Source organism: Paenibacillus hemerocallicola (assembly GCF_006265175.1).
Taxonomy (GTDB): Bacteria; Bacillota; Bacilli; order Paenibacillales; family NBRC-103111; genus Paenibacillus_AB; species Paenibacillus_AB hemerocallicola.
Map to the genome: position 1 here is coordinate 1 of NZ_VDCQ01000013.1, position 57,671 is coordinate 57,671.

Annotated in this window: 46 protein-coding genes and 3 pseudogenes (1 of these 49 running past the window's edge); 36 read left to right on the forward strand and 13 right to left on the reverse strand. The window is 49.4% G+C overall.

Annotated features, from left to right (window positions below; translation table 11 throughout):
• The 7 genes from FE784_RS41565 to FE784_RS41570 all read left to right on the forward strand — a co-directional run.
• Positions 1-232 (forward strand): hypothetical protein (locus FE784_RS41565; RefSeq protein WP_218103767.1); only part of this gene is annotated, 232 nt, incomplete at its 5' end.
• Positions 233-385: 153 nt separating this feature from the next.
• Positions 386-1,177 carry an ABC transporter permease gene (locus FE784_RS11510; RefSeq protein ID WP_139602355.1) on the forward strand — a complete coding sequence of 264 codons (792 nt, stop codon included), beginning with the start codon at positions 386-388 and terminating at the stop codon, positions 1,175-1,177.
• A gap of 6 nt (positions 1,178-1,183) precedes the next feature.
• Entirely contained in the window at positions 1,184-1,975 is a 792-nt protein-coding gene (locus FE784_RS11515; RefSeq protein ID WP_139602356.1) for an ABC transporter permease, read from the forward strand.
• An 18-nt stretch (positions 1,976-1,993) separates the two neighbouring features.
• Positions 1,994-2,989, forward strand: a complete 996-nt coding sequence (locus tag FE784_RS11520) for an ABC transporter ATP-binding protein (protein WP_139602357.1) — start codon at positions 1,994-1,996, stop codon at positions 2,987-2,989.
• 77 nt (positions 2,990-3,066) lie between these two features.
• Positions 3,067-3,414 (forward strand): ABC-2 family transporter protein, encoded by a 348-nt coding sequence (locus FE784_RS11525; protein WP_139602358.1) that lies wholly within the window; start codon positions 3,067-3,069, stop codon positions 3,412-3,414.
• A gap of 462 nt (positions 3,415-3,876) precedes the next feature.
• On the forward strand, positions 3,877-5,094 hold the full coding sequence (locus FE784_RS11530) for a tyrosine-type recombinase/integrase (RefSeq protein WP_139602359.1): 1,218 nt from the start codon (positions 3,877-3,879) through the stop codon (positions 5,092-5,094).
• A 231-nt stretch (positions 5,095-5,325) separates the two neighbouring features.
• A complete protein-coding gene (locus tag FE784_RS41570; RefSeq protein ID WP_218103768.1) occupies positions 5,326-6,225 on the forward strand; it encodes a response regulator in 900 nt (299 codons plus the stop codon).
• Positions 6,226-6,859: 634 nt separating this feature from the next.
• On the opposite strand, the gene FE784_RS11540 is transcribed toward FE784_RS41570, so the two are convergent.
• On the reverse strand, positions 6,860-7,879 hold the full coding sequence (locus FE784_RS11540; RefSeq protein ID WP_139602361.1) for a Gfo/Idh/MocA family protein: 1,020 nt from the start codon (positions 7,877-7,879) through the stop codon (positions 6,860-6,862).
• A 52-nt stretch (positions 7,880-7,931) separates the two neighbouring features.
• Entirely contained in the window at positions 7,932-8,144 is a 213-nt protein-coding gene (locus FE784_RS11545) for a hypothetical protein (RefSeq protein WP_246131991.1), read from the reverse strand.
• A 243-nt stretch (positions 8,145-8,387) separates the two neighbouring features.
• On the opposite strand from FE784_RS11545, the gene FE784_RS11550 reads away from it, so the two are divergent.
• The 8 genes from FE784_RS11550 (at position 8,388) to FE784_RS11585 (ending at position 23,904) form a co-directional block, all read left to right on the forward strand.
• A complete protein-coding gene (locus tag FE784_RS11550) occupies positions 8,388-9,236 on the forward strand; it encodes a helix-turn-helix domain-containing protein (protein WP_139602362.1) in 849 nt (282 codons plus the stop codon).
• 275 nt (positions 9,237-9,511) lie between these two features.
• On the forward strand, positions 9,512-11,845 hold the full coding sequence (locus FE784_RS11555) for a helix-turn-helix domain-containing protein (RefSeq protein WP_139602363.1): 2,334 nt from the start codon (positions 9,512-9,514) through the stop codon (positions 11,843-11,845).
• 139 nt (positions 11,846-11,984) lie between these two features.
• Positions 11,985-14,312 carry a helix-turn-helix domain-containing protein gene (locus FE784_RS11560; RefSeq protein WP_139602364.1) on the forward strand — a complete coding sequence of 776 codons (2,328 nt, stop codon included), beginning with the start codon at positions 11,985-11,987 and terminating at the stop codon, positions 14,310-14,312.
• Positions 14,313-14,480: 168 nt separating this feature from the next.
• Complete coding sequence (locus FE784_RS11565; protein WP_176706126.1) at positions 14,481-17,369, forward strand: galactose-binding domain-containing protein; 2,889 nt, start codon at positions 14,481-14,483, stop codon at positions 17,367-17,369.
• A gap of 142 nt (positions 17,370-17,511) precedes the next feature.
• Positions 17,512-18,648, forward strand: coding sequence for a sialidase family protein (locus FE784_RS11570; RefSeq protein ID WP_176706127.1), 1,137 nt, complete (start codon positions 17,512-17,514; stop codon positions 18,646-18,648).
• 247 nt (positions 18,649-18,895) lie between these two features.
• The gene (locus FE784_RS11575) at positions 18,896-20,470 is read left to right on the forward strand and encodes an extracellular solute-binding protein (protein WP_139602367.1); all 1,575 of its coding nucleotides are present in this window, start codon (positions 18,896-18,898) and stop codon (positions 20,468-20,470) included.
• Positions 20,471-20,815: 345 nt separating this feature from the next.
• Positions 20,816-22,522, forward strand: coding sequence for a sialidase family protein (locus tag FE784_RS11580; RefSeq protein WP_139602368.1), 1,707 nt, complete (start codon positions 20,816-20,818; stop codon positions 22,520-22,522).
• 56 nt (positions 22,523-22,578) lie between these two features.
• A complete protein-coding gene (locus FE784_RS11585) occupies positions 22,579-23,904 on the forward strand; it encodes an ABC transporter substrate-binding protein (RefSeq protein WP_139602369.1) in 1,326 nt (441 codons plus the stop codon).
• A gap of 15 nt (positions 23,905-23,919) precedes the next feature.
• Here the strand turns inward: FE784_RS11585 and FE784_RS41845 are convergent, their stop codons facing one another.
• The 4 genes from FE784_RS41845 to FE784_RS11605 form a co-directional block, all read right to left on the reverse strand.
• Entirely contained in the window at positions 23,920-24,255 is a 336-nt protein-coding gene (locus FE784_RS41845; protein WP_342779095.1) for an amino acid--tRNA ligase-related protein, read from the reverse strand.
• Positions 24,256-24,975: 720 nt separating this feature from the next.
• Positions 24,976-25,779 carry a M55 family metallopeptidase gene (locus tag FE784_RS11595; protein WP_139602370.1) on the reverse strand — a complete coding sequence of 268 codons (804 nt, stop codon included), beginning with the start codon at positions 25,777-25,779 and terminating at the stop codon, positions 24,976-24,978.
• Positions 25,776-26,705: a sugar phosphate isomerase/epimerase family protein gene (locus FE784_RS11600; RefSeq protein WP_139602371.1), complete on the reverse strand. Its 930-nt coding sequence runs from the start codon at positions 26,703-26,705 to the stop codon at positions 25,776-25,778. The genes FE784_RS11595 and FE784_RS11600 overlap by 4 nt, the downstream gene beginning before the upstream one ends.
• A gap of 1 nt (position 26,706) precedes the next feature.
• Positions 26,707-27,591, reverse strand: coding sequence for a sialidase family protein (locus tag FE784_RS11605; protein WP_139602372.1), 885 nt, complete (start codon positions 27,589-27,591; stop codon positions 26,707-26,709).
• A gap of 177 nt (positions 27,592-27,768) precedes the next feature.
• Here FE784_RS11605 and FE784_RS11610 point away from each other — a divergent pair, with 177 nt between their 5' ends.
• From FE784_RS11610 to FE784_RS11620, 3 genes are all read left to right on the forward strand, one after another.
• Entirely contained in the window at positions 27,769-28,608 is an 840-nt protein-coding gene (locus tag FE784_RS11610) for an AraC family transcriptional regulator (protein WP_139602373.1), read from the forward strand.
• 373 nt (positions 28,609-28,981) lie between these two features.
• Positions 28,982-29,257 (forward strand): hypothetical protein, encoded by a 276-nt coding sequence (locus FE784_RS11615; protein WP_139602374.1) that lies wholly within the window; start codon positions 28,982-28,984, stop codon positions 29,255-29,257.
• Positions 29,258-29,498: 241 nt separating this feature from the next.
• The gene (locus FE784_RS11620) at positions 29,499-30,068 is read left to right on the forward strand and encodes a dihydrofolate reductase family protein (protein WP_139602375.1); all 570 of its coding nucleotides are present in this window, start codon (positions 29,499-29,501) and stop codon (positions 30,066-30,068) included.
• 325 nt (positions 30,069-30,393) lie between these two features.
• Here the strand turns inward: FE784_RS11620 and FE784_RS11625 are convergent, their stop codons facing one another.
• Positions 30,394-31,245, reverse strand: coding sequence for an aldo/keto reductase (locus tag FE784_RS11625; RefSeq protein WP_139602376.1), 852 nt, complete (start codon positions 31,243-31,245; stop codon positions 30,394-30,396).
• A 171-nt stretch (positions 31,246-31,416) separates the two neighbouring features.
• On the opposite strand from FE784_RS11625, the gene FE784_RS11630 reads away from it, so the two are divergent.
• On the forward strand, positions 31,417-31,857 hold the full coding sequence (locus tag FE784_RS11630; protein WP_139602377.1) for a MerR family transcriptional regulator: 441 nt from the start codon (positions 31,417-31,419) through the stop codon (positions 31,855-31,857).
• Positions 31,858-32,119: 262 nt separating this feature from the next.
• Complete coding sequence (locus FE784_RS11635) at positions 32,120-32,407, forward strand: hypothetical protein (RefSeq protein ID WP_139602378.1); 288 nt, start codon at positions 32,120-32,122, stop codon at positions 32,405-32,407.
• A 287-nt stretch (positions 32,408-32,694) separates the two neighbouring features.
• On the opposite strand, the gene FE784_RS42610 is transcribed toward FE784_RS11635, so the two are convergent.
• Both FE784_RS42610 and FE784_RS11645 read right to left on the reverse strand, forming a co-directional pair.
• A complete protein-coding gene (locus tag FE784_RS42610) occupies positions 32,695-32,793 on the reverse strand; it encodes a sporulation protein YjcZ (protein ID WP_139602379.1) in 99 nt (32 codons plus the stop codon).
• A gap of 257 nt (positions 32,794-33,050) precedes the next feature.
• Positions 33,051-33,809 (reverse strand): annotated as a pseudogene (locus tag FE784_RS11645) (IS110 family transposase); the annotation flags it as partial.
• 470 nt (positions 33,810-34,279) lie between these two features.
• Here FE784_RS11645 and FE784_RS11650 point away from each other — a divergent pair.
• Both FE784_RS11650 and FE784_RS11655 read left to right on the forward strand, forming a co-directional pair.
• Positions 34,280-35,236 (forward strand): sigma-70 family RNA polymerase sigma factor, encoded by a 957-nt coding sequence (locus FE784_RS11650; protein WP_054975466.1) that lies wholly within the window; start codon positions 34,280-34,282, stop codon positions 35,234-35,236.
• A 76-nt stretch (positions 35,237-35,312) separates the two neighbouring features.
• A pseudogene (locus FE784_RS11655) lies at positions 35,313-35,738 on the forward strand (SRPBCC family protein).
• 65 nt (positions 35,739-35,803) lie between these two features.
• Here the strand turns inward: FE784_RS11655 and FE784_RS11660 are convergent.
• The 3 genes from FE784_RS11660 to FE784_RS11670 form a co-directional block, all read right to left on the reverse strand.
• Positions 35,804-36,220, reverse strand: a complete 417-nt coding sequence (locus FE784_RS11660) for a VOC family protein (protein WP_007729208.1) — start codon at positions 36,218-36,220, stop codon at positions 35,804-35,806.
• A 1,353-nt stretch (positions 36,221-37,573) separates the two neighbouring features.
• Positions 37,574-38,050, reverse strand: a complete 477-nt coding sequence (locus FE784_RS11665; RefSeq protein WP_139602380.1) for a GyrI-like domain-containing protein — start codon at positions 38,048-38,050, stop codon at positions 37,574-37,576.
• Between the two features lie 113 nt (positions 38,051-38,163).
• Positions 38,164-38,643 (reverse strand): hypothetical protein, encoded by a 480-nt coding sequence (locus FE784_RS11670; RefSeq protein ID WP_139602381.1) that lies wholly within the window; start codon positions 38,641-38,643, stop codon positions 38,164-38,166.
• Positions 38,644-39,062: 419 nt separating this feature from the next.
• Between FE784_RS11670 and FE784_RS11675 the strand changes: the two genes are divergently transcribed.
• Positions 39,063-40,013, forward strand: coding sequence for a helix-turn-helix transcriptional regulator (locus FE784_RS11675; RefSeq protein ID WP_246131994.1), 951 nt, complete (start codon positions 39,063-39,065; stop codon positions 40,011-40,013).
• Between the two features lie 284 nt (positions 40,014-40,297).
• On the opposite strand, the gene FE784_RS11680 is transcribed toward FE784_RS11675, so the two are convergent.
• A complete protein-coding gene (locus FE784_RS11680) occupies positions 40,298-41,077 on the reverse strand; it encodes a helix-turn-helix domain-containing protein (protein ID WP_139602382.1) in 780 nt (259 codons plus the stop codon).
• Between the two features lie 166 nt (positions 41,078-41,243).
• Between FE784_RS11680 and FE784_RS11685 the strand changes: the two genes are divergently transcribed.
• From FE784_RS11685 to FE784_RS11745, 13 genes and pseudogenes are all read left to right on the forward strand, one after another.
• A complete protein-coding gene (locus tag FE784_RS11685) occupies positions 41,244-42,017 on the forward strand; it encodes a type I 3-dehydroquinate dehydratase (protein ID WP_139602383.1) in 774 nt (257 codons plus the stop codon).
• Positions 42,018-42,030: 13 nt separating this feature from the next.
• Complete coding sequence (locus FE784_RS11690) at positions 42,031-42,750, forward strand: SDR family NAD(P)-dependent oxidoreductase (RefSeq protein WP_139602384.1); 720 nt, start codon at positions 42,031-42,033, stop codon at positions 42,748-42,750.
• A 59-nt stretch (positions 42,751-42,809) separates the two neighbouring features.
• The gene (locus FE784_RS11695) at positions 42,810-43,787 is read left to right on the forward strand and encodes a C-terminal binding protein (protein WP_139602385.1); all 978 of its coding nucleotides are present in this window, start codon (positions 42,810-42,812) and stop codon (positions 43,785-43,787) included.
• 82 nt (positions 43,788-43,869) lie between these two features.
• A complete protein-coding gene (locus FE784_RS11700) occupies positions 43,870-44,880 on the forward strand; it encodes a Gfo/Idh/MocA family protein (protein ID WP_139602386.1) in 1,011 nt (336 codons plus the stop codon).
• A gap of 117 nt (positions 44,881-44,997) precedes the next feature.
• Complete coding sequence (locus tag FE784_RS11705) at positions 44,998-45,753, forward strand: fumarylacetoacetate hydrolase family protein (RefSeq protein ID WP_139602387.1); 756 nt, start codon at positions 44,998-45,000, stop codon at positions 45,751-45,753.
• A 31-nt stretch (positions 45,754-45,784) separates the two neighbouring features.
• On the forward strand, positions 45,785-47,128 hold the full coding sequence (locus FE784_RS11710; protein WP_139602388.1) for an ABC transporter substrate-binding protein: 1,344 nt from the start codon (positions 45,785-45,787) through the stop codon (positions 47,126-47,128).
• Between the two features lie 423 nt (positions 47,129-47,551).
• Positions 47,552-49,528, forward strand: coding sequence for a right-handed parallel beta-helix repeat-containing protein (locus FE784_RS11715; protein ID WP_139602389.1), 1,977 nt, complete (start codon positions 47,552-47,554; stop codon positions 49,526-49,528).
• A 252-nt stretch (positions 49,529-49,780) separates the two neighbouring features.
• A pseudogene (locus FE784_RS41850) lies at positions 49,781-50,000 on the forward strand (tyrosine-type recombinase/integrase); the annotation flags it as partial.
• Positions 50,001-50,122: 122 nt separating this feature from the next.
• Positions 50,123-51,037, forward strand: a complete 915-nt coding sequence (locus tag FE784_RS11725; protein ID WP_139602390.1) for a VOC family protein — start codon at positions 50,123-50,125, stop codon at positions 51,035-51,037.
• 519 nt (positions 51,038-51,556) lie between these two features.
• A complete protein-coding gene (locus tag FE784_RS11730) occupies positions 51,557-52,330 on the forward strand; it encodes an IclR family transcriptional regulator (RefSeq protein WP_139602391.1) in 774 nt (257 codons plus the stop codon).
• A gap of 750 nt (positions 52,331-53,080) precedes the next feature.
• A complete protein-coding gene (locus FE784_RS11735) occupies positions 53,081-53,989 on the forward strand; it encodes a dihydrodipicolinate synthase family protein (RefSeq protein WP_139602392.1) in 909 nt (302 codons plus the stop codon).
• 255 nt (positions 53,990-54,244) lie between these two features.
• Positions 54,245-55,564: a sulfatase-like hydrolase/transferase gene (locus tag FE784_RS11740; protein ID WP_139602393.1), complete on the forward strand. Its 1,320-nt coding sequence runs from the start codon at positions 54,245-54,247 to the stop codon at positions 55,562-55,564.
• Between the two features lie 10 nt (positions 55,565-55,574).
• A protein-coding gene (locus tag FE784_RS11745; RefSeq protein ID WP_139602394.1) for a helix-turn-helix domain-containing protein crosses the window boundary here: on the forward strand, positions 55,575-57,671 show its 5' portion. It continues 183 nt past the right edge of the window; only the first 2,097 of its 2,280 coding nucleotides appear in the window; its start codon is at positions 55,575-55,577; its stop codon lies beyond the right edge, outside the window.

The window sequence follows — 57,671 nt, forward strand, 5'->3', positions numbered from 1 at the left end:
CCGCACGTACGGTTTGATGAGGAGGGGCTGGCATCCCCAGCCCTTTACTCTACTTAACGCAATTATAAGTGTTTTATACCTCCAGAATCTGGGGCTTAATGTTTATCCTGATGATTATTATGGTGAGTGGTGGAAACAAACAGAACAGATTGAAGTATCCACGAAGTTGAATGAATATGATTGGAGCGAAATCTTAGAAATTACAGATGATTTTATTGTCTTTGTTGATTGAGAAGCGTGGGATGGGGATCCCGTTCACGCTTTGGCTTCGACCCGAACCGATTGCACCAGAAATGACCGCCTATGTATTGACAAAAGATGTCGAATATTGGATGATGCTAGCAATTGATTTGTCACAAAAAGGAAGATAGAGAGGGGGATCGAGATGCTGCGTGTCTACATCGTCTTTATGTGGAAGGCATTTTTGCAGCGGTTTACGTATCGGGCAAACTCGTATTTTTTCATTTTAAGCTCCATCCTCCGGCTTTCGATTTTGGCCAGTCTGTGGATCGCCTTGATCGGTGAGGGCAGCGTACAGGACACAACCGCAGCAGATATGATGTCGTTTGTGCTGATCAACATGGTTGTTTCGGCGCTGACACGCTCCAGCATCGGAAATAAGCTGGCAGAGCGGTTTACGGATGGATCGATCGCAATCGATTTTATTCGGCCGATACGGTTGAAGTATTATTTGATCGCTGAGCAGCTCGGCGAAAACTTGTACAGCACCATCTTTCATATTATCCCGGTTGTCGTGGTGGGGCTGGTGTTTCTCGATGTGCAGCTCCCGGCTGCCTGGTGGCAAACCGGCATGTTTGCGTTGACGCTCTTACTCGGAATTATGCTCATCTATTCAATCAATTACTTGATCGGGCTGCTTGTGTTCTGGATGAAAACCGCCTTCTACACCAACTGGCTGCTCGGGGCGTTGATGGAGCTGTTCGCCGGATCGGTTGTGCCGTTATGGTTTTATCCGGCAGGATTGTACCACATTGCGATGTCACTGCCATTCCGCTTTATTTCGTTTGAACCGGTCTCGATCTTTTTGGGCAGGACGACATGGAGCGAGAGCTGGACCGTCGTTGGTTTCCAGTTGATTTGGATTGCAGTGCTGCTGCTGCTCGAGTATATGCTGTGGCGCAAAGTCCAGACCAAAGTCATTGTTCAAGGGGGGTGAACCAACGTGGCGTTGTACCGCGCATTTTTGCGTTTGAAGGCGAAAGCCATGGTCGAATACCGCGGAGCTTTTTTTCTGGGAGGCATCTCGCAGGCGTCGGCGTATATTGCCGAGTTTGTCGTGCTCTGGGTGATGATTACCCGCTTTCAGTCGATAAACGGTTGGGCAGCACAGGAAGTGATGGTGCTGTACGCACTGAACCTGATCTCCTACGCCATCGCCGGGAGCTTTTTGTACAGTGTGTGCACAGGACTGGCATCCATGGTGCAGTCCGGCAGCTTTGACGAAGTGCTGACCAAGCCGATGAATCCGTTGGTGTACTTGATCTGCCATAAATTTGTGTACCAGTACGCGAGCCATATTCTCGTGGCGAGCGGCATTTTGACTCTTTGTTTTATCCAGCTGCGTCTGACGGTCACGGTTGGGTCGTTTGTGTTTCTCCTGCTTGTCATTTTGGGAGCGGCGATGATTCAGGCTTCGGCGTTTCTGTTCACATCGGTCCCCGTATTCTGGCTCGTGCAAAACCAGGCGATCAGCGGGTTTGCAGGCGACCTGCGCGGCTTTATTCGTTACCCGATTTCCATTTACAAGCCAGGCGTGCAAATCGTTCTGACGCTGCTTATCCCGTACGCCTTCATTAACTTTTATCCAGCACAATATTTTCTAGGCAAATCGGACTTTTTGATGTTCCACCCGCTCTTCCAGTATGTTACGCCGCTCGTCGGAATTGTTCTGCTAGTTGGGGCGTACCAGTTTTGGAAGCTGGGGCTGCGTCATTACAAAAGTACAGGCTCATAGCAAAAGGAGGGGAGCACGATGGCATTTATTGAAGTGGACCAGGTGAGCAAGCATTTTCAAGTCCATACGAAAGCAAAAGGCATGTGGCCAGCATTGAAATCGCTTGTGAAGCGGGACTATACAACGAAGAAAGCGGTACAGGATATTAGCTTCCACATTGAACGAGGCGAGCTCGTTGCATACATTGGACCAAATGGCGCTGGAAAATCGACGACGATCAAGATGCTGTCCGGCATTTTGCAGCCGACGAGCGGGACGATTCAGGTAGGGGATATTGTTCCGTACCAAGACAGGAAGCAAAATGCGATGCGGATGGGTGTCGTCTTTGGGCAGCGTTCCCAGCTGTACTGGGACTTGGCGATGGAAGATACGTTCGACTTGTACAAGCATATGTACAAGATCGAGGAGCAGCAGTTCAAACGGAATGTGGAGTTTTATGTGGAACTGCTGCAGATGCAGGAGTTTCTAACCCGGCCTGTACGCCAACTGAGTCTTGGTCAGAAGATGCGGGCAAATTTGGCTGTTGCGCTGCTGCACGATCCGGACGTCGTCTATTTGGATGAACCGACAATTGGGCTGGACATTATCGCCAAATCGCGCATCCGCCAATTTGTGAAAGAAGTGAACAAAGAAAAGCAGACGACGCTCATGTTAACGACCCACGATATGGACGATATTGAGCAAATTTGCAACCGCATCATTATGATTGATCAAGGACAAGTGCTGTATGACGGTTCGTTATCGGCATTCAAAGAAAGCTATGCGGGCGGGCATTTTATCCGCATTGAGCTGGAATCGGACAGCTTTTGGCTTGAGGATGAACGACTGACCGTTGTCAAAGATGAAGGGCCGCTGAAAACGATCCAATTTCAGAAAAAGCAAATTGCCGTTCCGGAAGTGATTCAAATTTTGACGGCGCACAACCGGGTCAAAGACATCCAGATGCGGGAGACGAGCATTGAAGATATTGTGAAAGACATGTACGAAAGCAGAAGTACGGCAAGCGAAGGCTGAACAGGAGAAGTGATCAGTTCACCGATATTTCGTGCAGTAACAACGGCCTTTGACCATAAGGAAAGAGGGACCAGGTGATGGAAGACAGCAAGCAGCGAATTATTCCACTCACAATGTGGACCGTCGGGTGGGCATTTGTCGCGAGATCGTTTAAGCAGAGCTACATCTATCGTTCGAATGTACGGATCGCGTTTGTGCGCAACATACTCGGGCTGTTTATTACGTTCAGTGTATGGACAATACTTTACCTAGGCATTTCGGATGTCAAGGGAGTCACATACCAGGAGATGGTTCAGTACGTCATTATTAACAGCCTGGTGGCAGGATTGGTCACATCAAGTATTGCGCAGAAGCTTGGACAACGGGTTGCAGACGGCTCCATCGGAAACGATTTGATCAAGCCAATCAGTGTCAAGCTTACTTGATCGCCGAACAAATCGGGCAAAAATTGTTTCGGCTTGAATTCAGTACGATTCCGGCTGCGGTTATAGCTGTTGTGTTTTATGGATTCGGGCTTCCGGAGCAACCATATCAGTTGTGGCTGTTTGTACTCAGTCTCCTGTTGGGTGTCGTTATTATGTCTATTTTCATCTGGTAGTAGGGACATGGGTGTTCTGGATCAAGACGTCCTTTTATATTGACTGGATTTCCAAAGCGTTATTTATCAAGCGTCCCAAAATTGAGAAACTTATCGAAAAGGTTTATACGATGAAATATACATGAAGAGTATTGAGTAAATATTATATTTTATGAGTGGAGTCTGAGATCTAAACTTGTTGGTTGAACTAACGGGTACGTTAGTTCAACATATTAATTCGAAATACGGATTAACCCCTCCCAAACATAGCGAAGCTAATAGTAATTAGCCTTGGGAGGGGTTTTGTTTTATGAAAATGACTGATCTCTGGACGTTGTATGAGGCCGATAAACGCATTCTGGGTTTTAGTCCGCATACTTTAAAAGCGTATTCCCTTCAGTTTAAGGTACTGGCTCATGAGATTGGCAACCTAAACATCGAAGAAGTGTCGTTGGACTTACTGAAAGGATATTTAGCAAGGCAGTCGGAACGGTTGAAGCCAAGCAGTTTGGGCCATCGTATACGGTTCATACGATCCCTGTTTCGGTTTGCGTTTGAAGAAGGACATATTGCTAAAAACCCTACGACAAAGCTTAGAGAACCAAAGATGGAGAAGCGAATCCCGAAGTTTTTGATCGAAGAAGATGTAATTAATCTCAAGATAACCTGCGATTCCCTGCGCGAGCACGCACTCCAAGCGTTTTTGTATTGTACGGGTTGTCGCGTAGGTGAGGTTCATAAATTAGATATTGAAGATATCAACTGGGAGAGTTGCTCTGCGATTGTGCACGGCAAGGGATCTAAGCAACGAGAAGTGTATTTTACAACCGAATGTAAGGTCTGGTTAAAGAAATACCTGGAGAGTCGAGAGGATTCTTGCAAAGCCCTATTTGTGACGGAAACCCTTCCTGTGCGACGATTGGCCATACCCACAATACGTTATTCGGTAAAGAAACTTGCAGCCCGTGGAGAGGTTGCAGTCAACGTGTATCCTCATCGATTTCGTCATACATATGCTACACAAATTGAAACAGCAAGAAAAGTTGTTTCTAACTTGAATACACCGATTACTTTTATTGAGGCACCTATGGAGGAAATACCAGGATTACCTGTAGATCATTTCGATAAGGCCCTATCAATTTATGCCCTTGGATGGACAGTAAATTTGCAGAAGACATTAACAAATATATATCGGAGTCTAAAGGCTGGTGGAGTATTTGTTTTTAGTTGGGAGCATCCAATTCACAGCGTAGTCGAATACACAGAAGATGAATTGAAGTTTAGACGCTCATATGTGAAGGAAGGATTCGAAAAACACGAATCATGGAGAGATACACCGATCGTGATGCATAATAGAAAAGTTAGCACCTTTGTTAATGACTTGATTGACGCAGGATTTGTTATTGATAAAGTAATCGAGGAATCAAACATCGATGAAAATGATACCTCTAATCCAAATAAGTGGTATTCAGGCGCAAAGGCAAGGATAATACCTTCAACATTAATTATAAAGAGCCACAAACCATAAAGTTGTTGAACTAACCGGGTACGATAGCTTGGTATTCAACTAGAACGAGGCTGCTGACTTGGATCGGCGGCCTTGTTGCGCTATCGGGCAGTTTACCTCAAAGTTGTGTGGTCTTCTGTCGGTGGCAGCAATGAAGATTAAAAAAGTAAAAACAAATACCTTGACCCTGGACTTACCCAAGGGTTTATCATGGTCATTGTTGGAGGAATATCTTGGATAGGAGGGGGTACGGTGTACACCATTGGAGAAATATCAAAAATCGTTAAAACATCTGTCGATGCACTAAGGTATTATGACGAAATTAGCCTTCTAAAGCCCGTACACGTTGAAGAAAGTAACCGATATAGGTACTACTCAAAAGAGCAAGTTAGCCAACTGTTGTTGATAATGGAACTAAAGCAATATGGGTTCAGTTTAGATGCCATCAGGGAACTGCTACATAATGGAGTGTATTTAGAAAGACAAAGGTTAAAGCAAGCCTTATTTGCAAGGTTACAACAGCTTGAGAAAGAAAAAAACGTTCTTGTGAAAACAGTCGCTTCTGTTTATCGAAGAATAAATGAGATAGAAAGGGATGAAAAGGGAATGAGTGCGAAAAAGATTTTGTTAGTTGATGATGTAGCTTTTATGCGACAAATTCTTTGTGAAATGTTAGAAAAGCACGGTTATCTCGTTGTTACGGCTGAGAACGGTCAACAGGCTATTGACAAGTTTAATGATGAAAAACCAGACATTGTTATTATGGATATTAATATGCCTATAATGGACGGCATAACTGCAACGAAAATAATAAAGGAAATCGACAAAGACGCAAAGATATTAGCTTTATCCGCTAAAGGTTTCTTGCCAGTAATTTTTGAGATTCTTGAACAAGGAGCAAGAGACTTTGTAGTAAAACCATTCCAAGAAGAAACTATTCTTGATGCTTTAATTAGGACATACGATGGAAATGTTATTTTTAACGAACAAACGTTCCAAGCAATAAAAGAACAATTCGGAGAAGACAACACAAATAAAGTAGCAATGCCACAAGAAATGATTTCAAAAGTGCTTCAACTTTGCACTCGGGAGTATGACGAACACACTGGTGAAGAAATAAATGAGATCATGCGGTATCATCATCATTCCTAAATAACGATCCGCTATTCTATCGAGCGTTTTTTTCCAAACGATTATTTGCTTTGCTCAACTAACGGGTACGATAGTTCAATCTCCAACTATGAGCTGCCGACATGGATCGGCAGCCTAGCTCCGTCTTTGACCACTGACGTAAACAACCCGATACGATAATTTTAATTGTATTCCAAGCGTTTGCGTGTAGTGTCACTACGCTGACATTACCCCAATCAAAGCGAAGTTCCCAACGCATGAATTTAACATATATATCTATCTACTTTGCCCCCGGTGACAGCGACGCTGGTATTACCCCACGACGCTGGTACTACTCCTACTTTGCGGGTGGTGTCAGCTTCGCTGGTACTACCCCAACAAATAGAAACCGCGATAATCGCGGCAAGGCTGTCAAGAAAGTCTCGACAGTCTTCTTTTATATCTTAATCATTTAATACGATACCGCGTTAATGTTTCCGAGTAATTGACCAATACGTTTCGTTGCGTCCGCTCGTGACACGTCCTGGACCACCTTAGAGTATGAGAAAACGCCAAGCTGGAGCGATTCAGGGCTTAGCGTATATTTTCGTTAAAATGTTGGCGAGACCCCTACTAGACTTAAAAATCTTGTAATCCTGCAGCCATAGGCAATGCCTTACAACATCACCTTTTCCCCCGTCCTCGCACTCTCCACCGCCCCAAACACCATCCACATGCTCTTGATGTTATCCCGGCAGTCTGTCTCGGCGGGGCGGTCTTCCTCCAGGCTGGCGAACATTTCATCGAAGCAGCCTTGGTGCATTTCCCGTCCCTGGTAAGTAGCGGGCACATTCAACTGCTGCAACGGATGCTGGAAGCCTTCTGTAGCTCCCTCTACAACCGCCTCACCGACAGGCAGGTTGATACCATCCCATTCTGCGCTTCCTTTGCTGCCATTTACTCGCCATTCCGCTTCCCATGAAGTGCCTAAGCCTTGGGCGCACCAGGAGCCATTGTAACTAAATACGATGCCGTTATCCATTTCAAAAATACAGCTGGCCGAAGCGTTCCCTTTGTACCATGATCCCGGGGGATTGTATCCGTGGCAGTAGACAGATACCGGATCAGCGCCTGTAATAAACCGTGCCTGGTCAAAGGTGTGAATCGCCATGTCAAGAATGAGCGGATTGTCCATCGCATCGCGAAAACCGCCGAAATGGGGGCCGAGAAAGAAATTGGCATGAATCGAACCGATGTCGCCGATCTGCCCTGACTGGACAAAATCGCGATAAGCACGGATCGTCTTCAAGTAGCGGCGGTTCTGCATGACGGCATAACGCTTGCCCGTCTGCTCGCTTGTTCGTACGATCTCTTCAGCGTCCTGCAGTGATTCCGCCATCGGCTTCTCTCCCAATACATGAACGCCTGCCCTCAAGGCGGTCGTGACAATATGCTTGTGGCTCGCCGGGATAGTCACATCGAAAACAAGATTGGCATCGGTAGATGCTAACGCAGCAGACAGATCAGTGAATATCGGCACATCCAGTTGATGGCGTTCTGCCATCGCTTGTGCTGTCGCTTCATAAAGATCGACAAAAGCGACAATTTCAGCGTTGTGCCGCTCCTTCGCTTCGGCCACCCAAGCTTGCGCCATTCCACCGCAGCCAGCAACGATAATTTTATGTTGTATGGTCATTGCATTTTCCTCCTTGAAAATGGTACCCGATTGCGAGCTTCTGCATCATTTGTCATTTCGGATCCGGCACAAAGTCACCACCGCGGCAGCGTTTCAAATAATGCAGCGCATGGACCTGCCCAGTCATCTCCAGCTCATTTTTATACACCGGATCATGCGAGCCTTCGATATCGATACTACCCTCGTAGCCGCCTTGTCTTAGAATGGAAATGATGTCTGTCCAATTCGAATCGCCAAATCCAAGCAGTATGATTTGCGGCAGCACGCGCTCGGCATCCACTTGTTATTTACCAAGGTGCCAATTTGTATTTGTTTCAAGGTTTATTCCTCCTGAGTAATGAATTCTGCTCTTATCGTATCGTAGTTCGAAACGCGCTGCTAGAAACGAAATTAACTTCTACTCATACGATCTTATGCTCTTTTCAGGAATAATGGCGTTGACAGCGGGAAATCATCCTTATATAGTGTTAAAATCGTATGATTTGAAAAGGGGAGGGGAGCCACGTAGATGACCATAAGCCCGCATAAAGAAAATACCCGAATTCCCGACAAAACGTTCCCGATCAATATCTTTTTTGTCGGCGACGTTTACTTGCATTGGCATGATCACATCGAATGGATTTATATTCAGGAAGGAAAAGCGAAGGTTCAAATGGACGCCGATTTTGTAACCCTTGAGCAAGGGGAGCTGGCATTTGTGAATTCCAAGCAGGTTCATGGTGCAACCAGCCTTGCATCACAATCGAAGCTTGTCTGCATCGTATTTAATGAAGCCCTCGTCCGTGGCAGTGGAATGGACATTACGGAGTATCACTACTTTCAGCCTTATCTGATCCAGCGCCAGAAGTGGCCGAGTACTATCCGTGCTAATGAGCCCGAGATGCAGGAGATTGCCTCGGCCTTTGCTAGGCTTATTGCCGAATTTGAGGAGAAGCGTCCGGGCTATGAGCTGATTGTGAAGGCGGAGCTGCTAAGGATTTTTGGCCTCTATTTTCGCTACGCCCAGCAATCGTCCGCCATCAGATTGGCACGTCATCCTTTGCATGCTTACGAATTCTCGGATTTACTGCAATTTTTGCGCGAGCACTACTACGAGACGATCACCATCGCACAAGCGGCACAAATGGTGAGCCTGAGCCCGAACTACTTCTGCCGTGTGTTCAAGCTGGTGACGGGCAAAACGCTGATCGAATACATTCATCTGCTGCGTGTGCAAGAGGCTGAGCGGCTGCTGCTTGAAACCGACCTCCCCGTGACGGAAATTGCCACGGCTGTAGGCTTTACCAATATGACCTATTTTGGGCGTATATTTAAAAAAATTCGTAATGCCACCCCTTCGAAAATCCGCGGGAAGTAGCTAAATGGATGGAGGACGAACTGTCAAAACGTCTCCAAAGCATTCAGCAAATATTGGGGGGCCGCCAGTCAGCTTCAAACAGGAAGAAGTAGTTCATTTCTGCTTGAAACTTGCCTAAAGCTGCAAAGTGTCAAGCGAAGTTGGCTGCTGACTTTTTGCATATTCCACTGTCAGTCTCCTGCCGGATTATCCGTCGGTTTGCCGGACATCGGTTGTGTACGCTATTGTGCGGCCATGGTATAGTAAAACCAAAAAATGGTGATCGGGGGGACGATATGTTTCGGTATGGCAAATATCAGCTCATGATGATCGCTGTGCTCATCATTGTCGTATTACTGCCTCTTGCCTCTCTTGCCGCCGTTAATTTCACTATGTCGTTGAGCAACGCCAAGGAGCAAACCGAGCGCTATAGCCGGCAACTGCTGGAGCAAACGATGAACGAACACGGCTTGATGGACGAGCAAATGAAGAATATGATGTTCGACATGCTTGGCAATATGGACCATTACTATGCGGTGATGGACGAATATTACACCAATACGAACACGCTGGGGTTTCTAAAGGAAATGGAGCAGCGAATCGGCATACACGACAAGAGCGTGTTGTCCATATATTTGGTGGATTTAACGAATCGGAAGGCGTATTCTTCTTTTGACAACCGGCTCCAACCGTTTGCGAGCTTCTACGATCAAGCATTCTTGAGACAGTTCGATCCTAGCGTCGAACGCAGCGGTATCCGGTATTGGACCCGTAACATTTACAAGGAAAACGAGTCAGCGTTAGAACTCATGTCGGATACGATTAAGGATAAGCTGGCGCAGCAGCGCGAAGGCATGATGACGTACTATATGTACGTGGGTCATTCGGGCAATCGGGTTGGCGTAATTGCGGTCAATTTGCGGCTTGATTTCCTGAGAGCGCGCGGAGCCGAGTTGAAGGAGAAAACAGGCGGTACGCTGTTCGTGACCGATTTCCGCAACGAGCTTCTGTTTCGCGCCGATATGGAGAGGACGGCAGACGCAGGCACTAGCGTAGAAATACCCGGAAAGCAGCAAGGCTTGCCGGCCGAGCTTGATTCGGCGGGAGAACACGGCTTGAAGTTGAGCATGCGACATCAAACAAGCAAGTTCGGATATACGCTGCTGATTCCGCAAGCCGCGTTTGCAGACCGGGTATATAGGCAAACCGCGTCATTTATCGTCATCGGAATATTGGCCGCGGCGTTCAGTCTGGCGGCGGTGTTTGCCGCATCCCGTTACTTGTATCGTCCGATCTCGGGGATCGTACAGCTCGTCGGACAAGCTTTTCCCCCGCGTGCGGAAAAGTTGGGGCAGGGCGGTGCACTCATTATGGACGAGCCGACTTTTATAAGGCAGACGGTAGACCGGGTTGCAGGAGAGCAGCAAATCATGAAGGAAGCGATGCGCAAGCACCGCGAAACGATTAAACAGCATTTGCTGGACAAAATTTTGATGGGACAACTCCGGGATACGCTTGAGGAGCTTCGGCGGTTCGGAATCCGCCTCGATTTTACACATTTCACCGTTATCAGTGTTCAATTGCAAGGAAGGGACGATGCGGCCGGACTTAAAGGGATTGATAGCGAGCTGATCCGCTATGCAATCGGCAATATCGCAGAGGAAACGCTGCGTAGCCCCGGCCATGCCTTCGCGTGTTTGAAGGATAGAGAGACCGTCAGCATATTACTCAACTCCCCCGGCGAGATGCCGTCTCAGGAACTGGTTGAACTGTGCGGTGCGCTGCAAACCAGCGCCCGCGGCTATATGCATGTGCAGCTTGATATCGGGATCGGCGGCTACCGCTCGGATGTCGGACAAGTATGGCAGTCTTACCGGGAAAGCTTGCAGAGCCTGGCCTACAGCAAGCTGATGGATTGGGGCGTGATCACGCTTTACAGCGAGCTGGAGCGGATGGAAGCGCAGGGCGAAATCGACCTCGGCCAAACGATTGAATGGGAAGATTACGAGAGCGGCTATATCCGGGCCGTCAAGCTGGCCGATAAAGAGCGGCTTGCCGAGCTGTTTGCGTCAATCCGCGAGGAAGCCAAGGAGAAGCGGATATCTTCCTCCGCCATACAACGGTTTACGCTGCAGTTTCTCGCCAGTCTGACCAAGCTGTACGGAGAATACCGGTTTGGGGGCAGCCGCTGGGAGCTGGAAAGCCTGTTCGATAAGCTGGCCCAACGCATGCGGTTCTCCGAGCTGTTGGCGCACATGGAGCGGCTTACCGGACAGTTCGTTGCTTTATTGGAGGGGAAGCGAGCCTATATTAACCGGGATCTGGCGGAACGGGCGATCCAAACGATACGGTCCGATCTGTCGTTGACGGTGGAGGCCGTTGCCGATTCGGTTTCGCTGAGCTCGCCTTCGTTGAATAAATTGATTCGCGAATATTTAGGCATGTCGACCGGAGAATTCATCGTGAAAGCACGAATAGAAAAAGCCAAGGAGCTGCTGGAAAGAACCGAAAGCAAAATCGAGGAGATCGCCGGCTTGACGGGGTACGCAACCGCCCGCGGTTTTTATAAAATTTTCAAAGAGGTTACGGGCATGACGCCCAGCGAGTACCGCAAGTTAACGACGAGATAAATGGAAGCCCGCCCTTTGGCTCTGCAAGGCGCGGGTTTTTCTATTATTCCGTTATTTTCGAATTGTTCAGTTTCTGGCTGGACCGGTATGGACGTATGATTGTCTAAAACGGCACAGCGCCCTAAGGGACGATATTACTATGAAGAGGCACATGGGAACGTTTCAGCTTAAGATCGTTGTTCTTTTATGCTCGATCGTGTTTCTGCCTATCTGTTTATTGGCTGCGCTTAACTTCAACATTACGTGGGACAATGCGCAGAGCCAGACGCAGAAATTCAGCCGGCAGTTGTTGAGTCAGGCGATGAACGAGCACGCGCTCATGAACGAGCAGATCAATGGCGTTCTTTACGATATGCTCGCTAGCGGCGATAAGTATATGACGATTCTCGACCACTATTACACGGATGTGCAAACGCTCTCTTTCATTCGGGAGATGGATCAAAGGCTTGCGATCCAGAACCGGTATATCGCCTCGATTTACATACTCGATTTGCAGCAGCGTCAAGCTTACTCCACATTCGATCATAAGCGGGTAACGTTCGAACAGTTTTATGACAGGAGCTTCCTCAGCAGCCTTTCGGACCGGGACGGTTTACGGGGCGTACATTACATGAACAGAAATATTTACATGCAGAACAAGGATGCGTTCAGCGGCATGCTCGTTACGGCGCAGGAGAAGCTGCTGCGGCAAAACACCGGCTTCTCCACCTACTATATATATTTCGGCGGAGCCGGCCCGAAGGCGGGAGTCATCGCGATCAACATCAGGCAAAGCTTCCTGTTGGAGAGGGACCGGTTTTTACAGCAGCATACAGGAGGCTTTTATTTCATAACCGGCCCTCGCGGGGAGACGCTGTACCGCTCCGCGAGCGGCGGGGATTTGCTGGATAAGGTCCGGTCGGAATACGGAGACGACCCCGGCCTTCGCGTCCGGATAGACGATATGCATTATTTGAATATGCGGCTCACTCATTCGGTATCCGGGATGGACTACTGGCTGCTTATTCCCGAACCATCCTTCTCCAAGCTGGTGTACCGGCAAAGCGCCGTTTTCGTTCTGATTGGACTCGTCTCGACCGTTCTCAGCATCGTAGCGGTCATCGCCGCGTCGCGCTACTTATACAAGCCGGTTTCACACGTAGTACGGGAAATCGGCCATATGCTGCCGTGGGCAAAGCAGTCGTCGCAGATCGACGAGCTTGGCTACGTGCGTTCCGCTTTTCTCGAATTGGTCGGCGATCGGCGCAGTCTGAGCGATGTCATTCGCGAGCAAAGCGAGCCGATTCGGCAAAATATACTGCGCCGTCTTGTCCGGGGCAAGCTGGCGGAAGCGGAAGCGCTTCCGCTTCCGCTCCGACTTCCGTTTGTCTATCCGTATTTCGTCGTGATGGCGATCGGCATGGATACTTCTGGCGAACGATGGACCGCATATTCGGAAACGGATGTAGAGCTGACCGGGTATGCGGTGCGCAACATTGCCGAAGAGACGCTCTCCGGCAAGCTGACCTCGCAGACGCTTAGTCATGGCAAGGATACGGTCATTGTGATCGGGAACAGCGCGTCGCCTCCCGGTCAGCAGCAGCTTGCGGAGTGGGCGACATGCGTGCAGCGGAACGTAAGCGAATTTCTCGGCTTGACACTTGATATCGGCATTGGCTCCGTGCGGCAAGGACTGGAATGCGTATGGATGACTTACGAAGAAGCTATCAAGTGTTTGAGCTACAATAAGCTGATGGAGCCGGGGAAAATTACTTCAATTGATGAGCTGAAGCGGAAGGATGAGGAGCTTCCGGCCGGCTTCTCGTGGAGCGACTATGAGCAGGAATATATGAAGCACGTCAGACATTGCGACGAGGGGAGCATGGCCGTTCTGCTGCAAAGCATTTCGGACGAAGCAAGGCGGCAACAGGCGTCTTCACTGGAGCTTCACCGTTACGGGCTGCAATTTTCGGCGTGTCTGATCAAGCTGATTGAAGAATACAACGTGCCATTGGATCACGAAGATATGTTCGCCGCGATGACGCGGGCGCTGCAGTCAAACCGGTTCGCCGAGCTGCAACTGCTCGTTCAGCAGACGACGCAACGGCTGATAGAGATGATCAGGAAGAAGCGAACGAGCTTGAACAGAGATATCGTGACGCGAGCGGAAGCGCTTATCGGGAATGACCTCGGCATGACGGTGGAAAATGTCGCCGAAGCGGTCTCGCTCAGCCCCCCCACGTTGAATCGGCTGTTTCGGGAATTCGTCGGCATGACCGCCGGTGAATATATATATGCCGCAAAAATAAAAGAGGCCAAGAAGCTGCTTCTGGAAACGGACCGCCGCATTGAAATAATTGCCGAGCGAATCGGCTATACGAGCTCGCGGGGATTTTACAAAGTGTTCAAGGAGGCGACCGGAATGACGCCAAGCGAATATAGAAGGCTCCACGGAGGAACGGATTGTTCCAAGTATTCTCAATTATAGGGATCGTTCACTATCCGGCAAATAAGAGGATGCGGCATAATCGATTCGACTTCGCCTTTGCGGGAGCAGCGGAGCATTCGGAGACGGGGAGGGTCGGAGGAGACTGCGGCTAAGGTAGCCGGAAGTCCCGCATATCAACGAATGAACGAAGAAGAGGGAGTGAATGTGATGGGTTATCGATTTACGTTAATCCGAGCAATCGGGTTAAAGCTGCTGATCGTTTGTTTGGTAGCGCTGAGCGTATGGCCTCCGTCTCCGGCGTCGGCCGAAGAAGCTCCGGTCCTCGCCGCGCCGACCAATCTGGCCGTCGTTGCCAAGTCGGACCGGGCGATCAGCTTGTCGTGGACGGCTTCGACAAGCAACTATATTAACGAATATGAAATTCGGGAAGGGTCCCGGACCGTGGCGGTTGTTTCCCGGCCGACCGTGCAGAATGCGCTGCCGACCGTTTACGCCTTCACCGGTCTCGAGCCTTCTACGGCTTATTCTTTCACGGTCATCGCCAAAGACGGCTACGGGAACGCTTCGCCCCCCAGCGCGCCGCTCGCCGTAACTACGGTGCCGGGAAGCTCTCCGGTCAATATGGCGCTTGGACACCGGGTTGTTGCGACGTATCAGGACGGAGACCGGCCGGCCTGGAAGGTGACGGACGGCACGGTCAATACGGTGTCGGGCGTCCGCAACATTTGGCATTCTGCGAACGCGAACCAGCCGCATTGGATTATGGTCGATCTGGAACGCCCGCGTTATGCGGGGAAATTCGTGCTGAAGCATATGGGCATTACGGGGGCTTCCACGGATAACAATACCCGCGATTACATCGTTCAAGGCAGCAACACGGCGATCCAGTGGAGCGATCTCGTCACGGTGACCGGTAATACGTATAACGTGACGGAGCATCCCGTTTCTCCGGGCGAGGCGTACCGCTTCTACCGCGTATACATAACAAATCCGGGCCTCGCCGATTTCCGGGCGAGACTGTCCGAGTTTGAAATTTACTCTGATCCTACGCGGCAGGACCCGGCGTACACGGTTCCGGAGGAAATCAACGTATCCGCCGATCTCGTTTCTCTCGGGTTGTACGGCTCCAATCTCGCTCCGAATCAGCCTGCGGTCGACGCCCGACCTTATGTCGAGGCGGCTGTCAACTATGCCAATCTGGTCGGATTGAAGCGCATCGTCTTTGATCCGGGCAGCTATTATTTTCTGTCCAAAGCGGCCTCTGACCGTCACCTTGACATTGTGGGCGCCAAAGATTTGACCGTCGATTTCGGCGGCTCCGACCTGTATTTTCAATACAGTCATTTGATTGCGATCCAACTGACGGATTGCGTTCGGACCGAACTGAGGAACGCGAAGATCGATTACTTGAATTTGCCGTCCACGCAAGTTCAGGTGAATAATGTGAATGCCTCGGGGAGAACGATCGGCTACACCGCCCTGCCGGGCTGGTCTTCGCCTGCTTCCTTCAATACGCCACGTAGTCCATACGGCGATTCGGGTGCCATTCGCATGTTTGTGTTCCGCAACGGCGAACGGGTGCAGGAGGTTGGACGGCTGCAGGCGACGAGAACAACGACCGGAACAACGATAACGGTTGTGGACGACAACAAGCCGTGGACGCGGGAAGCGAATCTGGCCGCAATTCAGCCGGGAGACACGATCGTGTACACCGACCGCAGCGGCGGCCATACGATCAAGGTCGTCGGCGGCGAAGGGACGACGCTGCGCCATATCGAGGTTTATGCCGCTCCGGTGTTTGCAATTTTGTTCCACAAGCAGCGCAATTCAGTTGTGGACGATGTGTATGTCAGGCCGCGCCCGGGGACGGAAAGGCTGATGAGCTCGAATGCCGACGGCATTCATATGGGCGGCGCGCTGGACAACAATGCAGTCCGCAACAGCTATGTCCGGGGCACGGGCGACGACGGAATCGCCTTTAACTCGACATGGCTCGCCACTGTTACCGGGCAGACGTATACCCGTACCTTGACCGTGCAGCGATACTTGAACGAGCGCTTCGCCGACGGACAACCCGTAGCGTTCATGGACGGAGCGACGGGCGATCTGCTCGGCAACGCGGTCGTCGTTCAGCAGAACCCGGCCTACAATCAGCAGACGTCCGCCGCAGGCGAAAGCGTTACGCTCACGTTCGACCGCGATTTGCCTGTCGTTCCTGCAGGCTCGGGCATGTACTCGTCGGCCCCCGTTCAGAGAGGCTCGGGAGCTTTGGTGAAAAATAACGTCGTCGAGGAGACGAATTTGGCCAGAGGCATTTTATTCGCGGGGATTGTAAACGGAACGATCGAAGGCAATACCGTCCGCCGGACGAATATGTCCGGCATCAATGTGAACCAGGAATATTTATTGTCGACGTTTAAGGCTGCTCCGGCAAGCCAGATCACGATCAAGGACAATACGATCGAGCGATCGTTCCTGTGGGGAGTGCCGGGTACGGAATTGGTCAATGGGGGGGCGGCGCTGCTGGTTAACTCGTATACGCCGAACGGCTGGTCTCCCGGCATGCCTCATCGCGATATCCGGGTAACGGGCAATACGGTCAACGAGTCGGGAAGAACCGGAATTCGCATGGAGAACGTGCTGGGCGGAGAGGTAACGGGCAATTCGATCGACCGCTATGCGCTGTTGACCGAGCAAGTATTCGGCATTCGGGGCACTGCCGGCGATATCGAGCGTATGCAGAGTGAAATTCGCCAGCCGATCGTCGTGCGGACCAGCGGTGGTATTACGGTCAGCAGCAATACGTACGCCCCCGCCGTGACGCATACCGAGCTTACTTTCACCCCGGCGGAGCCTGACGGCGCGACCGGCCAATACACGGTGCCGGTTACGATTTCCTTCACGGCTGCGGAGCCGCTGCCTAACGTCGTCCGTTTTGAGTATAGCCTAGACGGGGGCGGCACATGGCTGACGTACGGGGAACCGCTGACGTTCGAGCAAAGCGGGACGTACGCGCTGAGCTACCGCGCCGTCAATTCCGCAGGCCATACGGAAACGCCGCGAACGGCAAACTTCTCGCTTCAGCTGACGCCTTGATCCGTTCACTTTTTGCAAAAGTTCGCTACTCTTCGAATTGTTCCGTTTCCTCCCGGGGATGCCGAGCGGCATAATTGGGCTGCAGCCGGGAGCGACTGCGGGGAAAAGGAATGCCTGGAACGGCAATGGAGGGAGAATGTCAATGTCGAAACAAACAACATCACAAGCGAAAGACCCGTCTGCGCTTATCGAAGCGCGGTCGGTGTATACCGGCAGCGATCCGTATTATTTGGTATGCGAGCCGTTTCTGCGAAAGGCGCCTAACGGCGATCTGTTCGTCCTGTATCAATCGGGCGGGCATACCGAGCCGGCGAACAACAATGTACTGTTTATCACTCGTTCCGCCGATAAAGGGATCAGCTGGAGCGATCCGGTGCAGGTGTTCTCGACACCGGGGAAAGGGACGTGGAGCTCGGAGGTGTTCGTCGATCCGGACAAAATTACGGCGTTTGTTTACGAGGTGGAGCAAGATAACCACTTCGCTACACTGAGAGCGTTCCGCTCCTACAGTTACGACAACGGCTATACGTGGACGGACCGCGAGCCTTTCTCCGGTTTCCACGAATGCTGCAATATGCGGCAGCGTATCGTTCGCTCGGACGGCGCATGGGTTATCCCGTTTTGCTACACGGAGCGCTTGCAAGAACCGAGCGTCCGTACCTTGCCTCGGTACGAAGCGAATACGGCTGCTTGGCGAGCTTTTTACGAGAATCACCTGTACCGCAGCGGCGTGCTGATCAGTAGCGACGGCGGACGGACGTTTAGCCGTCATCATGTGCCCGGATCGCGCAGCGAACAATTTCTATGGGAGCCGAACGTCATTGAGCTGTCCGACGGCAGTTTGGCCATGCTGATGCGCAACGAATACAACGGCTGGCTGTGGAAGTCGCTTTCCCGCGACGGCGGACTGACGTGGAGCGAAGCCGAGCGGACGGACATTCCGGATGCGGCGGTCAAGATGCGCCTGCTGAAGCTTCAGGACGGGCGGATCGTGCTCTTGTGCCATCCGCACCCTAATCTTGCCGCCAATCCGGACTGGCTGAAGGAGAGCTCCAGAAGGTACCGCTATCCGTTCGAGATGTGGGTGTCGGCCGACGATATGCGAACGTGGCGCAGCAGGACGAATTTGCAGCACATCGCGCCGCCCAGGCGCGAGCTCGATATGTGGCATTATCCTGACGGGTATGTCGACGAGGAGGATCGGGCGATCCATATCGCCGTCGACCTGAACCGCAATGAGCTTGTCGTCATCCGCATTCCGTTCGAAGCGCTCGAGTGAAACTCGATCGGGCATGCTTAAGAAGGCCGGCGCTGCAACGAGCGCCGGTCTGTTTGAATACCCGGAAGCAGCAACAGGGAGAGAGTGGCGTGCGCTGGAAAAATTATTGTTGCTGTTCAGTAAGCGGCTGGCGAGCCGCGACGCTTCGTTTGACCGTATCCGTTTGTTCCGTAATTTTCGCATCGTTCCGTTTCCTCTTGCTCTCAGGTATGCCATAATGAGGATGGATAGATAAGGGGGGATCGTCTTGAAGCTGGCCGCCGTGTTGGCCGCGTTGTTAGGGTTGACGGGAATACTGCTTGCCGGCTGCCTCGGGTCTGTCCCTGAGTCCCGGAACGAGGAGAAGCCGGATGACGGACGCGTGACTATTACGTGGCTGGGCAAAAACTTGCTGCCGGGAACGTCGATGGGACCGGGCACGCCTGCGCAGAAGCTGCTGGAAGGCCGCTTCGGCGTCAAGATCGAGCCGCTTCTGATCGAAAGCCCGGGTTGGAAGGACCGGATTACGGCGATGTTCGCTTCGGGCCAAATTCCCGACATTATTTGGGTGAACAATATTCAGGAGCTGGCAGCTTACGCCAACCAGGGAATACTGGCGGAAGTTCCTCAGGAGATGCTGCGGCAGTTCGCTCCTAATTATTATAGCGATGTGATGAGCATCGATCCGAAGGTTATGTACTTGTCACAATATAAAGGCGTCAATTACGCCATGGTTCGGATCGACCCGATCGCGACGTCCAAGCGGATGTCGGGCGTGCGGCAAAGCTGGTATGACCGCGTCGGCATGACCGCGGAGCCGGAGACAATCGAAGATTACGAAAGTATGTTTATCCGGTTTCGCGATAACGATCCGGACGGCAACGGGAAGAAGGACACGTATGCGTTCAGTCTCGCTTGGAGAGAAGGCAGCGGCAATTTCGGCGGGGCCGCCAACGATCTGACGAGTCAATTTTTTTACGCGTACGGCACGATGCCCAGCATGCGCTTTATTAAAAATGGCAAAGTGGTGGACGGGTCCGTTCAGCCGGAGTTGAAGGACGGCTTGAGGCTGCTGAGGCGCTGGTACGACATGGGGCTGATCGATCCCGAATTTCTGGTGGACGATTCGGGCGACCTGCAGAGCAAGTTTATTGACGGACGAATCGGCTTCTACGGCAGGACGATCTGGTGGCTGAATCCGAACGGCATCACGACCAACGCGCTGAAGGCGAAAATGCCGTCGGACGGGGTGAAACTGCTGAAGCCCCCGGCCGGTCCGGGCGGCTTGCGGGGCATCGTTCAGGACAATCCGGCAGGCTCGGGAATGATCGCCTTCGGCAAGCAACTGCAGCAAGATTCGCGCAAGCTGCAAACGATTCTGAGCATGCTTGACGCGGCGGGGAGCGATCCGGGCTTGACGTATCAGCTTGGCCGCGTCGGCGTGGAGGGCATACATTGGAATTACGATACGGCGGGTGCGCTTCGGCCGATTCTGCCTTACGATAAGCCGGAAAACCTCGCCAAAGAAGGGAAGACCGAGTTTTTTGCGCCTTATTTAAGCAGAGCCTACCAGTTTGCGGTGCTGCCAAAAGGAGTGAATAAGCTGCTAGCCGAATTCGGCGTCGGGCCGTTCGACCCGATCTACAAATACCCGCTGCCGAGCAGCATACAGCTTCAGAGCAAGGTATGGGATACCGTGGACGAATGGATTGCGTATTTTATTATTGGCAAGAAGGACATCGACCGAGACTGGGACGCTTACGTAGCCGCATGGCGCGCCGCCGGGGGCGACGTGCTGGAGAAGGAAGCGGACGAAGTGTATCAATCGATGTTCAGCAAATAGTTGGCATATAAGGATGTTTGCCAGACGCCGGGGGAGCCCGGCGTCTTTTCAATGTCTCAAATAGTTTGTGTGCGGATGAGATCCTGATGACAAACAGAGCGTAGTGAAACGTTGGCTGTCGAAGCGAGCATTGCTAGCAGCGATTTGAGGAATGATCCGTTTGCGCGTCGGCCCCCTTACTCACCGGTCATGTAAATTGCGTTCCGTTTCGGATAGTTCGCGCGCTCCTTCCCGACTTTTCCTTATATTCGCAATCGTTCCGTATACGCCTTGCCCGGTTGGCGCGATAATGGGGACGTCCATCGGACTTTTCGTGCAACAGCATACAAAGGGAGGAGCAACGCAATGTCTAAACCGATTCATGCCAGTTTGCTAACAGCGGAGGGGGAGGTGTTTCGTCCGGAGCTTTACGATCCTGCCATCACGTTCGCCGACATTTATTTCCCTCATCCGGCCGTTCGGCCGCTGCTGAAGTACAACCACGACGTCGATATCGTCAAATTTCGGGACCGCTTCTACGCATGCTGGAATGCGAACGAGACCGGAGCTGAGCACGTACCCGGTCAGTTCAATTTTTTAAGCTATAGCGACGACTTCGTTCATTGGAGCAAGCCGATCCGTCTGTTCACCGCAGATTCGGGCAGCGAGAATCCTATCGAAGACGACAATCAATGGCAGCCGAGCTTCATTAATTACAATGATGAGGTGCTGTATTGCGCCTGGTGTACATTCAACGGGGAGAAAACGTTCGTCTCCTCCTCGACGGACGGCATTCATTGGGTGAACCGCGAGGTGCCGTCGGCCCCATCATCGCTGAAGGGCCAAGTTGTCGGATTCCCGACGACCCACGGGCTTCTAACGCGCGACAACGTTATGCTATTTCCGTGCAGCCTTCCGTATACGGGCTCATTTATCGTAGGCGATACCCGTTATGCGGCGGTGCTGCGCAGTGAGGACGGGGGAGCGTCCTGGCAGTGGAGCGAACCAATCGAAGGGATTCGATGGGAGCAGATCGGAGAGGATCCGGGCGATTACGGGACTGAGACGATTATCATGTGGGAGCCCGTCCTGTTCGAGCAGGCTGACGGACGAATCGGACTGCTCGTCCGTAATTCGACCTCGCAGGATAACCCGGACCTTATAGCCCGGCCCGAGCTCGACAAGCCGCACTACATGCTGCTGTACGCGTACAGCGACGACCTCGGCATGACATGGAGCCCGGCCCGACCAATCGAGGTCGACTCGATTATATCCCGGCCTTACGCGGCGTCCGGCATCGGCACGCAAGACAGTCTGCTTATGGCGATGAACGATATGTGGGTGAATACGCCCAAGCGGATGGGCTTCGACAGGTATCAGTTATCGCTTTATTTCGCGCCGATTTGCAACCCAGATCTGCTGCTGCCCGGTCCGCTTGTTCAGCCGGAGGGGGGCAGGGCGTATTATCCAAACGGCTTCGTCGATGGGAACAAGCTGTATGTGGCATATACGTTCGCAGGCATTCATTCCGCGACGGTCGAGCCTCTGCCGGACTTCGGTAAGCCGTTTCTGCTGCCTCGCGAGAGTAGACGAGGCTTGCGGATCGAGGGGCATACGGCGACACTCGGACAGAAGCATTCGGGCCTAGGTCTCGTGCTGACCGAGGAATTGACGGTGAAACCCCGATTGAGGCTCGCTTTCGAGCTCAGCCTGCACCGGTATAACGGCACGGAGTTCACACTGCTGACATTGGGCGGGAAAACGCACAGCGGATGCACGCTCAGCGCGCTGTACAGCGAGGAGTGCAAATCGGACGTCATCCGGGTCAGGCTAACCGACGGGCGCAGCTTCGCGCTAGGAGAAGTTCCGCTGCGGACGTGGTTGCGTTTCGTTGTCGAATTTGAGCCGGGCGGTTTTACAGTCCGCCTCAATGACGGTGCCCCAGTAAGCATACATGGCGCCCTGCTGCGCAAAATTTTTTTCGGCGGCTTGTATACGGCTCCGGAATGGCCGGTCGGCATGTCCGAGCCGAGCGATATTCGGCTGCGGCTGGATTCGATCGCGCTGCAATAGTACGGCTGCGGCTTGCGCTCCATGCTGTTCAATTTATTCGAAGGGTGGAATAGGCGATGCGCAAAATATTAACGACATCGGTTCTAAGCGCGGCGCTGCTGGCGTTGGCAGGCTGTGGAGGAGAGGCGCCGGGAGCCGGAGCCGGCGAAACGAAATCGACGGGCGTCGATTTAAGCAAGCCTGCGGAGCTTGTGTTTTTCTCAAAAAGCCGCAATTCGGAGGCGGCGTTTAACGAACGTTTCGGCAATGCCATACGGGAGAAGTTTCCACAGTATACGATTAAATATATCGTTGATGAGAACGGCCAGAAAATGGAGCAGCTTCTGATCGCGGGCGATAAGTTCGATATTTATTGGGATTCTGTCGGCTTGTTTATGGATACTTTGACGAACGCCAACCTGCAATACGATCTGCGAGAACTGATCAAAAAAAATAACGTCGATCTGAACCGGATCGAGCCTGTTATGCTCGACGGGACCAAGCAGCCTGGCGGCGAAATTTATGCGCTGCCGGTCATCAACAAAAACCTCGTGCTGTTTTACAATAAGGATATTTTCGACAAGTTCGGCATGGCGTATCCGAAAGACGGGATGAACTGGGAAGAGACGCTGGAGCTGGCGCGCAAGCTGACCCGGACGGAGGACGGCGTTCGTTATATCGGACTGGGCGTGTCACAGCAGCATCAGTTTATGCGGCTGAATCAACTGTCCGTACCGATCATCGACCCCGTCAAGCAGCAGGCCAATACCGACAATCCGAAGATTAAGACGCTGTACAATTCACTGATTGCGCCGATTATTAGCCAGCCGGGCTTCAAGGAGATCGTAAACGAGAAAAATACGTTGTTCGGCTCGGTGGCCAGCAATACGTTTTATACGCAAAAAAATATGGCGATGCTTGTCTACGTGTCGGACTTCCCATTCGAGCAAAAGGGCATGGCCGGGGTGAACTGGGACATGGTGTCGCTGCCCGAGATGAAGGAAGCCCCGGGTCTCGGATCGCAGGCGTATCCGATCTATTTCACCGTTACTTCGACGAGCAAGAACAAGGAGCAAGCTATGGAGGTGCTGAAGTATTTGACCTCCGACGACTATCAGCTGTCCATTTCCAAGCGTGGGATGCTGACCGTGCTGAAGGACGGCGAGATTAAGAAAGCGTTCGCCCAGGAAGCGTCTATCAAAGATAAAAATTTTCAAGCCGTCTACCTTCGGCCGCACGCGCCAAGCGCTCCGAAATCGAAGTACGATCCGAAAGCCGAGCTGATCTACGACAAGTACATGACCGAGCTGGCCAAAGGAGCGATGGACGTCAATACCGCCTTGCGCATCACGGGCGAAGAGGTCAACAAAATGATCGAAGCAGAACGCGCTTCGGGCAAATAGTTCGGACGGCCGCCGTCATGGCGGCTGTTTGTTTTGGGACGGCCGTCTCTGCTTGGCCGAATGTCGAGAAAATGGGGGAGACTGGGCCAAATAGGCCGGACGATTGAAGTAGTCGACCGGGAACAGGTGGGAGCCTCCCTCCGTGCCGGACGCCACGATTTTCGGTGTGAAAATTTGGGTAAAGCCGCGTGCGGACAAGTAATCGCGAAAGCGCCGGCCAAGGCGGCTCGAATCCGGAAGTCGCGTGCACGTGCGGGTGTCTGAGCGACAGCACACGGTGGTCCAGCATCGTGTCGAGTCGCGCGCCGATCGTTTTTTTGTTGATCTCGAAAGGCAGCGGTGCGGCGGCACTTATGCAATCGACTGTGGTATCCCGGATTTCGACACCGCCAGGTGCTTTCGGCGCTTCGAAGGCAATTCCGGTGATGGACACGACCGATTCGAGGGTAAGCTGCATATCGGCCAATTCCCCTTAGAGGACGCATTGCACGATCCCGCTCGCGCGCACATTAACGAAAGCGAGCCGGCCCAAGTTCCGGATGCCATGTACCCAGCCTTGTACGGTTACGGTCGCACCATATGTTCGGAGATCCGGGAGCAGAGCACACGGATCCGGTGAACGAATGAGTCGGCATGAAAAACACTCCCTGATTTTCAATTTGATGTTGCGAAAAGCGAAGTTGTTATTATCGTCGCCATCGTCCATGTACATCACCTCCTAGTACCCAAAACGTGAAGCTGAAGCGTAATCCTGCCGGCAAGAAAACACAAAGACCCCGTCCCCGAAGGGGACGAGGTCCAACCTGCTCGCGGTACCACCCTGATTATCGCGCCTATCGCGCGATCGCTCGAACCTCATAACGCGGGGTGCGCGTCCGATCCTACTGGAATCGCGAAACGATCCGTTCAGGTCGAACTCGCCGGTGTCTTTCTACCGATCGCAGCTCCCGGCGAAGGGACGGCTCTCTGTGCGCTGCGCGGTCCGGGTTACTTCTCCGGTTCAACGTTTTGGTTGTTTGAATCAAAACATTCATTTTGGGTCCGATTGTCAATGTTTTATGCATCCGATAGTTACGCCTTGGCGATCAAATATTGTTCCCAAGCTTCGATTACGCTGCCGCCAGTCAGTATAATCCGGTCTTCGTCCACGAAGCTGCCGTATATCCGCGTTTTCAGCTTATCCAGAAGAGCGCCGGGCTTGAACTTCATATCCAGCTCGATCGGGCCGCTCATCAAAAAAGGAGTAAGACGCGGCGCCGTTTCAACGCATAACGCGGCAGCCGCCTTCAATCTTTTCCTCGTAAGAGAAGGTGGATAGCATAAGGCTGACATATCGCCAAGCGATTCCTTGACGACGACGGTAAGCGTACCGGGAAGCAGCTCGTTCGTCTCTCTCGCACCTTCGGAATCGGCCGTCACCATCACTAGGGGCACGCCGGCTTCGCCCGCGATCAGAGCCTCGAGGCCAATTTCCCCTACGACGAGACCGTTGACCGACATACATACTATATCGTGCTCGTAATTGTGGGCGAGCAGTCCGCCCGGAGTTCCCGCTTTGGAGTGAAGGCCGAGCAGGATGACACCGTCGAACGTATCATTCACAAAGGACATATTGTCCGGCGTATAGTTCGGTTTGCCGCATATGACCGATACCCGGGGATCGAGTTCGTCCAATTCGACGTTTGTCCCCCAAAAATGAATATCGTAAAGCACTACCCGATCTTCGGGCGCAAGCAGCAGTCCTTCGAGAACGGAGGCGAGATCGTGCTTCAGCATGCGCAGTCCGGAATGGTAATCGGCTGCTCCCGGCACGACCTGGTTCATATTGACGACACCGGTGACTCCCTCCATATCGACGCGAATCATCCATTTCATACCGATTTTCCCCTTTTCAGCGCAACCTGCCGCCACGCTTCCTCCAATTTGTCTATAAACAAAGCAACGCTTGCCGACTCCGAACGATTCGGATACGGCCTCATTTCGAACGTGACGGTAGGACGTTTCCCTTCGCCCAAATATCCGACCTCGAACAATCCGCAGAGAAACTGAACGAGCTCCGGCACATCGTTTTCTCCGCCCGGATAGCCCCACGGCGGATGCATATCGCCATACAGCGGGTCGGACGGATTATTCATAACGCAACTGCCCAGGTGGACATGACGGATATACGGAGCGGAATGCCGAATCGCAAAATCGAACGTTTCCTCCATTAAAGGAACATGCCCCATATCGATCAATAGTCCGACGTTGCCGACTCCCAGCTTACGAACCAGTTCGACAATTGCAGCCGCTTCGGGGGTCGAGCCGATCAGCAGCCTTTTACCGATCGACCTGTCGAACGGCTCAATGATTAGTTCCAGCTCCGGCCCGGCATATCGGCACAGCTCGGCTACATAATCGGCGAACAAGATCGACTGCTTGGCGCGGTCGTCCTCACCCGGATCGGAGCCGCTTGCAACGACCGCCATACGCGCGCCGAGAAGCTTCGCCCGGTCCATGTGCAGCTTTGCCTCAGACAGCGTCGCTTGGCGAACGGCTTCGTCGAAGCTGTGCGGATTAAAACCAGGTCCGGTCATAAGCGGACAGTTGTACACCGCTTGTTTGCCACTTTGAGCGACTAACCCGGCAGCCTGATCGAGGTACGATTCATCGAGTATGAACAGATCGACAACTTCAAACGCATCCATGGCCAAAACTTGCGGAAGCGTGCGAATATGCGTCTCGGCGGACTCGAACGATCGGGGGAAAAGGAGATGGTGGTTAATGCCTAACCGCATATACGTTTGCCAGCCTCGCGTCATCTCAGTCCACCTCGCTGTCGCAAGCAGGCGCCGGCCCGGCCCGGTAATTACCTACCGCTTCGGTAGTGCGCAAGCAGCGATCGACCTGATGAATGCGGGCAATCGTTTTCTGCGTTTCCATAATGAAGAATCGTCCGTCCGCCGTCTCCAAAAAACCGGGATAACGCGTATTCGGATTGTCGTCGTACAGCACGATTTCCGGCTTTGACCAGTGAATGAAACCATCCTTCTTGATTCCTCCGGCAAACCAGGCCGGATTGCGGTCGGCGTAAGCGCTGCTCGGGCTGTTGCGGTTATTTTTGCCGTGATTATGATACCAGAGCAAGTAGTTTCCATTGCTGAGCTTGCGAACGAAATTAGCGACCCGGGGATGTTTGATCTTGCGTCCTCCCGGTGTATAGACGGCATGGGCCGGAGCCGTCCACGTATGGCCGTCGTCCCGGCTGTAAGCGTAGCAACACTCTTTCGACCATGTATACCCCAAGTCATCGGAATACTTGAACGCGATATCGCCGAGTGTGTCCACGCGCTTGCGTGCGTACAAGGTGCTTCCGAGTACTTCCCGCATGTTTTTTCCATTGTAGGTGTAGAAGACGTACACGCGGCCGCTCGGCGCAACGAACGGAGTGACCCAGGACGATTCCGGCGGACCGGGGGGTTCGATGTCGATCAAGCCCGACCATGTGCGTCCTTCATCCGTACTGATGGTAGCGACGATATGCTGGTCGGAATCTCCTTCCTTTCCACTGCCTGTCGTCAGGATGCATAACCAGTTTCCATTGCCTGCAACGATGGTGTAAGGCTGATCGCAATAGTGCTTCTTCGGCAATCCAATCCCGGTTGCGATGTTGCGCAGATCGCCTTTACTATGTAACGGTCTATTCATCTGGGTTCTCCTTCACAGTTTCGTTTTAGGATTCTTCATCATTATAAATCTATTATTTTTGCCCCGATTGTCATAAATTTGGGAGGTGATATAATTATTTTTGGGAAAACAAGGTGTGGGGTGAGACAGATTCAAGTTTCTTTCGAAACTGCCGAAGATTTAAGTGGTGCGGTTGATATGATCTTTAACGATTTTCCGGTGCTGCTGTATTACAACCTGGACTCGGTCGCTCCTTATCCGGGGTTTCAGAGTCATAACGGCGTAGAAATGTACTATATCGAGAACGGGACGGGAAGTTATTGGGTATCCGACCGGCCGTACCCGCTTCAGTCGGGATCGCTCATGATCATTCGCCCCTATACGCTGCATAAAGTCATTCAAACGGAAGTGGATCGCATCCTATGCCGCAACGTTCTGATGTGGAAGGAGGAGTTTTTGAGGACAAATTGGAACGGCTCCCTTGAATTTTGTTTGGACCTTATGCCCTCCGATTGCTGTCATGTCCAGTTCGATTCGGCTCAGCAGAAGAGAGTCAGTATGATCTATTCGACCATTCAGCAAGAGCTGCTGGACAAAAAAAACGGTTACGCAGACGTTCTGAACAGTCTAATCAAGCAGTTGCTCATTCTCGCTTACCGGGTGTACGAACAACAAGAGCAAGGAGCAGACAACGCGGTGCCCGGCTCCATCATTCCCGACGAAATCTCGTATCTCGTACAATATATAGGAGCCAATTTCCATCAGGAGCTTTCTTTGAAAAAACTGAGCGGTCTGATCCATATGAACCCGACGTATACTAGCAGCCTATTCCATAAATATACAGGGACGACCATCAACAAATTTATTTCGATCAAGCGGATTCATCACGCCAAAAAGCTGCTGCGGGAAACGAACCTGTCCGTTACTGATATTGCGTATCAGTGCGGTTTCAACAATCATTCGTATTTCATTAAAATGTTCAAAAGAATGGAGGCTGCCTCCCCTGCCATTTACCGGAGGGAGCATAACAAGCCTTGATCGACTTTCGCGTCAATACGACGGAAGAAGACAGCCTATGAAAGATTTTCACAGGCTGCCTTCTTTAACATAAGCGCTATTTCTTGATCGCTTCGATCCTTTCTCTTCCGCTTCTCTCAGCACGGTTTCCTGCACATTTTTATCTTTCAACACCTCGAGGTTTTCCCGAACGTCTCAAGGATCTTCGGATCTTTTAGGGCATAGGGTCTGCCGTTTTGAACCGCGATCATTTGCTGCTCCCTCTCCGTCAAGAAGCTGACTACCGAGACGACCAGATTGTGCACGTTCGTAGCTCTCGCGATGCCAGGCTTTGATATGATGAAGAACCCACGGCAAAACGATATAGTTAGAAAGGCTTGTGGAGCGCAAGGATGTGGAGAAAGAGCGCGAGCTGCTCGCGATCCGTTCGGAATACCAGACGAAACTGGAAAAGGAACGTGAAGAGGCGACTGCGAAGCTTCGAGAGCTATACTCAAGGATTGTTGCATTAGAAGGTCATGAAAGGTTAACTGCATACTTAATCGATACAGAATATATCCCGCCAGAACTTGAAGTCATTATTGGATTCTCGGAAGATTTTGTTGCCTGGGATTTATATGGAATATCAAGGGATGGGCAACAATTCTTACGGTTTACGTATGCTAAGTGATTGTGACGGAGACGAGAGCTGAATCATTCAACAAGACGAGGCTGCTGCGGATTGATCGATCGGTGGCCTCGCTTCGCTAACGGGCAGATTTGCGCAACATTGTTGTCTTCGAAGAAAATTCAGATTTCCACTTGAACCTTACGTAACGTAATGATTTATAGTGAACGTAAGAGCAGGACGAAACACGGGCCTACTGCCCAAAAATCGAACAACTAAATTCGAAATCGGAGGAGAAGCAAACATGAGAAAACTCGTATTGTTCATGCATGTGTCGCTGGACGGGTATGCGTCGGATTCGAACGGAGGACTAGATTGGATTCCGTACAACGAGGAATTAGAGAAATACGCCGAGGAGGTCGTAGCCGAAGTCGGCTCTCCCGTATACGGACGCACGACGTATCGGATGATGGAGAGCTACTGGCCCACGGTGCTGGACAATCCGAATGCGTCGAGGCACGGTATGGAGCATGCCAAATGGCTGCAGGATGTTAAGAAGATCGTCATTTCCGGCTCGATGGACATTGTGGAATGGAACAATACGATGCTGATCAAGGACAATATCGCAGAGGAAATCAAGGCGCTCAAAGAGCAGCCTGGCAAAAATCTCGTTATCTTCGGCAGTCCGGGGGCGGCGAGGACGTTGCTTGAGCTCGGCTTGATCGACGAATTCCTGCTGACGATTTGTCCGGTCATCTTGGGCGGCGGAAAATCGGCATTCCACGGCGACGGTGAGAAAATCAGGCTCAAGCTGCTGTCCAGCCGAACGCTCAAGTCGGGCATTATCGCGGCCCGCTATGAGTTGGAGAAATAGCCGTGCCGTACAAGGTGTTCCGCTAACGGAGAAGATAGTTCAGTTACGACATGACGGCAGACGGCACACGGTCGGCTGCCGTTGTTCGTTGAAGTAACGGGCAGAATAGTTATTTCATCGGGAGGTCTAGGTGGTTCTGTGTGTTACCGCTATTGGTTGGTTGAAGTATGGACGTCGTTACGCTGGTAGCAGCAGATTGGCTATTCTTAGGATTTGCCATACTTATGCTTGCCGCAATAATTCAAGTAAAGAAAGGACAGGCGAGCCTGTCCTTTCTTAATAGATATGAGGATAAACGAGTGATGAGTTTACGGTTCGATCAAGGTTACAGATCGACTCTCAAGGTGCCCAGCATCTTGGCGAACTTCGGATCGTGGTACGATAAGAAAAGAGTTTCTCGCGTATCGAGGGTGGAAATTTGTTTCATGTCGTTCTCTCTCAACTCAAAATCGAAAATGTCGAAGTTTTCGACCATCCGCTCTTTTCTCACCGATTTTGGAATTACAACGACTTCACGCTGAACAAGCCAGCGCAACACGACCTGGGCGACGGACTTGTTGTGTTTTTCTGCGATCGAGATCAGCACTTCGTTGCCGAACATGTTGTTGAGTCCTTCAGCGAACGGCGCCCACGACTGGTGCTGCACTCCCTGCTCTTTCATAAAAGCGGCGCTCTCGATCTGCTGGTAGAACGGGTGCGTTTCGACCTGGTTGACGGCGGGCACGATTTCGTTATGCACGATGAGGTCCATCAAACGGTCGGGCAGGAAGTTACTGACACCGATCGCCTTGATTTTGCCTTCGCGGTACAGGTCTTCCATCGCGCGCCAAGCGCCATAGTAATCGCCGAACGGCTGGTGAATAAGGTACAGATCAAGATAGTCGAGCTGTAGCTTATTCAGGGATTTGGCAAACGCCAGCTTGGCACTCTCGTAGCCGGCATCCTGAACCCAGAGCTTGGTCGTGATGAACAGCTCCTCACGCGGTACGCTGCTGCGCTTGATCGCGCGTCCGACCGCTTCCTCGTTGAGGTAACCGGCGGCGGTGTCGATCAGGCGGTAACCGGCCATCAGCGCTTCATATACCGCGTTCTCGCATTCTTCAGCATCGGGAATTTGGTAGACACCGAAGCCGATGATCGGCATTTTCACACCGTTGTTCAATGTTACAGTTTGCATTTTAATTCCTCCCATTGTTCAAATGTAAAACGGCAAACGGCCGCGAATCCCGGGAATCGGGCACCGCAGCGGGGATTCCGCTTACGGCCGATTTGCATTATAATAAGCTTATCGCCTTCGTGTAACACGAAGTCAAGCGGTCTTTATAATTTTTTCTAGGGAGGATTACACATGCATACGGTCAAAGAAGCCGCCCTGATAACGGGACTCACCGAGCACGCTGTACGCTTTTACACCGATAAAGGGTTGGTGCCAAGCGTACAGCGCAATGAGAATAATATCCGGCTGTTCGACGAAGAATCGATCAACTGGCTGCATGGCGTCAAATGCCTCAAGCAATCCGGGATGCCGATTGAGGTCATCAAAACGTACGTCGACCTCTGTCTCGAAGGGGAATCGACCATTCCGCAACGCAGCTTACTCATGATGGAGCATAAAGAAGCGGCACTCGTTAAGCTCGAAGAAGCCAAACGGCACGTTGCCCATTTGGTACAAAAAACCGCCCTATATCAGGCCATTCTGGAGCACCGTACACCAGATACGACCAATCCCGGCAACTGGGACAAAATCCAGCATATGCATTCTGACGTATTTTATTCGCCCTCTGTTTAAAAGGCATGAGAGATATTTGTGACTACATTAATCACCTTGAAGAAACACTTCGGTTTGAAACTCCTGATTGGCTTGGCATTGAACGAAATCCACATCAGTCTAGATTGAACTAACGGGTACGTTAGCGGAATACATTTAACGATAGCCTGCTTGAACGGCCAGTTCCTTAATCGAAAGTAGAAATATAGGGGGGGTTAAGTTGTCGTTAGAAAAACGAATAACTGGATTGTGGTCCTAAGATTACTTATATCCCCCGGGTGCTTTGGAGGATGTAGTAGTTGCTTTCATTCTTGGTGAGGATGGTTGGATATACTTTGATCATCCCTGCCAGAATATTGTTGAAAAATTCAAATGGGAGATCGATGATCACGGTTTACTGCAAATTAATAGAACAACGTCAACGGTGTTCTACGATGTGGAGGATGGCGATGAGTTAGCACAAGATAGTTATTTTGACGAACCTTCCAATATGGTAATCCCGGATATTAAGGTAGATATTAATAAAGAGTCTACTCCCCGAGGGGAAAATGAGGTTATTATATATTTCTAAGCCATTATGGGGCACGGATAATAAATTTGCCTTAGTACATAGAGATCATGATCGTCTTAAGCCACCATCATTTAGACGATTGCTCAATTGTGCACATAAACAATCCCCCGCCATCCGAAGCCAGGGGGGGGATTTATTAGTGGGGGAGGAACTGTACGTTACATTTTTAATCTATGCAGCAGTTAACACATTGGGATGGGCAGTGTGATAATAAAAATACCAGAGAATGATCCCTGATCCTTCTTTCTTGACTGTTGATGTGTATAAGCCTCCAATTACTAAACCAGCTACAAAAAGATCCCACAACTACACAAAACAATAACCAACAAGATAAAGAGGACCAAAATCACACCAGTAGAAGTAAATGCGCCACCTACACCGCTCATGCTTTCCCTCCTCCTCTGTAACATGCTCTACATACTATGGAGATGTTTTTGAATTTGATTAGACTATATCCTATTGATAAAAAATACCCCGCCAGCATTAGCCAGCGGGGGATACTCATTAATTACTGCTATACTCGTTCACTTCAAACAACTCGATCTTATCGAATACAATGTAATCCTTGCGTGTAATGAAGTTCGCCAAATTATAGTTCTTGCTGATCGTGTACACTTCCGGACCTGTGCCGGCTGCGCGACCGTTGTACCAAGCAATGAATGCACTGCAGCTCCAGAGAGATTAAATGACTCGGGAAAGCGGTCTCTTTGAAGGGATTACGCTCTGCGGCAGCCATTAGCTTTTGTGCACTTTCCTGCGACCAACGGGTAGGATTAACATGTCCTGCAAGGCTCTGAATGTTCGCCGTGACGTCTTTCTCGGACATGGCTAGCACCGCTTGAGACGTTGGATATAGAGCTAGAAAACGAAGGGACACTTTCGAATAAAGGTCACCAAACACGCCATGATACTCCGGGAAAACCTGATCCATCACTGCTTGAAACTGTAACTTTATTTGAACGTACATATCCGTAAGAGACTCATGTTGCCGTGTTAGATAACGCAAGTTCATCAGATACTGACCTCGTTTTTTGTAAGGCTCCAGGCCTTCTTTGTAGAACATTTCCCCCAGCTGGTATGCGTCAGCAGCATCCGTTTTCACCTTTCGTAAGTTGGCTTTTTTCGCTTGGTGTGAAAGTAACGGATTAATGACGATGTACAGATACTGATTCTCATCCATGAATTGAACAACAGAGCTATGATAATGACCCGTTGCTTCTAACACGACGGCCGGACGTTTCCCCGTAAAGGATTCTATGTCTTGAGCAAAACGGAGAAAGGACGCAAATCCCTCGACATTGTGCTTAAAAAGAAAAGTCTTTCCATAGGGCATTCCTCGATCTGCAAAAGCTTGTGCATGACTCTCACCTTTTGAAACATCCAAACCAATGACAGGGTTCATTTCATCACTCCCAATATGATTTCACCGGTAACCCCTAATCTTCTTTGTCGTCCACATTATCGCATGTGATTCGGGATCATCGTCCCAACCAGCCTAATCATGGTTTAACAAGTAGGGGGGATGAACGGTATAGCTCTCGGGATCCAGCTCCCACGGGCAGAATCGTTCGATCCCCGACTACCGCTATCTTACGACCCATATAAAAAAGAGGTCTACCAGAAAGATCTGGTGACCTCATAATACGAACGGGCAGGATAGCTCCAGTATTCAGGTCCTGGCGTGAGGTATTGCGAATTATTTCTAAAGTATAGACAAGGCTTAATTTATTGGTTATTGAATTATTAGTACGATCGTGCTAAATTTTTATCCATGAGTACTAAATCCTGCCTATTTATTCGGATTGAGGCTGTCCGTTTCATTGCATATAATGAAGGTACCACCCTTCGGGGAGATCGTTAAGGGAGGCCGCGATGAACGAGACCGCATTTGACGAACCATTATTTGCAAGCTTGAAGCCGGGCTTAACCTCGTTCTGTTACCGAATGCTAGGCTCCATGGACGATGCGGACGATGCCGTTCAGGAGACGAGTATTCGGGTCTGGCAGAGCTGGAGCACGTTCAGACAGGATTCCTCGTTCAAAACTTGGGTCTATCGGATTGCCTCCAACCTGTGCTTGGACAAGCTGAGACAATCCAAACGCCGCGCGCTTCCCGTTGACCTGTTCGATCCGGCCGTCGCCATCGTCGAGCCGCGCGACACGCTGCCGGACTCTGCCTGGATCTGGCCGTCTCCCGACTTTGGGGGCAATCCGGAGGATCGGCTCGTCCGCAGAGATACCCTTCAACTGTGCTTCATCGCTCTCCTGCAGACCTTGCCTCCGCGGCAGCGCGCGGTACTCATTTTGAAGGATGTATTTGAATGGTCCTCCAAGCAGATCGCGGAAACGTTGGCGATGTCGCCGGCAGCGGTGAACAGCGCCTTGCAAAGAGCCCGAGAGACGATGGACCGGGCGCAGCTTCGCTCGGATGAGCTCAGCAGCATGGACGTTCAACCGGAGCAGCAGCTGCTGTCCCGGTATGTGGAGGCCTTCGAGCAATTCGATATTGCTGCGCTCGTCGCGTTGTTCCACGAGGAAGGCTGCATGTCGATGCCGCCCTTCGAGATGTGGATCCGCGGCAAGGAAGATTTGTCCGCCTTCTATTCGCTTACTCGCTGGCATTGCGAAGGTTCGCGATTTGTGCCCATTACGGTGAATGGCGGTTATCCGGCGTTGGCCCAGTATATGCCGGGCAAAGAGGGCTCTGGCCTGGTACCCTGGGGCATCCACGTCATCGAAACCAAAGAAAATCAAATCCTGCACGTTCAAAACTTCATTCATACGCCATTATTTTCGCGATTTGGGCTGCCTGAGCGAATTGACCAATGAATTTCGTCATTGGCTTACGTCTATATCATTGAGAATAACCAAACGACGAATATCATGAGAGAGGTGTCTATTTAAAATGGAAACGAGTCAACCGACGAAAGTAACCGTGCAAGCCGTCATTCAAGCTCCTATCGAGAAGGTATGGCGCTATTGGACCGAGCCGGATCACATCACGAAGTGAAATCAAGCGTCCGAGGACTGGCATGCGCCGAGAGCCGAAAACGATCTGCGGGTCGGCAGCAAGTTTCTGACACGGATGGAAGCGAAGGATGGCAGCATGGGCTTTGATTTTGGCGGCGTCTACGATGTCGTGAATCGGCATGAGGCGATCGGCTACACCGTGGAAGACGGAAGAAGAGTGGATATTGCTTTCGTCGATCAAGGGAATGAGACGAAGGTCATTGAAACGTTCGACGCGGAAAGCTCCAATCCCGTCGAGTTCCAGCAAGCAGGCTGGCAAGCGATCATGGACAATTTCAAAGCCTATACCGAACAAAACTAATCATCGCGAAGAAGACGCCGGGCAAGATGCCCGGCGTCTTTCTTTTTGAACCCTCTCCGTTAGCCTTATCCTTGTGCCGCATCCATGTTCATGTAGTTAATGGCCCACAGATGGCCGTCCAAGTCCACGAAGCCCCAATGATACATGAACCCATGATCTTCAGGTTCAGCGTGCAATTTCCCGCCCAAGGAGACCGCGGTATTCACGATTTCATCGACCTTTTCCCGGCTCTCGAAGGCCAATGCGATCGTCATCTGCGCATACTTGCTCGTATCGACGGATTCCTTCTCCGTGAGCGTATTAAAGAATGCTTGATTGATCAGCATGACCTGCAGGTTGTCGCCGATCACGATGGCTACCGAATTCTCGTTCTCGGGGAATTGCGGGTTGAGCTCGAATCCGAGTCCGGTGAAGAACGCTTTCGATTGTTCTACGTTTTTTACAGGCAGGTTGAAGCTCGTGAATGCGGACGTTAATGCCATTTTCAAAACACCTCTTCGTCAAATTAGTTTGTGTTCATTTATGCCTTCGTTTATATAGACGACAGCCGATCCGGGAATTCATCGGTCTCATGGATTCGGAGCGTAAATTTTGAAAAATAACTTGGTATTGAGTTCGGATACCCGCCATTCCCGTAAGGTTGCTTATTCTTATTGTGCAGGGATAAAGATTGAACCTCTCTAAAAAGGAATTCGTCTGAATATATGACAATTAAAGGGTGGGTATCGAGTGACGGAATGAGGGAACGGTATGGAAATTAATGATAAAACCGAAGTACGAAAGAAAAAGTTCGAAACCGTCGCCATTTCAGTATTAGGTTAAATGTCTTTTTCATGCTTACATTTCTCCTGTTCTCTTCACTAATCGTACGTTTTGCTTATCTACAGTTCGTCGAGGGTCCGAGTCTCTAGGAACGCCAGACAAGCATGATCACGAAGGGCGTATCCATCCCGCCCATCCGCGGCAATATTTAAGATTCGGCGGGACAGCAGATCGCATATTCGATCTCAACTCAGTCCCTATACTTTACTTTCAAAACAGGCATTAAGCAAGAAGCGTCGGAGGCGCTGGCTGCAAAACTCGTGCAGCTGTTTAACGAAAAAGGCGAAGCGAATTCCAAGCCATTGACGACTGAGGAAGTTGTCGAGGCTATGGACATCAAAGGCAGAACGCATCTGCCATTCCAACAACGACGGATCAAATCGGGACTGTCAAAAGAAGAGATCGCCTATCTTAGCGAGCACCGCTACATAGGTATCCAGAATTTGGTGAATTACCAGCCATCACGTACGCAATCGTCCAAGAAAAGGGGAGGCCTATTGTAATAGTAGAGTCTGTAGTGATTAATCTTGATCATAAATCCAACGAATATGGTAACGTACAATATTTGACCAACGATAAGGGATCTACAAAACAAACTTTTGCAGATAATCTTATACATAAGATACGTTCGCTTCTTCCTTAGCCCTTGACATAGCAGGGAAAGATTGAGCTAACGGGCACGATAGTTAAATTGAGCAGGCTGCTGTATAGCGGTCTGCTTTGTCATTGAAGTAACGGGAGTAAGCGTAATATAGGGGTACCGCCAACAAAACGCGGAAAACGTACGCTAAGCGAAAATATCTTCAAACAAGCCGTAAATTCCGCACGCTAAGGAAAACCGGCTTGTTGTATGCAAGCGCTATGGGAGGTCAACTTTTAATCCAAATTGCTTCTTTGCTTCCTCGCCGGTTATGAAGTCTTCCTTGTTAACAGGAAGGGTATTGCAAGTTCGTCTAAGGTTTCAACCATTTGATAAAATAAAAAAATCCTGTTTTCACAGGATTTATTCTTTTTTATTTTTTAACCACAGGCACCCAAAATTCGCCGTAGAAAGTGCCGTCGCCGTTATCTTTGCGATAAGTCGCATTTGGACCGCCGATGTAAGCATAGTCAGTGATTTGGGCCAAGACTTCGCCAAAAGCACGGTAAGTCAGCTGATCAAACAAAGTTTCCTTGTCGCCATTTCCTGCGACCACGATGTACTCGCTCTCTGGAAACTCGATGATGCGCGTTGCGTCAGCCACTGATTTGCCAGCTTCTACCGCGAAATAATTCCAAGGTTTGCCTTGATAAACCTCGTTGACTGACCATTCACGATCGTCTTTTGCGGCGTGTTTGAGCTTATCAAAACGCCCGTCAGCCTTGAGTCCGCCCCAAAACTCAGCTTTTTCCTTTTGCAAAGCTTGCATATCTTGAAAATTCGAATGAATTGAAAAACCATAAGCGGTCAAGGTGAATGATTTTTTGTGTTCAATTGTGTAATCTGCCATGTGAGTGCTCCTTTTATCCAGGTTTAACTTCTGAGAGGTCAGGCTCCGCTACAAAATTCCAACGATCCCCAATCGATCAAACAAGAAGCCTTCTTTGCCACCAAAAGCTTGCATTAGCCTTCGACTTTTTTTGCACGAAGCCACATTTCGCCGTAGAATTCACCGTTTTCGTCTGCTTTGACAAGTGTTGAGTTACCAGGACCAATGTATTTGTAGTCTGTGATTCCTTGCAGCATGCCGCCGAAAACTTTGCCCGTGATTTCGTCAGCAAGGCGGTCTTTGTCAGCGCCTGTGCCAGGCACGACGAGGTAGTCGCCAGCGAGGAAATCGAGGACGACCGCGCCTTCCACGTCGAACTCACCCATCACGCCGAAGCCGCGCCAAGCCTTGCCGTCGATGACGTAGTTGATTTGATATTCTTGCCCGTCAGCGAGCGCGAGAAGTTCAGCAAGCTTGCCGTTTTCAGTGATTTCAGCTTTTTTCGCTGCAGTTTTTGCTGCATTACCTGCCCAGTCGTTGTAGTCTTCAAGTGAAACACCGAAAGCAGTCATTTTGTAGTTTTCTGAGATTGTTTTGATTGAGTAGTTAGACATTTTGTTCTCTCCTCGTGGATTTATTTTTTACAAGATTGATTCTATTTGCCGAATGTATCAAAAAATGATACTTTTTATTGCCATTTAAATCGCCGGACTTTTCAACACATCTATGGTGGAAATTTTTACATTTGAGATTGAAAACTAATGTTTATCAAGTCTTTAATCTCACTACTCGCCCCTTGTGGTCGGGTCATGCTCTTTCGATTTGGTGGGCTACTTGATACCAGCGTAAAATATTGACATTTTTTTATCGTTAAAGAAAGTTTAACTTCGCTAAAGCGCTAAAGCGAAATGGGACTTTCTTTACCAAGAAAATTTCCGCTAAATCGCGGTCGCTCATCCTCGAAGTACGTCGATAGACGTTTTTCTTATTGCTACATTTTTGATACAATAAAATCATGAGGAAAACAGAACGAGTGAACCTGATCATGCGCTACATCAATAACCGCGCGCATTTTACGATTGCCGAGATTCAGCGGGAGTTCAAGATTTCCCGAGCGACGGCGATTCGCGACATTAACGAGATTCAGGCGATGGGTTTTCCGCTAACGACCGAGCTTGGGCGCGGTGGCGGCTACTATGTCCTGCAAAATCAGTATCTGCCCGCCGTCCGCTTCACGCCAGAAGAGCTGAAGGCGATTTTTATCAGCTTTATCGCCTCGAAAAATTCGCAGCTGCCTTATCTGCAAAATCGCCGCTCAATCACTGAAAAACTAATCGGCATCGCGTCGCAAACCCAGCAAGACGAGCTGATCGAGCTGAATAATATCTTGCTTTTTGAAAATACAAATCCTGCCAATCCGAATCTTTTGGAGCTCGATGATGCGGCGCCTGCGGGGCTGAACCAGCTGATTTCGCTTGCTGTGCGGGATAAGCACTTGCGCTTGACTTATGAGCTGAGTCCGGGCTGGCCGCAGTTGATGGACGTTTTTTTGCTGCATATTTTTAACTCGAACGCTCAGTGGCTGGTCGAGGTTTATGATTTTGATACGGATGAGTTTCGTTATTTGCCTGTTGAGATGCTGCGGGATTCGGCAATTTCTGAGCAGGAGATGAAGTGGTCTGAGCAAGAGATTTTAAGCAAAAAACTGCTTGGTGCACGTGAGTCCAATCTTGTTGTGAAGCTTGATACGACTGGGATTCAGCGCTTTAAGCGTATGCACCCGCCGGGGATTATTTTGTCCTTTACTGGGATGTTTCAGTCGAGCGGGATTTTCAATGTTCAGTTGGATGTAACCGATGTTGAGGCGCTGTCGTATTATGCGGATTGGCTTTTGTTTTTGGGGAAAGGGGTCGAGTTTGAGCGGATTCCTGATGAGCTGCGCGTGATTTTGGAAGAGCGTTTAAGGGTACCGCCAACATTTTAACGAAAATAGACGCTATGCCAATAAATGTAGTCTCCTATGACGTCGGTAGATATTGTAAATCGCCTCCTCAAGTGGTGCTATTTTCAGTTTTACTCATTTTCCCATTTGATAGCCTCACGGTCCAAGCTGCTATACGACGAGCGGCAGCTGTATATCGGTCTGGCGAGCAGCAGTACTCCATTAAACCCGGGTCGAATCGATCCGGGTTCATCTTTTATATAACAGAAGACAGGCGTATGCAGGAAGCTTTGAAGCAGTGAATCTGAAAATGGCCCCATCCGTCATCACCGGCCGTCTCCCAGTCCTTTTAAATAATCGGACGGTGCATAGCCGGTTTGTGTTTTGAACGCTTTGGAAAAATTAAATATACTCGAATAACCGACCATTTCCGCTACTGTGGTCACCGAAAGATATTCGCTCCGCAACAGCTCCTTCGCTTTGTTTATTCTAATTTTTTGTACATACTGCTTGGGAGATAGGCCGTATTCCTCCTTGAACAATTTTCGGAAATACACCTCGCTGATACATGCTTTTTTGGACAATAAGGTATTGTTCAAATTGGAATTATCATAGTTGTTTTCCAAATATTCGATTGCGGGCTGCAAAATGAATCGTTTTGGGGAAGATTGTTGTTCTTCATCCGGAATGATCGCATACGACAGCAATTGATAGAGCAGCGACATTCTATAAAGACGATTTTTGGAGTCGCCCGACTTCGCCTGTATCTCAAGCTCCCAAAACAAATTGTGTAAAGACAAATTATCTCTTACCCGAAAAGTCATAATCTGTGAGAAAGACTGCGCGTTCGCGATTTCAAAATTGATAAGGGGAAATAATCCGCTTTCTGTGCAATGCAGGGAGTATGACTGCCCTTTGGGCAAAAAAAGCAAATGCTCCCTGTCGGAAATATATTCTTTCTCGTTTAGCGTATATACAATTTCACCGCTGATCGCAAAGCTCAAACCGTAGAAGCTTCTATGGTTGATCTTCTTCCGTTCGTTTGTAGTGAGTGAAACGAGGAACAAGGTTTGGATGTCGGTTATTAGGATATTCCGAATATCCATGATGTCACCTCCAAACGCATTGTAATCTTTTTTTATAAATGAGTCTACGTTTTTCTGATAGTTTCGAGATCATGATTATCGTATTTGATAAATCCTACATCGCTTTTCACATTGGTTGCACTCCAGAACTGTAGTACCATGTAACTAGAAAAAGGAGTGTGAAATCATGAGTACTTTATTCTCAAATCAAAAATTTCCGTTACTCGTCGCCTCGATGAGTGACAGAACCCCCGATGATGCAATTTGCACAATCCGAAACGCAATGCTGGACGGTGCGGATGGCTTTATGATTCATCTTGAAAAGATGGCGCCAGAATATGTAAATCATAACGATCTGCGGCGTGTTTTCAGATACACCTGTGATAAGCCGATCTACACGATGAACTATCGGAGCAAGGATTCGGAGAAAAGCGACGAACAGTTAATTGACGAGCAAATAATGGCTGTTAAAGCAGGCGCCAATATGATCGATATGATGGGCGATATGTTCGACAGGTCTCCTTTGGAGCTTTCCTTCAACCCAGAAGCGATTGAAAAGCAAAAGCAAGTGATAGCCAAAGTTCATGAATTGGGCGGCGAAGTATTGATGTCTTCGCATACTTGGGTGTATATGAATACCGAGGAAGTGTTGGCCCACGCCAAAGAGCTGGAGTCCAGAGGAGCCGATTTTGTCAAGATCGCGATGAGCGTTAATAGTGAAGAAGAGATGATCGATTCTATGAAAACGACTTGGGTCGTATCCCAAGCATTGAACGTACCGTTTTTGCATATTGGCATGGGTGTTCACGGGAAGCTGCATAGAGCGATCGGACCGCTCCTCGGCTCTTGCTTTGCCCTCTGTGTCCAAACCTATACACCTGCGGGACATAAGGAAAAGGTTCTGCTTCGTGCAGAAAAAAGTGTACTGGATAATATCGATTATCGCCTGAATCGAAAATAAACGGAGGCGCGTTATGGATTTTACAGGCAAAAACGTCATCGTAACAGGCGCAGCACAAGGGATTGGACGAGCAACCGCCATTCTGCTTGCTGAACATCACGCCAATCTTGTCATTATCGATGTGAACCCGTCGTCTCTTCAGGAATTAGAAAAGGAGCTGAAGGACAAGGGGGTAATGGTTATGGCGCGTTTATGCGATGTCAGCGATGAATCGGGCGTTTATGCAGTGGTAGAAGAGGTACTGCGCAGTTTAGGAAAAATCGATGCACTTATCAACAATGCGGGCATCTACCGAGAAGGATGTATGCATTTTGTAAAATCCAATAGCGAGCTCTGGAAAACAAAAATCGAAGTCAACATTCTAGGCACGATGTATTTCACGCACGCCGTACTGAGCAATATGATCGAGAATCAATACGGCAGAATCGTCAACCTTGGTTCCGTTGCGGGGGTATATGGACTTCGGAATATGGTGGACTACTCCATGTCAAAAGGGGCGATTATCGCGTTTACCCGGGCGTTGGCCAAAGAGGTCGGTCCGTACGGAATTACGGTGAACGCCGTATCTCCCGGCAACATTAATGAGAAAACGAATGCTCCCGAAATGTCTTTCCTCGGGCGTTCCGGAACAACGAGAGAATGTGCGAACGTGGTTTGTTTTCTTGCCAGTGACGAAGCCAGTTATATTTCGGGCCAAAATTACCAGGTTGATGGCTCGCGAAAATCAATGTAAAGGACTGCCCCCATGAAGGCAGCATCCTTCACGGTCGTAGAAAAAGGGGGGGTGAACGAATGGCTAAGTATAAAGTGTTGATGGCGGACTGCATTTTTGAAGATCATGACTTTGAAAAGCGGATGTTGGAGACGATCGACGCCGAATTGATCGTTGCTCCGGCGAAAGATGAAGACACGCTGGCAGCGCTGGCGGTTGATGCAGATGCAATATTGGCAACTTATGCCGAAATCACTTCAAAGGTACTGGAACATGCAAAGAAATGCAAAATTATTGCCCGCACAGGCATTGGTTACAATAACATCGATGTCCATGCAGCAAGCGAGAAAGGAATTATGGTATCCAACGTACCGGATTATTGCATTGGGGAAGTGGCGGACCATACCCTTGCGCTAATGCTGACCTGTTTGAGAAAAACGGCTTATCTCAACCAAACCGTGCGTGAAGGCAAATGGAATGTAAATCTTGCAAGGCCGATACCGAGACTTGATGGGCTTACGGTAGGATTGATGGGCTTGGGCAATATCGCGAGAGCCGTTGTTCAACGTATTCAGGCATTCGGGATGAAAGCGATTGCATTCGATCCCTTCGTATCAAGCTACGATGTTAGCCTTCTCGCTGTCGAGAAAGCAGAAAGCTTGGAGCAGCTTGCTCAGCGCGCAGATGTACTTACAATTCATGCGCCGCTTACGCCATCTTCCAAAGGAGCGATCAATTCCGGCATATTTAATGTCATGAAGAAAAGCGCGATCCTGATCAATACGTCCCGGGGACCGATTGTGAACGAAAAAGATTTGTATGAGGCAATCCGCGTAGGTAAAATCGCCGGTTGCGGACTTGATGTGATGGAGCATGAGGGCGAAGAGGTCAACTCCCCCTTATTGAAGCACGAGAATGTCATTGTCACACCGCATTCTGCATTTTACTCCAGCGGTTCGGACATTGAATTACGGGAAAAAGCCGTTGAACAGATCGTTCTCACCTTTACTTCAGGACATCCCAGCTATTGGATTAACCGGCCTTCTCCAACGGATTAACCGGCCTTCTCCAACCGGCGAGGCTGGATAGGAAGAATACGAGCTTCATAATCGAATCTGGCAAGGAGGGTGAGGACTTTTCATGAAACGGATATCGTTAGCGGTCATCGGGCTTCGATTCGGCGCGCGTCACGTGCAAAATATTGTTAGTAAAGGATTTGATGCGGAGCTTGCCGCAATCTCGGATATTAATCCCGACTATGCCGCCTTGGGGAAAGAGCACGGCGTCCCATTCTATACGGATTATAAAGAAATGCTAAGGACGACTAAAATTGATGCTGTTATAATAGCCGTCCCCCCGCATGTCCACGCGGAAGTAGGCATGGCATGTATGGAATATGGAGTTCATGTTCTCATGGAAAAGCCGATTGCCAGTACGTTGGAGGATGCCGACAAGCTGATCGAATCGGCCGCTCGTTGTGGGGTTCACCTGGAAATCGGACATATGTATCGGTTTGACAAAGGGATCGAGATGACGAAGCTGAAGCTGGAGAACGGCGAAATTGGTCAGATGATCGGCTTCCACATTTTTAGCACGTACCTGAAGGGTCCGGGCTACTTCAAGCAGGAATGGAGAACAAAACGGAACACGGGAGGCGGTCCTCTGCTCACGAACGGTATTCACGATATCGACAGACTCCGATACGTATGCGGGGATGTGGAGACCGTATCCGCTCTCATGTCGAACAAGGAAAGGGGATTCGAGGTTGAAGACACGGTGTCCATTTCCGTTAAGTGTAAAAACGGTGTTGTCGGAACGATATTTTTGTCCGATTGCAGCCACCGGGCGCTGCCGTATACCGATTTTTACTTTGGAACCAAATCTTCGGTGATGATTAACAGTTCATCCTATTATATAGACGATCCACTACATGAGATTGAGCAAGTGAGTTGGGATTATGGGGTGAACCGACGCATCGAAAGGCACGAGATGAAGAGAGAGGATAACCATATGAAGGAGCTTCGCCATTTTTGTCAAGTGATACAGGGACAGGCGAGTCCGCGAACAACGGGCGAGGATGGAAAGAAAACGCTCCAAGCATTATTGGCGATCCAGGAGGCGATGCTTACGGAACGTGTGGTGACGATTTAATCTCGCTCGATTTCATCGCAATGTAATGAACAACGGCCTGCCGAGGAAGTATTGCCTACTTGCACATGAAGAGGAAAGAGCTGCGCCTAGTGAGACTGAAAAAGGGAAGAGGAACTTATGAAAATCGCGCGATACGAACAAGACGGACTATTTTATCACGGAGTGCTGGAAGGAAATACGATTCGCCGGATCAGCGGGTCCATCTTCGGAGAATATCGGATCGAAGAACAAAAGATATCGCTCGAGGATGTTCGCCTCACGGCCCCCGTCAACCCCGGCAAAATCATTGCGATTGGCTTGAATTATAAGAAGCATGCGGAAGAAGTCAACATGGCATTACCCGAGGAACCGTTATTATTTCTGGTTTCGCCGACAGCCGTTATCGGACCGCAAGAAAAAATATTTCTCAAATATCCCGGGCACCCCACCGAGCATGAGGGAGAGATCGCCATCGTAATCGGCAAGCAGGCCGAATGCATTAGCGCTGAGGAAGCGTCAAGCTACGTGTTAGGCTATACGTGCTGCAATGATGTTTCAGACAGGCTGCTGCAGAGGAAGGACGGACAGTTTACGAGAGCAAAGTCCTTCGCCACATACAAGCCGCTCGGACCATGCATTGCTACCGACCTCAATCCCGATCAGACTGCGATTCGCGTAAAAGTGAATGGTGAAGTCCGGCAGGAATCGAATACGAGTGACATGATCTTTTCCGTCACAGAGATCGTATCCTTTGTTTCCCACGCGATGCGACTCGAACCGGGTGACGTGATCATAACAGGCACCCCCGCGGGGGTAGGGCCGCTGAAACACGGGGACATCGTTGAGGTGTACATTCAAGGTATAGGGACTCTGTTAAATGAGGTTTTATCATGAGTATGGAAAATTCACATAAGGAGGGGTCTATATGTCCATTAAAAGAAATTCTTTCTTCTTAGCGGCACTTGCCGGCGTTATTTTGCCTGTCGCCGCTTGCGGAACAGGCAACGAGGGGAAAGCGGTTTCCCCGAATTCGGGGAACAGCGAACAAGTCGACAAGTTCGACATGACGAAACCGGTGGAGCTTTCGTTTTACTCCGAAATCGATACGACGGCCAGCGACGCTGATTTCATGAAAGAATTTGGACAATATATTCAAAAAAAATACCCGAACGTTACGTTCAAAAACAACAGCTACATGGCGCAAACGAAAAATAACTTGGAAAAATCGGTCGCAGCGGGGACGAACTTCGACCTGGCCCAAATGTCCTTTATTCGAACATCCGTATATCTCGATTTAAAGGTAGGTTCCGATATCACCGATTTGATCAAGAAACACAAGATCGATTTGAGCGGTGTCGACCAGATCCCGTTGAATCAATTAAAAAACGCCGGAGGCGGTCAGCTGATCGGGCTTCCTTATCAAATCAACTCGCAGGTTCTCTTTTACAACAAAGCGATATTCGATAAGTTTGGAGTCCCGTATCCGAAAAATGGGATGACATGGCAAGATGTGACCGACATCGTTCGCAAAACAACTCGCTTGGACGGCGGCGTGCAGTATACCGGCTTTGCTTTGCAGCAAGGTGCCGCTATATTTGTCCGCTCCAATCAACTTTCCTTGGAGCCGATTGATCTGAAGACGAACAAGGTGACATTTGGCAATGGAGAGTGGAAGAAGTTTTTCGATGAATTTTTGCCTTTATACCAAATTCAGGGCAATCAGCATAAATCAATCGCTCAAGTTGGAAACGCTTTCTTCAAGGATCAAACGGTGGCCATGGTGTTGGCATACCCGAATTTTTACACGCTGCTGCCAGATACGTTGAATTGGGATATGGTGTCGGCGCCAAGCATTAAGGATCGACCCGGAGTCGCGATGCCTCCTGTTCCGAGCACATTGGTCATTAATGCGAACAGTCCTTTCAGGGATGAAGCGTTTTTGGTCGCCATGGAAATGTTATCGAAATCAATCCAGCTCGAACGGGCCAAAAACTATGCGTTCGCCTCCGTATTGACTGATCCGGAGATCCAGAAAGAGATCGGTACCGGCATTCCGGAGCTGAAAGGAAAAAATACGGCGGTCATGCAGCCTGCGAATATGGCGCCTTCTATCACATTTACGGAGTATACGGCTGATGTGGTAACCTCTCTCGGTACAGCATTTAACACGTCCATGGATGGTGCCAAAGATGTGAATACGGCGCTTCGCGAAGCCGAAGAGGCTGCTAACAAAAAAATCGAGGAAAAAATCGCGGCGAAGACGAAGTAATAAAAGCTTCAAATCAAAATGTAGTAAACTGCTGCTGACATTTAGCTGTTTCGGCAGCAGTTTGCTCGTCGGCTTCCATCGCTTTTGCGATCATTCCGAAAACTCGTTCAAAAGGTTTCAGCGTATTGTTGCAATGGAAATATTGTTTTTGATTAACGGCTAGCGTCCCAATCGTATTGTGATTGGAGTAAGGCTCTTCGCCGCTTCTGATAAGTGATTCAAGTACAGGCGTGTCCGAGAACAACAGGTGAGGACGGTACGAAATCGCTCATGACATTATTGGCGATACAGAAGTCGATGCTGCTTACTCAGCTGGTTGTAACGATCTAGTTATGTCCACATTTTCATATACCACCTATGTTTTCCGGCTTCCGCAATGATTTTTCAACCATTAAGCATGGGTGGAAATAGGAGGAAAAGCAATTGAAGAGAAAGATTAAGAAAATGATATGCATATTAATTACTTTATTAATCGGAGCAACAACTATGTTTATATATGATGGAGGCTCAGTAAGGGCATCTGCGGATATATACAAAGATTCGGATTTATTGCCGGATGGCAGTAAATTCGATTTCTGGGACATTAAGGCCGGCTTTACGAAAACGTATTATGTCGATAATCGAAATCCTAATGCGAGTGATGAAAATGACGGTAGCAAAAATAGACCTTTCAGAACCATAAACAGGGCGGCTGCTGTCGCAAAAGCGGGAGAACAGGTATTGATAAAGGAAGGCGTATATCATGAGACTATAACAGATGTCAACGGGGGGATTGACGAGAAACATATGGTTTCATTCGAAGGTGAAGGCAACGTCGTAATAACGGGAGCCGTCGAATGGAAGGTCGATTTCAAGCCTTCAGAAAACTTGAGACAGGTAGCGCCTAGCAGAGGTGAAAGTGACCTGTTTACTTTGGATCATACAAGATATTATGCAAATAACGGTGCGAAGGTTTATATGGGCGAGATCCCGGCCGAGGCTCTTAAAGACGGGTACAATCCCTTTTCAATGCTGAACATGTCACCGCTTTACTTTAGCGTTTCTGCAAATTCAGTTCCGCTTCTTCTGCAAGATAATGCACTGGATGTATTCGAGCCCGATGCCCAGCTTATGAAAAGAGGTTTGCTTTTCGTTGACGGCCAGAGGCTGAAACAAGTTGTCCGTCCGCATGAACTCTGGCAGGAAACAGGCGTATATTGGGTGGACGAGAGCGGAAGGAGCATACACTTTAGGCTTAAAAATGACGATGACCCAAACAATCACACATTTGAGCTCGCTGTCAAGGAGCAGGGCTTCGCACCAAAAACGAGCGGGTTGTCCTATATACGTCTTAAGAACTTGACTTTTGAAAAATACTCGAATCCTTTCCCAACGCCCCAAAAAGGAGCCGTTTCCACCAATGCCGGACACCACTTTATTATTGAAAATGTTACAATAAAGGATGTGAATTCAATCGGTTTGGACATGGGTTTCCTAAGTCATTATCACCTTCTTGACGGTATAAGGGGCCATCATATCGTACGGAACAGCAAATTTATAAATAATGGGATAAGTGGCATAAGTGCGCTTCCGACAAGGGGCGAGTACATGAAAGGAATGCTAATCGAGAACAACTTCTTTAGTGGCAATTGCTGGCACAACGCAGAGCCTCTATGGGAGTTAGCCGCGATCAAGAATCACTATACGGAAGACAGTCTGTACCGAAATAACATAATAACGGACACGTATTACGGAGCAGGTATTTGGCTCGATAAATCCATCAAAAACACACGCGTCAGCAACAACATAATCACTGGAATTAAGCATTCCGTATATGGTGGAATTTTAATTGAAGCCACATTTGAAGAAAATCTGGTTGACCATAATTTTATTTACGATACAGGATATAGAACTACTCCTCTTGGTGTAAAGACTGGCGGACACGGTATATATCTTAATGAAGTAGATAATATAACAATTTACGGCAACATGATTTTCGACATAGTCGGAGATGGGATATTCAGCCCGTATACAGCGAATCCAAGGGTAGTAGGTTATCCTATCAATCAGAGAGCTACGAATGGGAGCGGGATTAAAGTGCTGCGCAATATGATGCAAAACACCAAGCGCGCAATTAATTTTCCGACCGCGGCAAATTATTCCGATGAAAATGTGATAGGTGATCTTTCGGATGTCGCCTTCTACATACGGAAAGAGAAACAACTATTAAGTCTTGAACAGGTTCGTGAACAATATGGATTTGAAACAAATGGTGCCATGGCTGAAATCGGTATGGAATTTGACCGTGAAAAACTGCTTGCCAAGATAACCTTAAACGGCATCGAAAAAACCGTGGATCTTAACGATACGAAAGAAATCAACAAATACATCGAGAAATTGCCAAAATTAATAGGAAAATAATTGGTAGAATGGGATAAAAACAGCCCTCATCCTGAACCGCCTCCTGTCAAGTAGACATTAGAAAAATAAAGTTTTTCGTATCTCCAATCACCATAAAAGGTGTTTGGAGATATTTTTATTCGCTTTGTTGTTGGCCGGTAGTTACACTTATCGCGCAACCACGTCAGTTACGTGTTCAAGCATAAAACCGGACAAATACACCGAGGACATCATACCGGTCTTCGAACCATGGAAGTTTGCGACCTCGCTCCGAGCGCCCGGCTCCAAGGATTGAGCGCGCACGACTTGCGTCACCGATTTGGATATGTCATGGCGGAAAATACGCCGCTGTATCGTCGCCCAAATGATGGGTCATGACAGTCTGGATACGACGATGATTTACATGAAGGCTACACGTGCCGATTTACAATCCGAAGTCGAGAAAATGCAGTTATTTTTCACTGTATATTCCTTGACAGATATATTCCTTTAGTGGTATATTTCAAGCGTGAGCAACGCACCTATCCTTAAGGAGGGAAAAAGGTATACGAATTCAGTGGATAGGATGGATGTGGAAGGATTGAAATCGAAAATATCTACGAGGGAGGAATACGTATGACAAAAACAAATCAAAACATCGTTCCGCATTTATGGTACGACAAGGAGGCGAATGAAGCAGCAGAGTTTTATTCTTCCATTTTCCCGGACTCCAAAATTACGAATGTAGTAACATTCCACGACACACCGTCAGGCGACTCCCAGCTAGTCTCTTTTGAGTTGTGGGGACAGAAGTTCATGGCAATCAACGCAGGGCCTTATTTCAAATTCAATCCGTCGGTGTCTTTCATCGTAAATGTTGACCCATCGCGAGAAAAAGACGCGAGTGAAAAAATGAATGAGATATGGAACAAATTGTCCGAAGGCGGCTCAGTGTTAATGCCACTTGGTAAATATCCGTTTAGCGAGAAGTATGGCTGGATTCAAGATAAGTATGGTTTGACGTGGCAGTTAATCCTTACCAATCCGGAAGGAGAAGAGCGGCCTACAATAGTACCTTCGCTAATGTTTGTCGGTGATAAATGCGGCAGAGCCGAAGAGGCGATTCATTTTTATTTATCCGTATTTAAGAACTCAAAGAAGGGCCATTTTGCCCGCTACCCTCAAGGCATGGAACCTGACAAAGAAGGAACAATCATGTTTTCTGATTTCATGCTTGAGAATCAATGGTTTGCCGCAATGGATAGCGCGAGAGATCACAAATTCAGTTTCAACGAGGCCATCTCGTTAATGGTATATTGCGATACTCAAGAAGAGATTGATTACTACTGGGATAAGCTGTCTGCGGTTCCTGCATCGGAGCAATGTGGCTGGCTGAAAGATAAGTACGGAGTTTCCTGGCAGATTGTGCCGAGAGAAATGGACGAGATGATGAGCGATAGCACTCCGGAACAATTTGCACGTGTTTCGAAGGCAACTCTTAAAATGAAGAAACTGAATCTTACAGAGTTACGGAAAGCATACGAGGGATAAATATCCTAGCTTGTTTTAATTCCAAGAGTTACTATAATAAACCACAATGCGATTAACCCTCGCGTTGTGGTTTATTTTTTGCTTACTTCCAATTCTTCTTTCAAGTTAAATGAGCAGGCCATTAAGCGATAAGGCAGGATTGCGTATAGTCTTGAACATATAACATATTATTTTGGAAATCAATATGTGTCCGAACGGCTCTTTAGTATAGAAGATGTTGGAACGGAGTGCTAGCCTCCGGGACAGCCGAACCCCGCCGGGATCGGACGGCCGGGGCGGACAGCGATGCGGGATTGCGGTTCTGCGCCGACTGGCCGCCCGGGCGGTTATCGGCGAAGGCGTTATTTATATGGTTGCAGGTAAACGTAGAGATTTGAATGTGTAAACATCAACCATGTACACGTTCAACGGCTTTCGGGGTAGTTGCTTTGAAATAGGTTGACAGAAAGTGGATTTGCATTTTACAATTGGATTTATAATGCGATAGTCAATATCATATTATGAAATAAGGGGATATTAATGGCTGAGAAGACAATTTACTCCGTACAATCCGTAGAGCGGTCGTTGAACTTGCTGGAAGCGATCGCGGGCTGTGAGAACGGGATCCGAATTAAAGATTTGGCCGAGCGGGAGAATCTGCATTTATCGACTGCCCATAGACTTGTATCGCTTCTTGAGCATAGAGGCTACGTAGAGCAGGAGCCGGAGAGCAAGAAATATTTTTTGGGGATGAAGGTGCTTCAACTTCAAGGCTATTTATTTAAGAGCAGACGGTTAAACGATGTAGCGGCTCAAGAATTGAAGCGTATTGTCTATAGCTTGGGAGAAACGACCCATCTAGCTGTATTGTCGGAAGATAGTGTCGTGTATATCGAGAGCTTGGAAGGAGTCGGCTCAGTCATAAGCCGCGCCCCTATCGGCAAGAAGGTGCATATTTATAGCACGGCGCTAGGCAAAGCGCTCACAGCATGGAAGCCTCAGGATGAGGTTGAACGAATCCTTCATCGAACCGAGATGGCTCCCAAGACGCCGAATACGATTACGGACGTTCAAGCTTATTTGAACGAGCTCTCGAAGGTCAAATTGAACGGATATGCGGTTGATAGGCAAGAGCATTCCATGATCAGCTGCTGCATTGCGGCACCGATCCGCGACCATCGCAATGAAGTTGTTGCGGCCGTGAGCGTCTCCTGTCCCGCGCATGATTTTACTAAAGAGAGTGAAGATCGTATCGTACGCGAGCTGATGTCCACCGCTTATAATATATCGGTCAAATTAGGGTATTCCCATTGAGCATATGGCAATGAACTGCACCTGATTGTTTTTTGGGTGCAGTTATTAAATAATTCATTTTCAAGATTATATCTCATATTATGAAAAATGAGGTGGTTGTTCATAATTCCGTACCCTTGCGGGGCATTCGGATCGGCATGATCGGGGTAGAGATGTTAGGTCTCAACGTGTTCGTACCGTTTATCTACATGCAATAGTGCATCTTGTTTTGCCATTTTCATCGAAAATCGTCCAGCTGCCTGCAAAACTGCAGGTTCTTTGCAGGAAAACGGGCCCAAATGATCCCCATTTACAAAGTAGCATGCACTTTTGCATGTATAATGCTCCAAAAGCCAGGTTCGGCCGATCATACATGCACTTTTGCATGTATAATCGGACTCTGCGGTTGTCCGGACCCTATCTTGGCCTTGCGACGATCGACATAGGGAACGAACTTATGAAATGTTGCACTAGGGCGTGTTTGCAAACCGTCCATCCTTTGCCGATTGCAGGCGAAGCCGTCCCGAAAGAGCGCGCATAGACGCTTCTTTTGACGGCTTTCGCTCTCGGATTCGGCCCATTCTCCGGTTTGCAAACACGCCGTAGCAAGGAGCCGATCACACTTCAAGTATGGTCAGGTGATAGCGTGCAGACGTTTACGGAAATGGTTGCGGATCCGATCAAGAAGAAAGGTCCGAATGTAACGCTCGAGCTTGTTCCATTGCAGCCTTGATCGAAAATGAACCTAAAGATGTAAGGGAGAGAAACAGAATGATGAAACTTGAGAAGCTGACAGGCGTGATTCCTCCGATTATTACGCCAATGAAGAACGACTACAGCGTGGATGAAGAAGCATTAACAGGACTAGTCCGCTATATGCTTGACTGCGGTGTTAACGGGATTTTTGCAATGGGAACGGCAGCGGAGTCTCCGATGCTGACAAGAGAGCAGCGGCTGCGGGCACTGCTTGCGATCCGGAATGAATGCAAGGGCAAGGTGCCGTTTCTGGTTGGCGTCATGGAGACGAGCACCGCCAGAGTACTGGAGCTTGTTAAGGAAGCCGAGGAAATCGGCGCGGATGCGGTTGTGGCCGTATCCCCTTATTATTTCCGCGTCAAGCCTAAGGAGATCGTGAAGCATTTTGCCGCAATTCGCGAGAATACTAAGCTTCCGATTATCGTATACAACGTGCCGGTGTACACGGGCAATCCTATTGACGCCGAGACGGTATATGAGATCGCCCAATTCCCGGGAATCGTCGCATTCAAGGACAGCTCGGGCAATATGCCCCAGTTTCAGAAGACGATTAGACTTACCAGCCATATGGAGCATTTCTCCGTACTGCAGGGCGTTCAAGTTCTCAGTGTAATCAGTATGCAGATGGGGGCCGCCGGATTAATTCCGGGGGTCGGCAATATGATTCCGAAGCAGATGGTTCAATTGTATGAGGCCGTGAAGGCGGGCAGGCTGGAGGAAGCTTACCGCATCCAGGATTTTGTCGTGCAGCTCGAGGATTCGTTCGCGATGGAGGGTTACTCCTTATCCGTGCTGAAGGCGGCTCCTCAGCTGCTCGGCTTCGGAGTAGGCCAGCCACATTATCCGATGAACAAATTAAGCGACACGGGTCTTGCCACTCTTGCGGCTTTATTGCGAAGCGGCGGAGTAAAGTTAGCCGAGTGATACATCCCGAAGCAGCGGATGGGGCAGGCAGGGCGTACTTGCGTTTTCCGGCATGCGGCCGATCCCTTTGGAGAAAAGGGAGCTTGTCCGTTTCCTGATGAATAGCTTTCAAATTGGTGCGGAACGACAGACTTAGGAACTGCGACGAAATAACGTCCCTCCCTTGGGCGGACAGAAGGCTGCCTGGAATGAAGAGAGCGCCGCCCAGCAGGAAGGTAATTTCGTCGCAGTTCCTCACAGCGGGAGGATGGACAAGTGAAAAAAACGAGAAAACCGAATTTTATCATCATCTACTGTGACGATCTGGGTTACGGTGACTTGGGATGTTATGGATCGAAGCATGTAAAAACCCCCAATTTGGATCAACTTGCCTCGCAAGGGGTGAGGTTCACCAACTGGTACTCCAACTCACCGATTTGTTCGCCGTCGCGGGCATCGCTCTTGACAGGGAAATATCCGGCCAAAACGGGGGTCAATACGATTTTGCGCGGGGAACGGGATAAGATCAACGGATTGCAGGAGAGCGAGAAAACGATGGCGGCCGTTTTTCGGGAACACGGATATCATACGGCGCTTTTCGGGAAATGGCATTTGGGGACAGCGGCGGACAGCAGACCCAATGCACAACGTTTTGAGGAATTTTACGGATTTTTGGCCGGCTGCGTCGATTATTATTCTCATATTTTTTATTGGGGAAAAAACGTTCCACCGGTTCACGACTTATGGCACAACGAACAAGAGGTATGGAATAACGGTCGTTATTTGACCGAGGTCATCACGGAGAAGACGGTCGAATACATTGCCCGGCACCGGGATGAGCCGTTCTTCGCTTATGTGGCTTTTAACGCCCCGCATTTTCCGATGCATGCTCCGGAAACGTATATGCAGCGGTATGCCCATCTTCCGTGGGACAGACAGGTGATGGCCGCCATGATTTCCGCCGTTGACGACGGGGTGGGGGACATCGTTCGCGCATTGAAAGAGAATGGACTGTATGAGGATACGGCCATTTTTTTCTCCAGCGATAACGGCCCGTCCACGGAGGCGCGGAATTGGCTGGACGGTACGGAGGATCCTTACTACGGCGGCAGTGCCGGAATCCTCCGAGGACATAAGGCAAGCTTGTTTGATGGAGGCATTAAAGAGCCTGCCTTGCTGAGCTACCCGTCCTATATCCGCAGCGGTCAAGTGTGCGAAGAACTTGGCGTCATGATGGACGTATTGCCGACGTTCCTGGAGTTGGCAGAAATCGGCACATCGGCGGCCCTCGATATGGACGGGACCAGCATCGTACCGATGATTACGGAAGGGAAGCCCTCGCCGCACGAGAGGGTGTTCTGGGAATATGCAGGACAATTGGCCGTACGGGAAGGGAACTGGAAGCTGGTCTTGGGCGGCAAGCTGGATTTCGGGCGAAAGGCTCCTGAGCAAGTGCACTTGGCCGATTTGTCGAAGGATCCCGGCGAACGGGTGAATCTGGCCGAGCAGTTCCCGGAAATCGCCGGGAGATTGGAGCAAGCGGTTCGGGAATGGTACGAATCAGTCAAGAAGGAAGTGGCAGAGGCCGATAAATAATTGCTTGAGGATGATCGGATTGATTCCCAAGTTAAACAAAAACTCGTTGTTTTTCATTAAATATCTCGGGTATTATATCGTACTGCTGCTTATTCCGTTGATTTTGCTCGGAAGTCTGATTTTCTACGTGTATTTGGACGTCTTACAAGAAGAAATTGAAAAGAATAACTTCAATCTGGTTGAAATCCATAGAAACTCGATTGACAATGAATTCAGCCAAATTTACTCCATCTATTATCAGCTGTATACCGACTCGGCATTTAGCAAAAGGCAAATCCATGAAAATCCGATCCATGTTGTTGAAACGTTGTCGAACTATGACAGCATGAATGAGTTGACGAGGTCGATCTCCGTCTATCCGAGAGAGAGCCCTATCTTATATACCTCGAACGGTACCCAAACGTTTGAGAGTTTTTTGGCTCAAACGGACGTTTTCACTGATATGGATATCGACACATTCAGAGATCGGATCAACAGCTTGGCCAAACCGTCAATCAAACCCGCAGTCGACACCTATTCGGACGGTAATCCGGTTAGAGGGAAATCCGTTTCGTTAATGCTTCCGCTGCCTCCGGACAGCAAAAGCCCCGACAGAACCGTCCTATTTTTAATAGATCGTATGAAGCTGATCTCCCTTTTCGGCTCGCAGGCGACAGAGGAGGATGAAGACTTCATCCTTTTGAATTCCGATAAGGGGTTTATCTTCTCCCTGAGCGGAAAACGTTATGACGAATATGACGGGGTGAAGGCGTTCATTAGCGAGATGAAGCCGGGGGAAAAACTGTCGGGTGTTATTCAACTGAATCGTACAAGGTTTTTTATTTCCTGCGCCGTTTCGAATACGACCGGGATGTATTACATCAGGATTTTGCCGGAAGAGCAAGCTTTGCGTCAATTGTACGATGTCAGAGCGATCCTTTTCTATACGTCCCTGCTTGCCTTAGTTATAGGCGGAATCGTGATCTTGTTGAATTTGACCCGTAACCTAAATCCAATAGCGGAGCTGATGCGATTTTCGGAAAGAATTTTGGGTCATTCGAAGGCCGGGGACACTAACCGCTCTTCCATTAAAAAAGCGGTAGGGGAAGTGATCAAAACCTACGACAAGCTGGAGTCGCAGCTTAACAAAAACTTGCCTGCGGTCAAGGAGCATATTTTAGGAAAAATATTGCATGGCAGTGCAGACGAGTCGGAGATCGGGACTTTGCCGGATAAAGGTTTTTTTCGGAATAGGTCCTCTGCGGTTTATTTTGCTTCGGTCGTCCAGCTTCTAAAGCCGGTTGCCAACATGCCTGTTACAGACGCGGTCAGGTTAATAGAAGACCTGTTTGCTGACGGAATCAAGGGCTATTGCAAGCCGGCAGCAGATACCCGAAAGCTTATACTCCTATTGAGCGCGGAACAATGGGACAGAGCAGCGGTAGAGGAAAAGCTTACCGTTCTGCGAAGCATGCTCTATACAACATTCGAATTGGAAACGGTTACAGGCGTTGGTAATGCGTACCCTCAATTGTCGGATGCGGGAAAATCTTTCATCGAGGCCAATTCGGCCCTTGATTACAGGCTTGTTCAAGGTTCCGATTCCATCATTTTCTGGAGCGATGTTTCCACGCAGAGCATGGCATCGAATGTGTGGTATCCGAAAGCGGAGCTTGACAAACTGGAAGTTTATTTGCTGCGATGGGATTCGCATAAGATTGAAGAAACGGTGGATTCCATATTGAAGACGGTCAGAGAGAAGAAAATTTCCCTTAGCCTTGCGAAGTGTATTTCCTACGATATGATCAATACGGTTATCCGGGGATTTAATCGCATTAATCCCTCTTTAAAAACCGAGGATCGTATCGAACTGGATATATTTTCGCTTACCGAGATCGGTACCTTGGATGAGCTTGTTGACAGGATCGTTTCCATCAGCAAAAAAATTAATGAAATGATCCTCCATAATAGTCAACAATCTTCAGCGCATTTAAGCAATCAATTCATTGAGTATTTGCATAGACACTGCTTCAGCTATGATTTTACGGTTGAAGCCATGTCGGAGCACTTTTCGTTATCTCATACGTTCTTGCGAAAAGTATTCAAAGACGCGACGAATGCCAACATC

Coding starts and splice junctions, on each gene's coding strand:
- FE784_RS11730 (WP_139602391.1), top strand. CDS start 51,557: ATGGCTGAGAAGACAATTTACTCCGTACAATCCGTAGAGCGGTCGTTG.
- FE784_RS11520 (WP_139602357.1), top strand. CDS start 1,994: ATGGCATTTATTGAAGTGGACCAGGTGAGCAAGCATTTTCAAGTCCAT.
- FE784_RS11530 (WP_139602359.1), top strand. CDS start 3,877: ATGAAAATGACTGATCTCTGGACGTTGTATGAGGCCGATAAACGCATT.
- FE784_RS11670 (WP_139602381.1), bottom strand. CDS start 38,643: ATGTCTAACTACTCAATCAAAACAATCTCAGAAAACTACAAAATGACT.
- FE784_RS11610 (WP_139602373.1), top strand. CDS start 27,769: ATGATCTTTAACGATTTTCCGGTGCTGCTGTATTACAACCTGGACTCG.
- FE784_RS11665 (WP_139602380.1), bottom strand. CDS start 38,050: ATGGCAGATTACACAATTGAACACAAAAAATCATTCACCTTGACCGCT.
- FE784_RS11620 (WP_139602375.1), top strand. CDS start 29,499: ATGAGAAAACTCGTATTGTTCATGCATGTGTCGCTGGACGGGTATGCG.
- FE784_RS11555 (WP_139602363.1), top strand. CDS start 9,512: ATGTTTCGGTATGGCAAATATCAGCTCATGATGATCGCTGTGCTCATC.
- FE784_RS11625 (WP_139602376.1), bottom strand. CDS start 31,245: ATGCAAACTGTAACATTGAACAACGGTGTGAAAATGCCGATCATCGGC.
- FE784_RS11585 (WP_139602369.1), top strand. CDS start 22,579: ATGCGCAAAATATTAACGACATCGGTTCTAAGCGCGGCGCTGCTGGCG.
- FE784_RS11690 (WP_139602384.1), top strand. CDS start 42,031: ATGGATTTTACAGGCAAAAACGTCATCGTAACAGGCGCAGCACAAGGG.
- FE784_RS11710 (WP_139602388.1), top strand. CDS start 45,785: ATGTCCATTAAAAGAAATTCTTTCTTCTTAGCGGCACTTGCCGGCGTT.
- FE784_RS11600 (WP_139602371.1), bottom strand. CDS start 26,705: ATGACGCGAGGCTGGCAAACGTATATGCGGTTAGGCATTAACCACCAT.
- FE784_RS11560 (WP_139602364.1), top strand. CDS start 11,985: ATGAAGAGGCACATGGGAACGTTTCAGCTTAAGATCGTTGTTCTTTTA.
- FE784_RS11650 (WP_054975466.1), top strand. CDS start 34,280: ATGAACGAGACCGCATTTGACGAACCATTATTTGCAAGCTTGAAGCCG.
- FE784_RS11540 (WP_139602361.1), bottom strand. CDS start 7,879: ATGACCATACAACATAAAATTATCGTTGCTGGCTGCGGTGGAATGGCG.
- FE784_RS11735 (WP_139602392.1), top strand. CDS start 53,081: ATGATGAAACTTGAGAAGCTGACAGGCGTGATTCCTCCGATTATTACG.
- FE784_RS11725 (WP_139602390.1), top strand. CDS start 50,123: ATGACAAAAACAAATCAAAACATCGTTCCGCATTTATGGTACGACAAG.
- FE784_RS11700 (WP_139602386.1), top strand. CDS start 43,870: ATGAAACGGATATCGTTAGCGGTCATCGGGCTTCGATTCGGCGCGCGT.
- FE784_RS11595 (WP_139602370.1), bottom strand. CDS start 25,779: ATGAAATGGATGATTCGCGTCGATATGGAGGGAGTCACCGGTGTCGTC.
- FE784_RS11605 (WP_139602372.1), bottom strand. CDS start 27,591: ATGAATAGACCGTTACATAGTAAAGGCGATCTGCGCAACATCGCAACC.
- FE784_RS11565 (WP_176706126.1), top strand. CDS start 14,481: ATGGGTTATCGATTTACGTTAATCCGAGCAATCGGGTTAAAGCTGCTG.
- FE784_RS11580 (WP_139602368.1), top strand. CDS start 20,816: ATGTCTAAACCGATTCATGCCAGTTTGCTAACAGCGGAGGGGGAGGTG.
- FE784_RS11680 (WP_139602382.1), bottom strand. CDS start 41,077: ATGGATATTCGGAATATCCTAATAACCGACATCCAAACCTTGTTCCTC.
- FE784_RS11550 (WP_139602362.1), top strand. CDS start 8,388: ATGACCATAAGCCCGCATAAAGAAAATACCCGAATTCCCGACAAAACG.
- FE784_RS11660 (WP_007729208.1), bottom strand. CDS start 36,220: ATGGCATTAACGTCCGCATTCACGAGCTTCAACCTGCCTGTAAAAAAC.
- FE784_RS42610 (WP_139602379.1), bottom strand. CDS start 32,793: ATGAGCGGTGTAGGTGGCGCATTTACTTCTACTGGTGTGATTTTGGTC.
- FE784_RS11705 (WP_139602387.1), top strand. CDS start 44,998: ATGAAAATCGCGCGATACGAACAAGACGGACTATTTTATCACGGAGTG.
- FE784_RS11525 (WP_139602358.1), top strand. CDS start 3,067: ATGGAAGACAGCAAGCAGCGAATTATTCCACTCACAATGTGGACCGTC.
- FE784_RS11510 (WP_139602355.1), top strand. CDS start 386: ATGCTGCGTGTCTACATCGTCTTTATGTGGAAGGCATTTTTGCAGCGG.
- FE784_RS11695 (WP_139602385.1), top strand. CDS start 42,810: ATGGCTAAGTATAAAGTGTTGATGGCGGACTGCATTTTTGAAGATCAT.
- FE784_RS11685 (WP_139602383.1), top strand. CDS start 41,244: ATGAGTACTTTATTCTCAAATCAAAAATTTCCGTTACTCGTCGCCTCG.
- FE784_RS11630 (WP_139602377.1), top strand. CDS start 31,417: ATGCATACGGTCAAAGAAGCCGCCCTGATAACGGGACTCACCGAGCAC.
- FE784_RS11570 (WP_176706127.1), top strand. CDS start 17,512: ATGTCGAAACAAACAACATCACAAGCGAAAGACCCGTCTGCGCTTATC.